This is a genomic window from Treponema sp. JC4 (assembly GCF_000260795.1).
GTDB lineage: Bacteria > Spirochaetota > Spirochaetia > Treponematales > Treponemataceae > Treponema_D.
Genome location: NZ_AJGU01000015.1, coordinates 1 through 57671 on the forward strand (window position 1 = coordinate 1; position 57671 = coordinate 57671).

The 57671-nt window shown below is 42.7% G+C and carries 56 protein-coding genes and 1 tRNA gene (1 of these 57 running past the window's edge); 27 read left to right on the forward strand and 30 right to left on the reverse strand.

Annotated features, from left to right (window positions below):
* Positions 1–103 precede the first annotated feature (103 nt).
* On the forward strand, positions 104–586 hold the full coding sequence (ybaK, locus tag MSI_RS07495; RefSeq protein WP_009105425.1) for a Cys-tRNA(Pro) deacylase: 483 nt from the start codon (positions 104–106) through the stop codon (positions 584–586).
* On the opposite strand, the gene MSI_RS07500 is transcribed toward ybaK, so the two are convergent.
* The 3 genes from MSI_RS07500 to MSI_RS07510 all read right to left on the reverse strand — a co-directional run bounded on the left by MSI_RS07500 (position 587) and on the right by MSI_RS07510 (position 3994).
* On the reverse strand, positions 587–1909 hold the full coding sequence (locus MSI_RS07500; RefSeq protein WP_050983910.1) for an extracellular solute-binding protein: 1323 nt from the start codon (positions 1907–1909) through the stop codon (positions 587–589). It abuts the gene before it with no gap.
* A 28-nt stretch (positions 1910–1937) separates the two neighbouring features.
* On the reverse strand, positions 1938–3224 hold the full coding sequence (locus tag MSI_RS07505) for an aminotransferase class I/II-fold pyridoxal phosphate-dependent enzyme (protein ID WP_009105427.1): 1287 nt from the start codon (positions 3222–3224) through the stop codon (positions 1938–1940).
* Positions 3225–3337: 113 nt separating this feature from the next.
* Positions 3338–3994 (reverse strand): M15 family metallopeptidase, encoded by a 657-nt coding sequence (locus MSI_RS07510; RefSeq protein ID WP_009105430.1) that lies wholly within the window; start codon positions 3992–3994, stop codon positions 3338–3340.
* A 323-nt stretch (positions 3995–4317) separates the two neighbouring features.
* Between MSI_RS07510 and MSI_RS07515 the strand changes: the two genes are divergently transcribed.
* From MSI_RS07515 to MSI_RS07590, 16 genes are all read left to right on the forward strand, one after another.
* Positions 4318–5316 (forward strand): MoxR family ATPase, encoded by a 999-nt coding sequence (locus MSI_RS07515; protein ID WP_009105431.1) that lies wholly within the window; start codon positions 4318–4320, stop codon positions 5314–5316.
* A gap of 6 nt (positions 5317–5322) precedes the next feature.
* A complete protein-coding gene (locus MSI_RS07520) occupies positions 5323–6201 on the forward strand; it encodes a DUF58 domain-containing protein (protein ID WP_009105432.1) in 879 nt (292 codons plus the stop codon).
* On the forward strand, positions 6198–7172 hold the full coding sequence (locus MSI_RS07525) for a hypothetical protein (protein ID WP_009105433.1): 975 nt from the start codon (positions 6198–6200) through the stop codon (positions 7170–7172). The genes MSI_RS07520 and MSI_RS07525 overlap by 4 nt, the downstream gene beginning before the upstream one ends.
* On the forward strand, positions 7165–9702 hold the full coding sequence (locus tag MSI_RS14295; protein ID WP_009105434.1) for a VWA domain-containing protein: 2538 nt from the start codon (positions 7165–7167) through the stop codon (positions 9700–9702). The genes MSI_RS07525 and MSI_RS14295 overlap by 8 nt, the downstream gene beginning before the upstream one ends.
* The gene (locus MSI_RS07535; RefSeq protein ID WP_009105436.1) at positions 9651–11108 is read left to right on the forward strand and encodes an SH3 domain-containing protein; all 1458 of its coding nucleotides are present in this window, start codon (positions 9651–9653) and stop codon (positions 11106–11108) included. Before MSI_RS14295 ends, MSI_RS07535 begins: the two co-directional genes overlap by 52 nt.
* 5 nt (positions 11109–11113) lie before the next feature.
* On the forward strand, positions 11114–11695 hold the full coding sequence (locus MSI_RS07540) for a Smr/MutS family protein (protein ID WP_237706493.1): 582 nt from the start codon (positions 11114–11116) through the stop codon (positions 11693–11695).
* A 201-nt stretch (positions 11696–11896) separates the two neighbouring features.
* Positions 11897–12658: a transporter substrate-binding domain-containing protein gene (locus MSI_RS07545; protein WP_009105440.1), complete on the forward strand. Its 762-nt coding sequence runs from the start codon at positions 11897–11899 to the stop codon at positions 12656–12658.
* Between the two features lie 32 nt (positions 12659–12690).
* On the forward strand, positions 12691–14052 hold the full coding sequence (locus tag MSI_RS07550; RefSeq protein WP_009105442.1) for a PFL family protein: 1362 nt from the start codon (positions 12691–12693) through the stop codon (positions 14050–14052).
* A gap of 75 nt (positions 14053–14127) precedes the next feature.
* The gene (locus tag MSI_RS15005; RefSeq protein ID WP_009105445.1) at positions 14128–17703 is read left to right on the forward strand and encodes a DNA translocase FtsK; all 3576 of its coding nucleotides are present in this window, start codon (positions 14128–14130) and stop codon (positions 17701–17703) included.
* A gap of 56 nt (positions 17704–17759) precedes the next feature.
* Complete coding sequence (gene metF / locus MSI_RS07560; RefSeq protein ID WP_009105447.1) at positions 17760–18629, forward strand: methylenetetrahydrofolate reductase [NAD(P)H]; 870 nt, start codon at positions 17760–17762, stop codon at positions 18627–18629.
* Between the two features lie 48 nt (positions 18630–18677).
* A complete protein-coding gene (locus tag MSI_RS07565) occupies positions 18678–19301 on the forward strand; it encodes a vitamin B12 dependent-methionine synthase activation domain-containing protein (protein ID WP_050983911.1) in 624 nt (207 codons plus the stop codon).
* An 82-nt stretch (positions 19302–19383) separates the two neighbouring features.
* Entirely contained in the window at positions 19384–20796 is a 1413-nt protein-coding gene (purF, locus tag MSI_RS07570; RefSeq protein ID WP_009105451.1) for an amidophosphoribosyltransferase, read from the forward strand.
* A gap of 167 nt (positions 20797–20963) precedes the next feature.
* Positions 20964–22877, forward strand: a complete 1914-nt coding sequence (glmS, locus tag MSI_RS07575) for a glutamine--fructose-6-phosphate transaminase (isomerizing) (protein WP_009105453.1) — start codon at positions 20964–20966, stop codon at positions 22875–22877.
* Between the two features lie 30 nt (positions 22878–22907).
* A tRNA-Ile gene (locus tag MSI_RS07580) sits at positions 22908–22980 on the forward strand.
* Positions 22981–23043: 63 nt separating this feature from the next.
* Positions 23044–23457 (forward strand): hypothetical protein, encoded by a 414-nt coding sequence (locus tag MSI_RS07585; protein WP_009105455.1) that lies wholly within the window; start codon positions 23044–23046, stop codon positions 23455–23457.
* Positions 23458–23560: 103 nt separating this feature from the next.
* Complete coding sequence (locus tag MSI_RS07590) at positions 23561–24853, forward strand: MFS transporter (protein WP_009105457.1); 1293 nt, start codon at positions 23561–23563, stop codon at positions 24851–24853.
* A 123-nt stretch (positions 24854–24976) separates the two neighbouring features.
* On the opposite strand, the gene MSI_RS14500 is transcribed toward MSI_RS07590, so the two are convergent.
* Both MSI_RS14500 and MSI_RS07595 read right to left on the reverse strand, forming a co-directional pair.
* Positions 24977–25138 (reverse strand): hypothetical protein, encoded by a 162-nt coding sequence (locus MSI_RS14500; RefSeq protein ID WP_009105459.1) that lies wholly within the window; start codon positions 25136–25138, stop codon positions 24977–24979.
* 1 nt (position 25139) lies between these two features.
* The gene (locus MSI_RS07595; protein WP_081481366.1) at positions 25140–25649 is read right to left on the reverse strand and encodes an ORF6N domain-containing protein; all 510 of its coding nucleotides are present in this window, start codon (positions 25647–25649) and stop codon (positions 25140–25142) included.
* Positions 25650–25927: 278 nt separating this feature from the next.
* Between MSI_RS07595 and MSI_RS14505 the strand changes: the two genes are divergently transcribed.
* From MSI_RS14505 to MSI_RS07605, 3 genes are read left to right on the forward strand one after another with little or no spacing between them, the layout of a single operon-like run.
* The gene (locus tag MSI_RS14505) at positions 25928–26083 is read left to right on the forward strand and encodes a hypothetical protein (protein WP_155815537.1); all 156 of its coding nucleotides are present in this window, start codon (positions 25928–25930) and stop codon (positions 26081–26083) included.
* A 50-nt stretch (positions 26084–26133) separates the two neighbouring features.
* Complete coding sequence (locus MSI_RS07600) at positions 26134–27081, forward strand: aromatic acid exporter family protein (RefSeq protein WP_009105462.1); 948 nt, start codon at positions 26134–26136, stop codon at positions 27079–27081.
* Positions 27082–27088: 7 nt separating this feature from the next.
* On the forward strand, positions 27089–27631 hold the full coding sequence (locus MSI_RS07605) for a DNA-deoxyinosine glycosylase (RefSeq protein ID WP_009105471.1): 543 nt from the start codon (positions 27089–27091) through the stop codon (positions 27629–27631).
* Between the two features lie 15 nt (positions 27632–27646).
* Here MSI_RS07605 and MSI_RS07610 read toward each other — a convergent pair whose 3' ends face one another.
* From MSI_RS07610 to groL, 17 genes are all read right to left on the reverse strand, one after another.
* Positions 27647–28006: an arsenate reductase family protein gene (locus MSI_RS07610; RefSeq protein WP_009105472.1), complete on the reverse strand. Its 360-nt coding sequence runs from the start codon at positions 28004–28006 to the stop codon at positions 27647–27649.
* A 383-nt stretch (positions 28007–28389) separates the two neighbouring features.
* Positions 28390–29187: an RnfABCDGE type electron transport complex subunit B gene (locus MSI_RS07615; protein ID WP_009105473.1), complete on the reverse strand. Its 798-nt coding sequence runs from the start codon at positions 29185–29187 to the stop codon at positions 28390–28392.
* Between the two features lie 105 nt (positions 29188–29292).
* A complete protein-coding gene (locus MSI_RS07620) occupies positions 29293–29871 on the reverse strand; it encodes an electron transport complex protein RnfA (RefSeq protein WP_009105474.1) in 579 nt (192 codons plus the stop codon).
* Entirely contained in the window at positions 29871–30614 is a 744-nt protein-coding gene (gene rsxE, locus MSI_RS07625) for an electron transport complex subunit RsxE (RefSeq protein ID WP_009105475.1), read from the reverse strand. Before rsxE ends, MSI_RS07620 begins: the two co-directional genes overlap by 1 nt.
* Positions 30607–31200 carry an FMN-binding protein gene (locus tag MSI_RS07630; RefSeq protein ID WP_009105476.1) on the reverse strand — a complete coding sequence of 198 codons (594 nt, stop codon included), beginning with the start codon at positions 31198–31200 and terminating at the stop codon, positions 30607–30609. The genes rsxE and MSI_RS07630 overlap by 8 nt, the downstream gene beginning before the upstream one ends.
* On the reverse strand, positions 31200–32315 hold the full coding sequence (locus tag MSI_RS07635) for an RnfABCDGE type electron transport complex subunit D (RefSeq protein WP_009105477.1): 1116 nt from the start codon (positions 32313–32315) through the stop codon (positions 31200–31202). Before MSI_RS07635 ends, MSI_RS07630 begins: the two co-directional genes overlap by 1 nt.
* Complete coding sequence (gene rsxC, locus MSI_RS07640) at positions 32312–33709, reverse strand: electron transport complex subunit RsxC (protein WP_009105478.1); 1398 nt, start codon at positions 33707–33709, stop codon at positions 32312–32314. The genes MSI_RS07635 and rsxC overlap by 4 nt, the downstream gene beginning before the upstream one ends.
* A 283-nt stretch (positions 33710–33992) precedes the next feature.
* A complete protein-coding gene (locus tag MSI_RS07645) occupies positions 33993–34409 on the reverse strand; it encodes a hypothetical protein (protein ID WP_009105479.1) in 417 nt (138 codons plus the stop codon).
* 56 nt (positions 34410–34465) lie between these two features.
* Entirely contained in the window at positions 34466–35788 is a 1323-nt protein-coding gene (locus MSI_RS07650) for a M48 family metallopeptidase (protein ID WP_009105480.1), read from the reverse strand.
* A gap of 166 nt (positions 35789–35954) precedes the next feature.
* Complete coding sequence (locus MSI_RS14000) at positions 35955–36437, reverse strand: GNAT family N-acetyltransferase (protein ID WP_009105482.1); 483 nt, start codon at positions 36435–36437, stop codon at positions 35955–35957.
* 8 nt (positions 36438–36445) lie between these two features.
* Positions 36446–37063, reverse strand: a complete 618-nt coding sequence (locus MSI_RS07660; RefSeq protein WP_009105483.1) for a GNAT family N-acetyltransferase — start codon at positions 37061–37063, stop codon at positions 36446–36448.
* A 6-nt stretch (positions 37064–37069) separates the two neighbouring features.
* On the reverse strand, positions 37070–37579 hold the full coding sequence (locus MSI_RS07665) for a GNAT family N-acetyltransferase (protein ID WP_009105484.1): 510 nt from the start codon (positions 37577–37579) through the stop codon (positions 37070–37072).
* A 123-nt stretch (positions 37580–37702) separates the two neighbouring features.
* Positions 37703–38347: a CatB-related O-acetyltransferase gene (locus tag MSI_RS07670; protein ID WP_009105485.1), complete on the reverse strand. Its 645-nt coding sequence runs from the start codon at positions 38345–38347 to the stop codon at positions 37703–37705.
* 9 nt (positions 38348–38356) lie between these two features.
* Entirely contained in the window at positions 38357–38851 is a 495-nt protein-coding gene (locus MSI_RS07675) for a GNAT family N-acetyltransferase (protein ID WP_009105487.1), read from the reverse strand.
* Entirely contained in the window at positions 38845–39333 is a 489-nt protein-coding gene (locus tag MSI_RS07680; RefSeq protein WP_009105489.1) for a flavodoxin, read from the reverse strand. The genes MSI_RS07675 and MSI_RS07680 overlap by 7 nt, the downstream gene beginning before the upstream one ends.
* Positions 39334–39346: 13 nt before the next feature.
* Positions 39347–39925: a histidine phosphatase family protein gene (locus MSI_RS07685; protein ID WP_009105491.1), complete on the reverse strand. Its 579-nt coding sequence runs from the start codon at positions 39923–39925 to the stop codon at positions 39347–39349.
* Between the two features lie 227 nt (positions 39926–40152).
* Positions 40153–41778, reverse strand: coding sequence for a chaperonin GroEL (gene groL, locus MSI_RS07690; protein ID WP_009105493.1), 1626 nt, complete (start codon positions 41776–41778; stop codon positions 40153–40155).
* Positions 41779–41897: 119 nt separating this feature from the next.
* Between groL and MSI_RS07695 the strand changes: the two genes are divergently transcribed.
* Positions 41898–43145 carry a response regulator gene (locus tag MSI_RS07695; RefSeq protein WP_009105495.1) on the forward strand — a complete coding sequence of 416 codons (1248 nt, stop codon included), beginning with the start codon at positions 41898–41900 and terminating at the stop codon, positions 43143–43145.
* A gap of 12 nt (positions 43146–43157) precedes the next feature.
* Positions 43158–44012, forward strand: coding sequence for a histidinol-phosphatase (locus tag MSI_RS07700; RefSeq protein WP_009105496.1), 855 nt, complete (start codon positions 43158–43160; stop codon positions 44010–44012).
* 128 nt (positions 44013–44140) lie between these two features.
* Here MSI_RS07700 and MSI_RS07705 read toward each other — a convergent pair whose 3' ends face one another.
* Positions 44141–44497, reverse strand: coding sequence for a TraR/DksA family transcriptional regulator (locus MSI_RS07705; protein WP_009105498.1), 357 nt, complete (start codon positions 44495–44497; stop codon positions 44141–44143).
* A gap of 113 nt (positions 44498–44610) precedes the next feature.
* Here MSI_RS07705 and infA point away from each other — a divergent pair, with 113 nt between their 5' ends.
* The 3 genes from infA (at position 44611) to MSI_RS07720 (ending at position 47979) form a co-directional block, all read left to right on the forward strand.
* Positions 44611–44829 (forward strand): translation initiation factor IF-1, encoded by a 219-nt coding sequence (gene infA, locus MSI_RS07710; protein WP_009105500.1) that lies wholly within the window; start codon positions 44611–44613, stop codon positions 44827–44829.
* A 64-nt stretch (positions 44830–44893) separates the two neighbouring features.
* The gene (gene tyrS, locus MSI_RS07715) at positions 44894–46132 is read left to right on the forward strand and encodes a tyrosine--tRNA ligase (RefSeq protein ID WP_009105505.1); all 1239 of its coding nucleotides are present in this window, start codon (positions 44894–44896) and stop codon (positions 46130–46132) included.
* Positions 46133–46410: 278 nt separating this feature from the next.
* Positions 46411–47979 (forward strand): sodium:solute symporter, encoded by a 1569-nt coding sequence (locus MSI_RS07720; protein WP_009105507.1) that lies wholly within the window; start codon positions 46411–46413, stop codon positions 47977–47979.
* A gap of 11 nt (positions 47980–47990) precedes the next feature.
* On the opposite strand, the gene MSI_RS07725 is transcribed toward MSI_RS07720, so the two are convergent.
* The gene (locus MSI_RS07725; protein WP_009105508.1) at positions 47991–48560 is read right to left on the reverse strand and encodes a DnaJ domain-containing protein; all 570 of its coding nucleotides are present in this window, start codon (positions 48558–48560) and stop codon (positions 47991–47993) included.
* Between the two features lie 143 nt (positions 48561–48703).
* Here MSI_RS07725 and trxA point away from each other — a divergent pair, with 143 nt between their 5' ends.
* Both trxA and galT read left to right on the forward strand, forming a co-directional pair.
* On the forward strand, positions 48704–49009 hold the full coding sequence (gene trxA, locus MSI_RS07730) for a thioredoxin (RefSeq protein ID WP_009105509.1): 306 nt from the start codon (positions 48704–48706) through the stop codon (positions 49007–49009).
* 105 nt (positions 49010–49114) lie between these two features.
* Complete coding sequence (gene galT, locus MSI_RS07735) at positions 49115–50629, forward strand: UDP-glucose--hexose-1-phosphate uridylyltransferase (RefSeq protein ID WP_009105510.1); 1515 nt, start codon at positions 49115–49117, stop codon at positions 50627–50629.
* On the opposite strand, the gene MSI_RS07740 is transcribed toward galT, so the two are convergent.
* The 6 genes from MSI_RS07740 to glpK all read right to left on the reverse strand — a co-directional run.
* The gene (locus MSI_RS07740) at positions 50616–52514 is read right to left on the reverse strand and encodes an EAL domain-containing protein (RefSeq protein WP_009105511.1); all 1899 of its coding nucleotides are present in this window, start codon (positions 52512–52514) and stop codon (positions 50616–50618) included. The two genes, galT and MSI_RS07740, sit on opposite strands and share 14 nt — an antisense overlap.
* A 72-nt stretch (positions 52515–52586) precedes the next feature.
* Complete coding sequence (locus MSI_RS07745) at positions 52587–54008, reverse strand: lyase family protein (protein ID WP_009105513.1); 1422 nt, start codon at positions 54006–54008, stop codon at positions 52587–52589.
* 173 nt (positions 54009–54181) lie between these two features.
* A complete protein-coding gene (locus MSI_RS07750; RefSeq protein ID WP_009105514.1) occupies positions 54182–54568 on the reverse strand; it encodes a DUF1667 domain-containing protein in 387 nt (128 codons plus the stop codon).
* Positions 54569–54721: 153 nt separating this feature from the next.
* Positions 54722–55999, reverse strand: a complete 1278-nt coding sequence (locus MSI_RS07755; RefSeq protein ID WP_009105515.1) for an NAD(P)/FAD-dependent oxidoreductase — start codon at positions 55997–55999, stop codon at positions 54722–54724.
* Positions 56000–56048: 49 nt separating this feature from the next.
* The gene (locus tag MSI_RS07760) at positions 56049–57512 is read right to left on the reverse strand and encodes an NAD(P)/FAD-dependent oxidoreductase (protein WP_009105517.1); all 1464 of its coding nucleotides are present in this window, start codon (positions 57510–57512) and stop codon (positions 56049–56051) included.
* A 90-nt stretch (positions 57513–57602) separates the two neighbouring features.
* Positions 57603–57671, reverse strand: the 3' portion of a protein-coding gene (gene glpK / locus MSI_RS07765) for a glycerol kinase GlpK (RefSeq protein WP_009105518.1). It continues 1440 nt past the right edge of the window; the window shows 69 of its 1509 coding nt (coding positions 1441–1509); its start codon lies beyond the right edge, outside the window; it ends in the stop codon at positions 57603–57605.

Consider the following 57671-nt stretch of genomic DNA (forward strand, 5'->3'; position numbering starts at 1 on the left):
TTTTTCAAAAATTTATTAGAAAATTATGTTATTTTTTACGCTAATTTTAAATATATTTCCATTAAGATTTACACATATTTTCAATATTAATAGAATACAAAACATGAAAAAGACAAATGCAATGAGAATCCTTGAGGGACTGAAAATTCCTTACGAGGCTAAAGAATATGAAGATGACGTTGACCACGTTCTGGAAAAGGGAGCGGCGGGACGTATGGCGGAAAAACTGGGAGTAAGTCCTGAAATGGTTTTTAAAACTATTGTAATGAGGACTGAAAGCAGGGAAATCTGCGTTTTCTGCCAGAGTGCGGTAAATGAAATTAATTTGAAAAAGGCACGACAGGCGGCCGGCTGTAAGGAAATTAATCCTGTAAAGCCGGAGGAACTTCTGGCACTGACCGGTTACATCCGCGGGGGCTGTACTCCTATCGGGATGAAAAAACAGTTCAGGACTTTTATTGACGAAAGTATTATGAGTCAGGATAAAGTTTGTGTAAGTGCCGGCCAGAGGGGTATGCAGATTACACTTGCACCTGCAGACTTAATCAGAGCCTGCAAGGGCCAGGTTTGCGATTTGAAACTATAGTTATTCAGCAAACACTTTTTTACGCCATTCTTTTTCAAATTCAGAAATTGGTTTGGAGTTTGGTGTTACTGAGGTAATGTCTGCGCGGATATAAGGTTCTACAACCTGAGTTTTATAGCTTTCCCAGCGTGGTGGAAGTTTCTGAGGAACCTGAATCATCTGGGCTGGAGGCAGGTTAGACAAAAGCTGTGTGTAGAAAATCGGGAGAATATGCTCTGTTACGCTGCGCACGGCTGAAAAACCGCCGGCAATTCCAAACATATCTGTTTCAAGACGGGAAGCTTCCTTGCGTTCAAGAATTTCCCGCTGAACTTCATTCTGGAAAAACCAGGAAATAAAATCTGAGGCACCGGTTCTGTTTTCGGATTTCTTAAAAATTCCCATCATCACAAAGGAATCGTCCATAAAAATCTTTCCGTCCTGAACAAGCCAGCGGTAATCAAGATTTAAATCCTGTTCATGCATTGTCTTGAAAAGGGAATCGCTGCTGGTATAGGCAAAAAGAGTTCTTCCGGAAGAAACCTGGCGGTAATAAGGCATAAAAAGATATTTAAAGGCAAAATCGGATTCTATCTGGGCAGACTGATTTTCGGTTTTAACCCAGCTTTTCAGAAAGGAAACTGTTTTTTCAAGATTTTCTTCATTCCAGACTATGTTATTTTTTACTTCCGTAAAATCTGAATAAAAAAGTTTTGCCGTCAAAGACAAAAAAGAAGAGTTATTAAGCGGAGCAAAACCGATTCTCTGGAAAGTTTCATTGGACTTTTTCTGATTGTATTTTGAGCCCATCTCGCGAAGCTGCTCAAGGGTAAGCATATAATTTTCTGATACAAAACTTTCGTTAGTCTTGTCAAAAATTACGGCAGGAAGATTAAAGCTTACCGGCAGAAGATACTGGGAATGGCGAACCTTTCCGGAATCCAGAAGATTTTTGTAAAACATTTCTGAACTTATCTGATTATGGGTAAAAAGATAATCAAGGGAACAGAAATTCTTTTTGGTTTTGTCGGAACGCAGCCAGGAACCTACAATGATATCCGGCGGAAGTTCATCCTTTGGTACAGGAAGTGAAAGTGCCGGATTTTCCTTGTAAACGATTATGGCGCGGTTTTCGCTATTGTTTTTGTTGAAAAGTTCTGCATACTGCGCGAACTCACTGCAGTTTGTCCAGATGACAATGCGGCGTTCGCGCTGTGCAAAATGCTGATATGTAAGATTAGTTTTCTGTTCCTGACACGAAGTAAAACTCAGAAGTACAAGGCATGAAGCAAAACAAAGGCGTACAAGGCTGTGTACAGGAACTAAAAAACTAATTTTTTTCAAATTTAATGAAAGTCTCAAGGTTTTGATGTTACATCTCCTCTGCAACATCATATATCTGTGAGTAAACTTCTTCAATCTTTTCTTCGTCGATACTTGAGAAAGCAACGCGAAGAGTGTAAGGGTCAATCTGAATTACACCGATTCCCTTATCTTTAAGAAGTTTTACGCGGAGTTCTTCCGCAATGCCGCCTTCAACATGGAAGCTCATAAAGTAACCTGAGTTGAAAGGAAGGGCTGTAAGTTTTGAAGACTTATGTGTATTTACAAACTTGCGTACTGCATCATAACGGCCCTGAAGCATCTTACGGAGTTCCTTTTTCTGAGCTTCGTGAGCAGGATCCTGAAGAGCTTTAAGAACAAGGCTCTGAGAAGGAGTTGCTGAACAGGAAACTGAAGAGCGGATAGCTCCCATGAACTTAGTTGTAAGGGCTGTATACTGCTCGTCTGTAAGAGCTTTTGAGCCGAAAGTGATAAAGCCTGTTCGGAAGCCCCAGGCAAAATCCTCTTTTGTAGGACCGTCAGCCTTGATTGCAAGTACGTTTTCGTGAAGGTCAGCCATGTAAGCAAAAAGCGACTGAGGTTCGATATCATCTTCGTAGTTAAGACCGAAGTAAGCGTCGTCTGAAAGCACAAGAACCTTTTTACCGCTTTCTGCGAGCTTGCGAACCATTTCTACGATTGCTTTAGCTTCATCCTTTGTAGGACTGTAGCCTGAAGGATTCTGAGGGAAGTTCAAAAGAACGCGTACAGAACCATATTTTTCTGCATCAGCCTTCATAGCGGCTTCAAGTCCGGCAAGATTAAACTTTCCGTTTTCGAAACACTTGAACTGATGGAAATCTGCACCGCGGCGGGCACAGGTGATAAGCTCGTAGTTATCCCAGCAAGGATCTGCAGCAAGAAGAGGCTTATCTGCATCAATAAAAAGATCTGCTACATAAGAAAGAACAGCGGTAAGACCTGGTACAAGTACTGGAAGAGAAAAGTTCTTTCCCTTGAGGTTTGGATTTTTTTCGATGATTTTTTCTTTCCACAAAGCGCGGATGTCAGGAGAACCGGCTGTCTTTGCATAAGCTACAGTTTCGCGTGAATTAAGCGACGGCATATTCTTTTTGTATGAATCCAGCTCGATAGGAGTTCCGCCGGCAACTGCCATACCGATTGTTCCGTTAGCAAAGTAAGCGTCTTTTGCAGCTTCTCCGCCCTGCGAAATAATTCCGTTCGGAAAATAAAGGCGTTTTCCCATGTCTGAAAAAAGAGCCTCAACCACACTACCCTTTAAGGTTTCATTCAATTCCAAAGCCAATGGATTCATAATTTACCGTTCCTCTAAAGTAACTTTTGGTACATAATTATTCAGATTTGAGGGTGCAGTGTCAAGAAATTTGCATAAATATACAATTTTAAAGAATAAATATAAGGCTGTTTTTATTGCTTCAAATAGTCTGATGAAACTGGGAATTCAAAGTAAGTATCGGGGTAAGGTTCATTTGCAAGGGTAAAGTGCCACCATTCACAGTCAAGGGCGTTAAAACCGTTGCGCAGCATTGCCTTTTGCAGGGTCATGCGGTTCTGATACTGCTGGTCTGTAATTCCCTTGAAATCAGGATGGGAGCGTTCGCTGAAAAGGTCGAAGGGACCTCCCATATCAACTTCTTTTCCGCTTTTCATATCAAGAAGGGTTAAATCTACTGTGCTTCCACGGCTGTGACTTGAGCGTTTTGCAATATAGCCCCGGTCAAAAAGTTCCTGTTTGGCAATATCGGGGTAAAAATAAGGCTTCATGCGGATATCCTGATCTTCTATTGCCCAGAGCATAAAATGTTTTACCGCAGAAACAGGACGATAACCGTCAAAAATCTTGAGGCGGTAGCCCTGTACCATCATTTCGTTGCTTACGGCTTTTAAGGCGCGGGCTGCTTCTTTTGTAAGAAGAGCTACTGGTTCTTCATAACCATCTATGCGGTCTCCTACAAAATTAAATGAAGAGTAATAGCGGATTTCCTGTACTATCTGAGGGATAAATTCGCCAAGGACTACGAAGTCTGAAGCGTCCATTTCAAGTTTATCAGGTCTTGTGCTCATGAGGTTATTATAACACAGCTTTTATAAAGTGGCATCAAGGTCAAAAGCATTATAAACGAGATTTAACTAAAGCTGGCGCGAAGCCGAGTGCTAACTGCATTATGAAGACTTTCGTTTAAATATGGCTCCCGGCTGCGGGTTCATGGTACAAAACCGCGCAATAATGCACCTGCAATTGATAAACAAAGCCCGGCGGGAGCATGGAGCCATGCCGAAGGCAGCCTGAAAGGCCGCGCGCAGCAAGTGGCGGAACGCGACTGGGTGTTAAGACTCGCCTAAAAAAATCTTCTATATTTTAAAATTATTTGTTATAGTACTTATCTATGGATAGAAACGAAGCTAAGACTATTGTTGAAAATGTTCGGGCCGAGGCTGCTAAACGCCTTGTAGGTCAGGAACAACTTATAACTGATATGTTTATGGCATTTATTGCGGGCGGCCACGTGCTTGTTGAAGGCGTACCTGGTCTTGCAAAAACTCTTGCCATTAAGACTTTGACTGAAATTTTGGGGCTCGATTTTAAACGCATTCAGTTTACTCCCGATCTGCTTCCTGCCGATGTTACCGGTACTTTGATTTATGAGCAGAATAAGGGCAGTTTTAGCGTGCGTAAGGGTCCTATTTTTGCAAATGTAATTCTTGCTGATGAAGTTAACCGTGCGCCTGCTAAGGTTCAGTCTGCCATGCTTGAAGCAATGGAAGAAAAACAGGTTACTATTGGCGAGGAAACTTACAAGCTTCCTGAACCTTTCTTTGTACTTGCAACTCAGAACCCGGTTGAGCAGGAAGGAACCTATAATCTGCCGGAAGCCGAGCTTGACCGTTTTATTATGAAGCTGAATGTCGGCTATCCTAGTGCGGAAAATGAAGTAAACATCGTAAAGACCTGCGGAAAAGCTGCCTCTGTGGCTGTAAAAACTGTGCTTAAGGCCGGTGATATTGAAGAGCTTCGCAAGCTTTATGATTCTGTAAATTGCGACGACAAAATCGTTGAATACATTGTTTCTATTTTGAACGTAACCCGCGCTGATACTTCCAGTAAAAAACAGTCTCGTTCTTTTGCGGCTTCGGTTGCAAAATCGAACGATATTACCCGCTACATTCATTTTGGAGCATCTCCTCGTGCGGGAATTTCCATGCTCCAGTGTGCAAAGGTTCGCGCTCTTTTTGAAGGCCGCGATTTTGTGCTGCCGGAAGACGTAAAGGCTGTTGCCTGCAATGTTCTGCGCCATCGCCTGGTACTTTCTTATGAAGCTGCTGCGGACAATGTTACAAGCGACGAAATTATTTCTCGCATTCTGGACTTTATTCCGCTCCCGTAAAGCCTTATGGAATCTGTTGATTCTCTTGTAAAAAAAGCAAGCTATCTCAGAATTGCGGCCGCTGACCTGGCCGAGGGCATGAAGAGCGGAAATTTCCGTTCTCTTTACCGCGGGCAGGGAATTGAATTCAGTGGTGTTCGCGATTATATTCGCGGGGACGATATCCGGTCGATTGACTGGAACGTTACGGCGCGAATGGGACATCCTTACGTTAAGGTTTTTGAAGAGGAACGCGAGCTGCAGATTTTTATTGTGCTGGATTCTTCTGCTTCCATGCAGCTTAAAAATATGACTGCCGCTACCAAGTACTCAAGGGCGGCTGAAACTGCGGCTCTGATTACCCTTGCGGCAGAAATGAACAGCTGTCCGGTGGGCGCAGTTCTTTTTGACGGAAAAATCCACTTTTCTACAAAACCTATGCAGGGCCGCGAGCAGACTATGCTGATTTTAACTCACCTTGACCGCCTGCCGGAGCAGCCTGTTACAGGTTCAGTTCTTTCTAACGCCCTGACGGGAACCGGAAAGCTTCTTAGAAAACGTTCCCTTGTTTTTGTTCTTTCTGATTTCCGCAGCGGCGACTACGAAAAATCGCTTATCTCGCTTGCGCAGAAAAACGATGTAATTGCAATCCGCCTGGAAGATAATTTTGACAATGAGCTTCCTTCTGTGGGAACAATTCCCTTTATTGATGTAGAAAGCGGCCTGAAAATGAGGCTTCCTTCTAATTCCCAGAAGTTCAAGAAGGAATGGAAGGACTTCTATACCCAGAACCTTACCCACTGGCACAACACCTGCATTAAGCACGGTGTAACAGATGTAGTTATGAAGTCGGATGACGACCCGCTTCAGATTTTAATGCAGATTTTTGGACGGAAGGCAATATGATTAACCTTGAGATTCAGCAGATTCTTCTGCCAAAAAAAGTTTATATCGGTGATACAGCAGAACTTCGCTGTTCTTTTAACTCGAACTCATTTACCCTCAAAAATTTTGTTGAAAACGGCAGCGTCCAGCTGAGTACCTCGGGCTTTATTTCGCCCCTGGACATGCAGAATTATGATATCAAAAACATTACGCTTTCATCGATAGGCGTTGACCACTATCAGCTTTCAATTAATTTTGTTCCCTGGAAAATCGGTGATATTGTTTTTCCAGGTTATGATTTAACTTCAAACTTTACTGAGCCGGAACTTTCTTCTTCTGATTTTGATGAGCACTATCTGATTAATTTTCAGCCGGTAAATATTGTTTCTCTTACCCAGCAGGATTCAATAACTTCTCTGCGACCGGGAGCGGCACCTCTTCTGCTTCCGGGTACAACTTACAAGCTTTACGGCGCCCTGCTAATTTTTGTTTTTGCTTTATTCCTTATCGTGCGCTCTATTATCAAGCATGAAGAAATTACCTTTTACCTTAGAAACAGAAAGCTTCTGAGAAAATATAAAAAGAACCGCCGTCATACGGAAAAAGCCCTGAGCCGCCTGCTTGTAACAGGTAAAAAACAGGAGCCGATAGACGACAAGACCTTTGCGCAGAATTTCCAGCAGATTTTACGCTCTTATCTGGAAGTACGATTTGACATTCCTTTTTCAAAAATTGTTACAAGCAGTTTTATGCGGGCCTTTAACGAGGCCTTTGGCGGAACGGAAGATTTTACCAGCCTGATGAGCGAACGCAAGGAAAACGCCTGCATTCAGATAACCTCGCTTTTTACACGAACAGATTTTATCCGCTATTCAGGGGAAGCTGCGCTTGAAGAAGGCGAAAGAGCCCAGCTGGTAGAGTCGGCAAAAGAATGTATTTCAGATTTTGAAGAAAGTGAAAAAGAAAAAGCGGGAGGCGAAAAGAATGTTTAGTTTTCAGAATCCTGCAGGACTTTTGCTAGTTCTTTTAATTCCTCTTTTCTTTATTCTGCGAAAGTTTAAAATCCTCAACCAGACTGTAATTTATGCGGTTCTTGGCGACTGGGAAGGAAAATATTTTGAATGGCACGGAAGCCTGCGAAAACTCGTATCTGCCCTTATCAAACTGATGATTGGAGCCGGCTTCATCCTTAGCGTAATTGCCTTTGCTGACCCTGTAATCTCTACTCAGGAAAAGGTTTATACAAGCCTTGGAAACGACATTATTTTTGTCGTTGATACAAGCCCTTCTATGGCGGCAAAGGATATCGACGGAAATACCCGAATTGATGCGGCAAGAAATACAATCACAAGTCTTGTTCAGAATTACGAAGGCTTCCGTTACGGAATTGTTGCGCTTGGAAGTAATGCCAGCGTTTTAGTGCCCCCTACCGCCGTCTCTTCCGCCTTTACAAAAAAACTGGGCGAAATCCAGGTTGGTATGATGGGAAACGGCTCTGCCATTGGAGACGGACTTAGTACTGCAGTATGCCACCTTGCCTCTTCCAAGGCTCCCAGAAAATGTATAATCCTTCTTACTGACGGTGAAAACAACGCCGGAGAAATTCATCCTCATACAGCTGCAAAGCTTGCTGCAGACAACAATATTACCCTTTATATAGTAGGAATTGGTACAAAAGGCCGCATTTCCATTGAATACACCGACTACAATACAGGAAAACTTTATTCCGGCTATCTGGAAAGTGATTTTGATTCAAATCAGCTTAAGAAAATTGCCGAACTTGGACAGGGCCGTTATTTTGAAGTTCAGACTGTTGACGAACTTGCCCGCAGCCTTTCTTCAGTTGTAAAAAATGAAGCCGTTTCCCAGAGTTTTACCTACAAAACGACAAGCACCAGCTACTATCAGAAGCTGATTTTTATTGCAATGATTTTATTTGCAGCCGCAGCCTTTATTAAACGCGTAATTCTTCAGGAATACATTCCTTTCAGATTAAAGCCTTCGCTTATCCTGCGTTCGGTATTCCAGGTGCTTGCTTTTGTTATGCTCTGTATTGCCCACACAGGAATTTCCTGGGGAACTTACCTGGCTCCGGTGCAGAAAAACAGCACGGCAGTCAGCTTTGTTTTTGATATTTCAAACAGTATGCTGGCTCACGACGAGCCGGACAGAAAAACAAGGCTTGAAGCCAGCCGCATATATGCAAAGAAACTTTTGAGCCGAATGGAGGGAACCAGCGTTTCAGTTGTCCTTGCAAAGGGTGAAGGAATTACCGCGATTCCGCTTACAGAAGACTTTGCCATGGTGGATTCCCTTATAGACGTAATGAATCCAGGACTTATGACAGCGCCTGGTTCAAGTCTTGGAAAAGGAGTTCTTGCCGCAAAAGAATCCTTTCCTCAGAATTTTTCATCAGCCGGCCGTATCTGGATTTTTACTGATGGAGAAGAAACTGACGGAACTTTGCAGAATGCAATTTCAGAATGTACAAAATACGGAATTCCTGTAAGCATTATCGGATTCGGCGGTGAAGATGAATCTCAGATTTTAGCGGGCGACGGAAAAACAATTGTTTACTCTGCCCTGCGAACAGAAAAAATTGAAAAAATACTGGAATCAATTCACGAAAAATCAAAATCTTACAAAAATAAGACTCCTGTAATTTTTACAAAGGCTTCGGATGTAGGTACCGCTTCAAAGCTGCTTTCTCAGATTTCTAAAAACGGCGAAAACACTCAGATCGTTTCTTATGAAGCACGTCCTGTTCCCCGCTATAAGTTTTTCCTCATTCTTGCTTTTATCCTGCTTTCTGCAAGCTTCTTTGCAGCGGAATTTGATTTGAAATACTTTGGCCAGAAAAAAGCTGGTTCAGTTCTTATGCTTTTTGCCCTGATTGCTTCACTTGGGGTAACAGGCTGTTCAAATCAGGCTTCAAAAGCCGCAGAAAAAGAAGCCCGAAAAGAGCGTAAAATGTTTGGAACGAGTGATTCCACAAAAGTTCTTCTTGGAACTTATGAATGGCACAAGAAAAATTACCGCAAGGCCGTGGCAATGTATCTTTCTGTGGTAGAAAAAGCTGATGAAGAAAAAAATCAGACTTTGAATTATTCTCTTTACGATCTTGCAACTGCCTATTCAATGAGCGGAGAAGAAAATGCAGCTCTGGAACGCTATTCACAGATTTCTTCCGATGCGCCACAGCTTGTACGTTACAACGCCTACTATAATGCGGGAATTATTGCTCATAATCAGGGGAATTTTGATTCAGCCTCAGAATATTTCAGAAAGGCGCTTGAAATTGACAATACAAGACTGGAGGCTAAAATCAATCTGGAACTTTCAATTCAGATGACAGAAGCCCAGAGCCGCCAGAAGGAAAGCGAAATACTTCCGGCTCACGAAGAAAAAGAACATAATCAGGATCTGGAAAATACAGTTTTCCAGCACATTAAGGAGAATGATAAAAAACAATGGAAAAACAGCGAATCAAATCAGCAGCAAAATCTTTCGGAAGATTACTAGCCGCTATTAAAAGCGCCGCCATTTTTGCCCTCTTATCAGCAGCAGGGGCGGAAGCATTCTGCCAGAGTGTGATTAGCCAGACTCAGTGCGACGCATTAAAGATTGCGCCATCTGAAAATCAGAAATTTTACACAAAAAGCGATATCAAGTTTGAAGTTTTAATTCCAAACACCAACGCAAACTCAATTCAGCTGCAAAGCTCCAGAAGTCCGCAGGGCGCAACAATGCGCACAATGAGAAAAACTCAGGACTACGGAGACACTCCTGGAACAAAGCTTGAGTTCTGGTACACTTTTGAAAAAAAAGGCGACTATCAGATTGCTCCGCTTTCCCTTTTAATCAGTAACCGCCGCCGTTCAATTTCCTTTGACCCGATTACCGTTACCGACAATCCGGAATTCCTTCTGCCTCGAATCGTTCTTGTTTTTCCGGATGACAAATATTTTTACTCTGACGAAGCCTTTGATTCAGAAAAGCCTTTTTTGAATGCCGCAGTCGGAGAAAAAATTCCCTTTACGGTTTGCCTTCAGTATGCAGTTCTTCTGGTGCAGTTTGACTGGGAACTTCCGACAGATTCCATTTTTACCTGCACAAAAAATTATGAAATCCTTGAAATTAAATACCGCGAAAAGCACATTTCCGATGAGTTGATTCCGGTTGCAGATTTTGAATGGACTTCTCTTGCAGAAGGCAGACAGCGTTTCCCAAAAATCAGGCTGACAGCAACCGCTTATAACGGCAGTCGTACTGCAATCCAGCTACCCGATTTTTATGTAGATTTTGAAAATCAGATTAGCCAGGACAGCGGAAGGGCAGAAAAAAAGAGCCGCTTCGACAAAAGCTTTGAATTTTACGATAATCTTCAGAACTCTCTTTCTGAAAATGACGGTCAGGAAGAAGTAAAAAATCCTTTTGAAAACAAAATCTCGGAAGATAACTGCGAGCTTCTTGCAGCTCTGAGACAAAAAGAAAGAAATGATTTATTCAATTGGAAAAAAAATGTAAGAGACCGGGCCGATTTTGAGGCAGAACTTGGCATTACAACTTCGATTAACGAATTTTTTATCGGTTCTTATTATTTTTCTGTCTTCGGACTTCTTCTTTGCATAATTCTTTTTGTGATTTTTATCATCAAACATAAGGCCCTGCTTTCAATTCTGACTTCGGGACTTATAGTTTTTGCCCTTGTATTTTTTATCTTCGGCTCGATTCAAAAAAACAAGATTTTTGCGATTTCCAAAGGGGCAAAAATAACTTCTATTCCTGAAGAAAATGCCCGGGTTGAATCAAAAATCGGAGAAGGTCTGCGGGTTCAGGTTGTAGAAGAAGCCGGCTCCTGGATTTACATTCAGATGGGTGAAAGCGGCGGCTGGTGCAAAAAAACTGACGTAATTTACATAAACTAAAAGAATTGATTGAAGGTGATTTTATGGACATGGGCGATATTTTAAATCAGTGGGATAATTATCAGTCAAAGCATATAAAGAAGCAGAAGGAAAGCGGAAAGAATCAGGTATCTCACAAAAAGGCAAACGCTCCTACGGCGGAGGAAAAAGCCCGGGCAGCCGAAAAGGATTTTGAAGCACAGATGAGACGCGATAACGAAAAGCAGATAAATCCTATGGAGATGTGGCTGCGACGTTATGGCACTATCGATAAGGATAAAATTGCAGAAGAGGACGAAATTAAAAACCGCGAGACAGACAGGAACTATTTGATTTCTATGACTCCGGAGGCGCGCATAGATTTACACGGTCTTCATCAGGACGAAGCCTACGAAAGGCTTAACAATTTTATTGCAGACTGTAAGGTGCGGGGCTTGAAGAAGGTTCTGATAGTTCACGGAAAGGGAATCCACACTCACGGAACAGACCCGGTTCTTGGCGAGCTTGTAAGAAAGTTCATTGAAAGGGACAAGAGATGCGGAACTTCGGGTCATCCCAAGACAAAATATGAAGGTGGAACAGGGGCAACTTGGGTAATACTTAAGTAATTGACCCCCACTAAAAATTTCAATAAACTAAAAAAAAGCGAAAGGCAAGGATGCTAATTTTCCAAAGCTTTTCGCATTTTTTTTAAAGAAAGTTTTTCTTTAAAAAGTAAAGCTAAAAAATTGCTGCATCGCAATTTTTTTTAACGCTTTGCTATCAAACACCGCGGGCTCTGACCGGCCCGCTTACACAGGAGAAAAAAAATGAAAAAAATTGTTTTAGCTCTGGCTACAGCTGCTATGCTTCTTACATCATCTGCTTTTGCTGCAAAAAAATCTAAGGCTAAGGGAAAGGTATGGATTATCGCTACTGATACTGTATTCCGCCCTTTTGAGTACACAAACGAAAAAAACAAGTTCGTAGGAATTGACGTTGACCTGCTTGCTGCAATCGCAGAAGATCAGGGATTTGCATATGACTTGCAGTCACTCGGCTGGGATGCTGGTGTTGCTGCAGTACAGGTTGGACAGGCTGACGGTCTTATCGCCGGCGCTACAATCAAACAGAGCCGCATTGATTCAGGCTGGATTTTCTCTGAAGGTTATTACAATGCTACACAGACTTTTGTTGTTGCAAAAGACAGCAAAATCGCATCTTATGAAGATTTGAAAGGAAAAACAGTTGCCGTAAAGAACGGAACTGCTGGTATGGACTTTGCAAACAGCCTTAAAGATAAATATGGCTTCAAAGTAACAGTTTTTGAAGATTCTCCTACAATGTATCAGGATGTAATTCTTGGAAACTCAGCTGCCTGCTGCGAAGACACACCTATCATGGCAGACAACATCAAAACTGCAAAACTTCCTCTCAAGATTCCTGCAGGAATGGAAAGCGAAGGTGCTCCATACGGCTTTGCAATCATGAACCCAGCTAACAAAGAACTTCTTGATATGTTCAACAAGGGTCTTGCAAACATCAAGGCTAATGGTAAATACCAGGCAATTCTTGATAAATACTTGAAGTAATATATTGTAGAAATTTTTTAATTGAGGAAACTATGATTTTTTCACCGGTAGAAATTCAGGAAACTGTAAACATGTTTATGCGCCAGAAGCTGGATATCCGCTGCATTACAATGGGTATTTCACTTCTGGATTGTGCGGATTCTGACAGCAAGCGTGCCTGCGACAAGATTTATGACAAAATTATGAAAAAGGCCGGAAATCTTGTAAAGGTCGGTCAGGATATTGAAAAGGAATTTGGTGTTCCTATTATCAATAAGCGTATTTCTGTTACCCCGATTGCTCTTGTTGCCGGTGCAAGTAATGCAAAATCTTATGTTGACTACTGTAAGACACTCGACCGTGCAGCAAAAGACCTGGGAGTAAACTTCCTTGGCGGCTTCTCTGCCCTTGTTCAGAAGGGAATTACTCCTGCTGACCGCATTTTAATTGATTCCATTCCGGAGGCCCTTGCTTCTACTGATTTTGTTTGTTCCAGCGTAAATGTTGGTTCGACAAAATCCGGAATCAATATGGATGCCGTTAAGCTCATGGGTGAAACTGTTGCAAAAACGGCCGAGGTTTCTAAAAATAATGATGTAAACGGCTGTGCAAAGCTGGTAATTTTCTGCAATGCGCCGGAAGATAACCCTTTTATGGCAGGTGCTTTCCACGGACCTGGAGAAGGCGACAGCGTTATCAACGTTGGTGTTTCTGGTCCTGGCGTAATTCTTGCCGCAGCCCGCGAATACAAGGGTCAGCCAATTAATGTTCTGGCAGACGGAATTAAAAAGATGGCCTTCAAAATCACCCGTATGGGTCAGCTGGTTGGAAGCGAAGCCGCAAAACGCCTCGATACAAACTTTGGTATTCTGGACCTGTCACTTGCACCAACTCCTGCTGTCGGCGATTCTGTTGCCCGCATTCTTGAAGAAATCGGTCTTGAAGGCTGCGGTGCCCCTGGAACTACAGCAGCCCTTGCCATGCTTACAGATATGGTTAAAAAAGGCGGCGTAATGGCCAGCACAAACGTAGGCGGACTTTCGGGCGCCTTTATTCCGGTTTCTGAAGACGAAGGTATGATTAATGCCGTTCAGCAGGGTTCTATCTGCCTTGAAAAGCTTGAAGCAATGACTACAGTCTGCTCTGTAGGACTTGATATGATTGCAATTCCGGGCGATACTCCGGCAACTACAATCTCGGGCATTATGGCAGACGAGTTTGCAATCGGTATGGTAAACAACAAGACAACTGCCTGCCGCCTTATTCCTGCTCCTGGCAAAAAAGCCGGCGACTGGGTAGAGTTCGGCGGTCTTCTTGGTGGCTGCCCGGTTATGGACGTAAACAAGTTCAGTTGTGCCGACTTCATCAACCGCGGTGGAAGAATCCCGGCTCCTATTCATAGTTTCCGTAACTAAATTACAAAGGGCGGGCATTCACCCGCCCTTTAAAATTCCCCTAAACTCACCTTTCAAAAATCCGATAATGACATTATGAAGACTTCAAACAAATCTACTATTACTACAGGCGTTGTTCTGCTTTTAATTGCCGCAATTTTTTCAATCAGTTTGATTCTGCAGGCATTGGATTTTGGCTCAATCGGAGAAGGAAGCTCTAATCCATTCTTCATTCTTGGAAATGTAATTTTTACCGTTTACGGTTTTTCTAGTATTTTAATTCCGGTTTTCCTTTTTATTGCCGGACTTTCCTGCTTTGCAACAACCTGGTCAGCACGCAAAACAATGCGTCTTTTGACCGCAATAGTTCCATTTTTTACCGCCGTTATCACAGAAAATATCTGCCGCTCAATTCTTGCCCTTGAACATTCAGGTTTCCCTGGCGTAAAAGTTTTTGTTGCCCTTGTAACCGGTCTTATGCTCATCATCATTGAATTCCTTGGCGCCGGTATTATTGCAGATAAAATTAATCCTATTTTATTTGGCCCTAAAGCTAAGCGCAACTCAGCAACTCAGCCAGCAGTAAAAGCAAAAACAGAAAAAGAAGCAGTTGAACTGGATGAAAATAATAATCTTGTAACAAAAGAAGAAGCTCATCCGGCAGAACATTTTGATTCAATCGGAAAACTGAACACTTCCGGCCTTCTTTTTGGAAAGGAAAATCAGACTTCAGCAGAAAATAAAGATGAAATCCCTCAGGTTGCAAACCTTACTGCTGATAATTTTGACTCTGTAAAAGTTGATGAAATTGAAGAACTTTCTCCAACAGATGAAGAAGTGCTTGAAGCAAATACCTATGAAGCTGTTCCTTCAGATGATGATGACGGTTCAGTAAATGCCTACTCTTCAGAATTTTCTGCTAATGAAGAAAGCCCGGCCCCAACTGCCGAAGCTGTAAATCAGGAAATTAAAAATGAAGTTTCAAGCGTTTTTGATGCTGCCCTGAGCGAAATTAAGCCTAACTCAGAGCCGACAATAGAGCTTGAAGAAGAGGAAGATGACAGTGCAACACCTGGCGCTTCAATCATTACAGAAGAAGAATATGCAGCCCTCACAGATTTCAGCGATGAAGATGATATAATTGAAGATGAAATTGTAGATGACCAGCCTGAAGAGGAAGAAGCTGACGAACTTGAATGGGATAATCTTCCGCCAGAACAGGAAACCCTTCCTCCAGAATATGATGAAGATTATTCTGAAGAAGAGGAAGGCGAAGCTCAGGAAGAAAGCCTTGAAGAAATAGACGAAGATGACCCGGCACTGGAATTTCCTCCAAAAGATGAAGAAAGTGAAAACTCAGAGGACGACCCTTTTTCTGCCTTTGACGTAGACAATGAAAAAGTTTCAAATGCAAACAAAGCTGCAGAAACTCCTTACTCTGCTGCAAGATACATTGATTCAGTTGTAGAAAATCCAAACTTCGGACACGGAATTACTCTCCGCGACGGCACAGAAGCTGAAGAAAACGAAGAAGAGGAAAAAAAAACTTCTGAGCAGGCAAAGCCAAAATTTCCAAGCAGAATAAACCTTTCTGAAAACGAAGATGCTTACGTAGAAGACGAAGCTAAAAGTCATGCCGTTGGACTTTCAAGCTTTGTTCCCGCCACTTTTGACACAGAAGAAGGTGACGCTGACGAAAGCCTTGAAAATGCCACAGAGGAAGCTGCCTTGAACTACGCGCCTCATGAGGCGCCTTCATCCTATCAAAATCAGAGAATTTCTCAGGCCGCTGCAAATTCTTCGGCACTTTACGCTGCCTCTCATGAAAAACCAGCAGAAACTTTTGGCTCCGGAAACGTTTTTGACCAGATGGAAGAGGATATCCGCCGTGAAAGTTTGAAAAAGCTTTCGGAAGAAACTGAAAAAGCTTACCAGAATGGGGAACTTGAAGAGCCTGAACTGGATCAGATTGATGCAGATATTATTGACGACGAGCCTATGCAGGAGCCGGAACTTTCTGATGATTTTGACGAGCCGGTTCCAACTGTAAATGATTTAACTGCCACAAACGAAGAAGAAATTCAGGCAGAAATTGACGATTCTGAGCAGGATGAAGTTTTCGAAGATGAAAGCGTGGCTTTTAATGATGAAGTAAATACCTACAGCCCATCTGACGCTTTTGCCCATGACGAAGAACCTAAAAGTCAGGAAATTATGGCAAATCCACCGAAAGTTGGAAACAGGGCTGTAAAAAAAGATCCTTACGTAATTCCTTCTAATCTGCTGACTGCCTACAAGGATGATCAGTACTGGATTATTGATGACGCAACAAAAGAGTCGGCAATGAATCTTACCCAGACTCTTGCGGAATTCAATATTGAAGCTCAGGTTATCGGAATTAAAAAGGGTCCTGTTGTTACAATGTTCGAGATTTTGCCGGCGCCTGGTGTTCGTCTGCAGAAAATTGTTGCCCTTCAGGATAATATCGCCCTCAGTCTTGCAGCCCAGTCGGTTCGTATCGTTGCGCCAATTCCTGGAAAACAGGCAGTGGGAATTGAAGTTCCAAACCGCCACCGCTCAATTGTAGGCTTCCGCGAGCTTATTGAAATGAAGCTGGATGAATGGGACAAAATGGCTGTTCCTGTTGTACTTGGAAAGGATATTCTTGGAAAAGCACAGCTGATTGACCTTGTAAAAACACCTCATATGCTGATTGCGGGTGCCACAGGTTCTGGTAAATCTGTCTGCGTAAACTCTCTTATTCTTTCTATTTTGTATAAGCGTTCTTTCCGCGATGTAAAGCTTATTCTTGTTGACCCGAAGGTAGTTGAACTGAAGCTTTACAACAATATTCCTCATCTTCTGGTTCCGGTAATCACAGAGCCAAAGAAGGCTTTGCAGGCTTTGCAGTGGTGCCTGTGCGAAATGGAACGCCGTTACGCCCTTCTGGACAGCATGGGTGTCCGCGATATTTCTACTTACAACCAGCGCATTAAGGAACGCGATATTGCTACAGAAAAGCTTCCTTACATTGTAGTAATTATTGATGAGTTTGCCGATTTGATGGCAACCAGCGGCCGCGAACTGGAATCTACAGTTGCCCGCCTTACAGCCATGAGCCGTGCGGTTGGAATCCACCTTGTTCTTGCAACCCAGCGTCCTTCTGTAAACGTAATCACAGGTTTGATTAAGGCTAACATTCCTAGCCGAATCGCCTTTATGGTTTCCAGCCGAACTGACTCGAATATCATTATCGACAGTGTTGGTGCTGAAAAACTCCTTGGCCGCGGTGATATGCTTTACGCTTCTGCCGTTGACCCGGCTCCAGTCCGCATTCAGGGAACCTTCATCAGCGACCAGGAAGTTGAAGATGTTGTAAATGCCGTTAAGGAATACGGTGAGCCAGACTACATCGACGACCAGGTATTCTACGAGGAAGAAGAAGAGGGCGATGATTTTGAACTGAACGGAAACTATGACGGGGATCCATTGTACGACCAGGCTCTGGAAATTGTAATTCAGTCTGGTAAGGCAAGTGCAAGTTACCTGCAGCGCCGCCTCAGCATAGGCTATAACAGAGCTGCACGTCTTGTAGAAGAAATGGAAGAACGCGGAATCGTAGGCCCTGCCAACGGCAGCAAACCTCGCGAGATTCTTCATGTGCCGGGGTAATATTTAATTTTTTCTCACTACTTTTCTTTAATCTACTATTCTGATATGTTTATCCTATGAAAATTAGTGAGATTTTAAAAAAGAATGAGCCAACACTTTCCTTTGAAGTATTTCCGCCAAAGACAAGCGATAAATTTGATACAGTAGAAGCCGCTGCAAATCAGATTGCAGACCTGCGCCCTCATTTTATGAGCGTAACTTATGGGGCGGCAGGAACCACCCGCGGTTTTACAACAGAAATTGCCGCAAGCGTTCTTAAACACGGGGCGACACCGCTTGCTCACCTTACCTGTGTAAACGCAAGCCGCGCCAGCACAAAAGAACAGCTGGACTCTCTTAAATCTCATGGAATTGAAAATATTCTGGCTCTTCGCGGCGATATTCCCGAAGGTTCAAATCCTTCAGAATGGGAATTCAAACACGCCCACGAGCTGATGGACTTTATAAAACAGAACGGTGATTTTTGCGTAGGTGGCGCCTGCTATCCGGAAAAACACCCTGAAAGTTCAAACGTCAACGATGATATCCGTTCACTTAAAATCAAACAGGATGCTGGCTGCAGTTTCCTTACAACACAGATGTTCTTCGACAACAGCACTTTTTACAACTTTCTTTTCAAAGTTCGCGAAGCCGGTGTAACAATTCCAGTAATTGCAGGAATTATGCCCGTTACAAACGCAAATCAGATGGCAAAAATCATCAAACTTTCCGGAGCTTTTATTCCACGCCGCTACGTTGCCCTCTTGGACCGCTGGTCAAGCGACCCGATTGCCCTCAAACAGGCTGCAATTGCTTATGCTACCGACCAGATTATCGATTTGATTGCAAACGGCGTAAATCACATTCATATTTATACAATGAATAAGCCGGAAGTTGCGGCTAAAATTCAGGAAAATCTGAGCAGCATTATTAAAAAGCCGGAATAAGATGAAGGCGTCGCCTGTGGCGCCGCGTAGTACAAGGCAGTGGGATAATTGGAAGTGTCATACCCGATTGTAAGAAAGACATACAAAGCGTCAGAAATTGAAATCGACCCTCACGAAGTTCTGCGTTATCTGGGCTACAAAAAAGAGCTGATTACAGAGGAAGATATTGCTCAAGTTGAAAGTTTTCTGCCAGAAGCCATGGCCTGTCTTAAGCCCGCCGCCTGCTGGAGTCGTTTTGAGATTGAAATGCTTGAAGAAGATAAAATCTCTTTTCCTTATGGTCAAATTGTAAGTAAAGATTTAAGCAAAAATCTGACAGCTGCCTGCCGGGAAATATTGTTATTTGCAGCAAGTATCGGACTTGAATACGACCGCCTGGTTCAGCGCTCAAGAATTTCTTCTATGGCAAAAGCCAGTTTTTTAAACGCAATAGGGGCGGCTGCTGTAGAAAACGTATGTGACCGCTTGAACGAAGAACTGCGTCAGCTTGTTGCTGCGGAAGGAAAATCTCTCCGCCCACGTTACAGTCCCGGCTATGGTGATTACAGTCTGGAAAACCAGCGGGGCATTTTTGACCTGCTGACCCCCTCAAAGCATATCGGCCTTACCTTAAAAGACAATCTGATAATGGTACCGGAAAAATCAGTAACTGCTGTAATTGGAATTATTTAATCAATTTTAGAAATCACTTCCAAAATATGCATTTTTCATCTATACTAACTCATCTTTTCTATAAAAAAAGCAGGAAAGCATAATGAATAGTTTTGAAATGAGCGAAGAAGACAAACTTCGGGACGAATGCGGCGTTATTGGCGTTTTTATTAACGATAGCAAAAAAGAACAGATGAGCGCTGCTTCTCTGGCATATTTTGGACTTTATTCCCTGCAGCACCGCGGACAGGAAAGTGCGGGAATTGTTACCAGCGACGGAACAAACGTAAAAATCCACAAGGATATGGGGCTTGTTGCCGACGTTTTTAATGCCGAAAATCTTGGCGCCCTGAACGGAAACCTTGCAATCGGTCATGTCCGCTATGCAACTGCCGGTTCAAAAACAATCGAAAATGCACAGCCTATGCTTAATCAGTTTAAGCTTGGTAGTGTTGCTCTTGCTCACAATGGTCAGCTTGTAAACTACGAACAGCTGCGCGAAATGCTTGAGGATGCGGGTTCTACCTTCTCTTCTTCAAGTGATACGGAAGTTATCTTAAAGATGATTGCCCGCAGCTACAAAAAAGGTCTTGCCAAGGCAATTTCTGATACAATCCAGATGATTAAGGGTTCTTACGCCTTGTGTGTAATGACTGAAGACACATTGATTGGTGTGCGCGATCCTAACGGAATCCGCCCCCTTTGTCTTGGTCAGGTTGAAGGCGGCTATGTGCTTGCAAGCGAATCTTGTGCAATTGATGCCATGAACGGAACTTTTGTCCGCGACGTTGCTCCTGGTGAAATCATTACAATCAATAAAGATGGAATTTCTTCATTTAATTTTGGTGAAAAGACGGCTAAACGCACCTGTATTTTTGAGTACGTTTATTTTGCCCGCCCAGATTCTGTAATTGATGGAATTCCTGTTCAGACTGCCCGCCTTAAGATGGGTGCCCAGCTTGCAAAGGAAAGTCCTGTTGATGCTGATGTTGTAATCGGTGTTCCGGACAGCGGTTTGGGTGCGGCTATGGGTTATGCTCAGGCCAGCGGAGTTCCTTATTCAATGGGAATTGTAAAAAATAAATATATCGGACGAACCTTTATTGCGCCTACTCAGAAAGAGCGCGAAAATATGGTTTTTGTAAAACTGAATGCTGTTTCAAGCGATTTGAGCGGTAAAAAAGTTATCGTAATTGATGACTCGATTGTGCGCGGTACAACAAGCCGCCGCCTGGTTCAGATTTTACGCCGTGCCGGTGCAAAAGAAGTTCATTTCCGCGTTAGTTCGCCACCGGTAAAGTTCCCTTGCCATCTGGGAATCGACACACCGACTAAATCAGAGCTTATTTCAAGTACACATGATATAGAAGAAATCAGAAAAGAAATCGGCGCAGACAGCCTTGCCTTTATTTCGCTTGAGGGTATGTTTGAGGCTTTGCGCAGCTGTAATCCGGATTCTTATGGTTTCTGTAAGGGCTGCTTCAGCGGTGAATATCCAATGAGCGTTCAGAATTAGATTAAAAGGAGGAGATGAGGAAAGAGGTAAATCCTAAAAAACTTTTCTGATGAAAAGTTTTTCTTAACGGATTTTCTATATACGCAGGAAATGATTTGCAGGATGAAAGCTAAAAATCATTTTTCTGCGGAAAAACGATTTTTTTAACGCTTTCCTCGATTATCATTATGTGTGGTATTGTAGGCTATATCGGAAATAAAAATGCGACTTCGGTTTTGATTCGGGCTTTGAAGAAGCTGGAATATCGCGGTTATGATTCTGCGGGAATTGCGGTTTATAACGGCGAGGAAATTATTGTTCAGAAGGTTAAGGGTATGCTCAAAAATCTTTCTGAACGCATTACAGGCCAGGTTATTCCTGAAAATCTTAAAGGAAAAGAATATTCTGATTTTGAAGATTCTCTTGCCCGCAAAACAGATGATTTTATTAAGGGTTCAATCGGAATCGGTCATACACGCTGGGCTACTCACGGTGAACCTAGTGATTTGAATGCGCATCCTCACACAAGTGCAGACGGTGTAATTTCTATCGTTCATAACGGAATTATCGAAAACTACGCTGAGCTTAAGGCAAAGCTTCAGTCTCAGGGCGTTGTTTTCCAGTCTCAGACTGATACAGAAGTTGTAGTTCACTTAATCGATAAGTTTTATAAGGAAGAAAAGGATATTTTCAAGGCAGTTTTGAAGGCTGTTCACACACTTGAAGGTTCTTATGCTCTTGGAGTTATCTGCAAGGATTATCCAGACCGTATTATTTCCTGTCGTAAGGAAAGTCCACTTATCGTAGGTCTTGGAAAGGATGAAAACTTTATTGCTTCTGACGTTCCTGCCATCCTTGAACACACCCGCGACGTTTACTATCTTGGTGAAAAAGAAATTGCCGTTTTGTATGCTGACCACGTTGACCTTTTCAATTTTGAAGGCGAAAAAATCATAAAAGAGCCTAGCCATGTTGAATGGGATATGGATGCCGCAGAAAAGGGCGGTTACGAACACTTTATGATTAAGGAAATCCACGAGCAGCCAAAGGGCCTTCGTGATACAATGCGTCCTAGAATCGTAAAAGACGGAACTGGTCTTCCGACAGACGTTTATTTTGAGGAAAACAAGATGGACGATGCCTGGCGCAAGGCAAAACGCGTTGTAATTACAGCCTGCGGAACAGCTTATCATGCCGGCGTTGTTGCGAAATACGCTTTTGAAAAAATTGCCCGCATGAAGGTTGATGTTGATGTGGCAAGTGAATTCCGCTACCGCAATCCAATCCTTGATAAAGATGATATTTTTATCGTAATTTCTCAGTCTGGTGAAACTGCTGATACTTTGAGCGCCCTTCGTCTTGCTAAGCAGAACGGACTTAAAGTTGTTGCAATCACTAACTGTGTTGGTTCTACTGTCAGCCGTGAAGCTGATGATGTAATTTATACACTGGCAGGACCGGAAATTGCCGTTGCTTCTACAAAGGCTTACACAACTCAGATTTTGTGTCTCTATCTACTTGCAATTAAAGCCGGAAAACTCCGCGGAACTTTGAGTCAGGAAGACTGCACAAAGCTTCTTTCTGAACTTGAAGGAATCCCAGATAAGGTTCAGGAAATTCTGGACGGAAAGGAAACAATCCAGAAGTTTGCGGCACAGCAGTTCAATAAAGATAAGATTTTCTATATCGGACGCCAGTTCGACAGCGCAACTTCTTTGGAAAGTGCTTTGAAACTTAAGGAAGTTTCTTACATGCATTCCGAGGCATTTGCGGCAGGCGAACTTAAGCACGGTCCTATTGCTTTGATTGACCCTCAGACTCTGGTTGTTGCAATTGCCAGCCAGCCTGATTTGTATGAAAAAATCGGTTCAAATATGGTTGAGGTAAAGGCCCGCAAGGCAACCGTTCTTGTAATCACTCAGGATGAAAAAGCCTTTGAAGGAAAAACAGACGAAGTATTTAAGATTCCGGAATGTTCAGATACTCTGGCTTCGCTTTTGACTGTAATTCCTGCCCAGCTTTTTGCCTACTATTGTGCAGTTCAGCGCGGTTTTGATCCTGATAAGCCTCGTAACCTTGCAAAATCGGTAACAGTTGAGTAAAGTCCCGAAATTTGCTATATTATAAAAATCGGGCCATTAGCTCAGCGGTTAGAGCAGAGGACTCATAATCCTTTGGTCCTTGGTTCAAATCCAAGATGGCCCAAGACGAATGCCTATTCAGCTATTCTGAATAGGCATTTTTTTTAGGCAGATTTTCAGGAGTCATATGGAATTCAAATATTGTCGTATCCAGGGAAAAGAACTGGCTGCAAATACACGAAGCGGCAAGGGCATTTTCAGCATGCTGCATCAAATGGTGACTGACGGAATTATGAATGATGAGGATACAGGTCTTTTCCTTGAAATAGAATCCTGGTTTGCAGAAAAACTGCCCTTTCCTCCGCAATGTAAAAGACAGGAAAAAGTAATCTGTTATTTTAAGACAGAAAATTCCGAAATGATGCTCAAAATGATTAATCCACTTCTCTGGCTGCTGGAACGCTATAATCATCCCTATTACGTCGTATATACAAATTTTCCTGGCGAGATTGTATATGAAGATGATTTTCAGGTTGCCGTTAAAGTTGATGAAAATGTCGTTGTAGAAGACGTTCAGGCAAGCTGGAGCCCAAAAGACTGATCCCCTATAATTTCTTATTATAATTTTTCTATCCACTAATAGATTTTTCATCAAATCACCAATATAATAGAAGAGGTTTTATTTTTATTTATTGGTGGTTTATATGAAAAACATTCAGAACAAATGGATTAGAGGAGCAATCCCTGCCCTTCTTCTTCATTGCAGTATCGGTACTGTTTACTGCTGGTCTATTTTCAGCCAGGAAATTGCTGATTATATCGGCTTTTCAAAAGGCGCAACAGAATGGGCCTTCAGCTTTGCAATTTTCTTCCTTGGTATGTCAGCAGCATTCCTCGGAAACCTTGTTGAAAAAAACATTCACAAGTCTTCTTTGATTGCAACTCTCTGTTTCTCTTGTGGTATGGCAGGAACAGGTTTCTTCATTCAGTGGGGCGGCGCACACCGCGGTAATCCACTTGCCCTTGTTGGAATTTACATCTGCTACGGCTTTATCATGGGTTGTGGTCTTGGAACCGGTTACCTGAGCCCTGTAAAGACTTTGATGCTTTGGTTTAAAGACCGCAAAGGTCTGGCAACAGGTCTTGCAGTTGCAGGTTTTGGTGCAGCAAAGGCTATTGCATCTCCAATCATGCAGGCTCTTCTTGGCGACAACAAAAACGGCGAAATCTTCAAGATGTTCTATATTCTTGCCTGCGTTTACTTTGTAATGATGTTCGTTGGTCACCTTATCCTTGCAAAACCAGCTGACTGGGTTGAACCTCAGACAAAATCTAAGGACGAAGGAATTATCGCAACTCTCAAACGCGAACCAATTATCAGCTACGTTGCAATCTGGCTTATGTTCTATATCAACATTACCTGTGGTCTTGCCCTGATTTCTCAGGAAAAGATGATTGTAAAATGTCTTGGCCTTGCAAGCGCAGTAGGAATCATTTCTACAATTTCAGCAGTTTTCAATGCTGGCGGACGTCTCGGCTTCTCTGCCTGGGCAGACTCAATGAAAGACCGCAACTCAGTTTACAAACTGATTTTCATCCTTTCTATCGCCTTCACAGCAATCGTTTACTTTGCAAAAGGAATTGAAAACGGTGCTGGAAACATCATCCTTACAGTTTTCGTTCTTGCCCTGATTTTCATCGTAAATGCAGGCTACGGCGGCGGCTTCTCTAACATCCCTACACTGCTTTCTGACCACTACGGAATGGGAAGCATTTCTGCAATCCACGGAATTACACTTTCTGCATGGGCTTTTGCAGGTCTTACCGGAAACCAGATGGCAAACGCAATCGTTCAGCGCACCGGCGAGTTCGTAGAGCTCCACGGAATCAAAGTAAACCCAACCGGCTATCAGCACGTTCTGATTGTTACCGGCGCCCTTTACATCGTAGCGCTCTGCTTGAGCTTGTTCCTGGTAAAGCCAACTAAGAAAGATTAGTAAAGAGGGGGGAAGCATCCCCCTGTCTTCAGCCCGCTTCGCGGGCTTACGCCACCCTCTCTGCGGGGGACACCCCCGCAACGCCCCCATCTTTTTATTTCATAAGAAACATTGTCAAAAAAATCAAATAGCAGCTACACAATCCAACCGATCACAATTTGCGACTAGTTCAACATCAACTTCAGAACAATCTTCCTTATCCGGATTTTTTGATAAAGATAAAACATTGTCTCTATCATTCCATTCAATCATTTTGACCCGTGCAACAGGGATTCCTTTTTTCATATTATTCCCCGCTGATAAATCCGATTTTTCGCTTTGATTTCGGTTCCTCAATCAGATTATTTAATACCTCTATAATCTGATTGATTTTCTTATCCTGTTCGGAAAATTTTTTATCACAATGTTCTATATGAAGTAAGAGAAGACGTCTTATTTCTGCAAGCTCGGCTTTATCATCCGTTTTTACAATCTGTGAACTGACATAATGTCTAAGTTTGATGAACGCATCCATAATCCGGATACTGACTTGAATTGCCGTTGGACTATGAAGAACAGCAGAAAGCATCGCAACGCCTTGCCTGGTGAAGACGTAAGGGAGATATTTTAAATTTTTACCACGCATACTATCTGATTCATTGTTCAAGATCACAGATTGTGACCTTAAAGACTTATACTCTTCACTTGTAAGCTGGAATCTAAACTCTTCAGGAAATCTTTCAAGATTTCTTTTTACAGCTTGATTAATAACCCTGGTTTCCACCCCATACAATTCCGCCAAGTCACGGTCAATTATTGCCTGAAAATTAAAATATTATTATCTTTTTATCTGTATGCAGATGAATAAAAATAATTCGGACTTTTCGACTCCGAAAATCGATGTTCCGGCTACCTCGCAAAACCTCAAAAAATTACGTGTCGCACGAAACATCTCTGTAAAACAAGTCCAAACTCTCTTTGGAATGGAAAAATCCTCAATCTATTTACATATGGGAAAATCCAGATAAAAAAAATCTACCCTGTATAGATAACCTTGTTGTATTGGCGAACTTCTATAAAGTTTCTCTCGATGAAATGATAATAATCAAAATGGAAAATACTTCTGATTTGTCTGTAAGCAAGCCAAGACCATCTTATGGAATTTCAAAAGAAACTCTGGATTTCATTACACGCACAACTAATTCGAATACAAAAGCAGCATTACAAGATTATTATAGTTTTTCAATCTAACCTTAAAAATTTCTATCTCCATACCTACTTTTCCATGTTATAATTTCCACATGAAATCTATTCTCATAAATACAGTTAAGATTTCGGCAGCAGCAATACTTGCGGTTTTGTGTGCTCAGGCAATGGGACTGGATTTTGCAGTCTCGGCAGGAATTGTTGCTATTCTTTCGGTGCAGCCTACAAAAAAGGAGACTCTCCGCACCGCCCTCGCACGCCTTCTTGCCTTCGCCGCAGCCCTCGCAATTTCAATCACGCTTTTTAATCTTCTTGGCTTCAGTCTGCCGGTATTCTTTCTTTATCTTGTGATTTTTATTCTTGTCTGCCAGTGGCAAAAATGGATTTCTGCAATGGCCATGGATTCCGTGCTGATTTCACACTTTCTTTCCTTTGGGAAAACCGGTATCCCGGAAGTTACAAATGAGATTCTGCTTTTTCTTATTGGCGTAGGCTTTGGAATTCTTGTAAATATTTTTCTTCACAAAAAGACTAATTATATAGAAGAATTAAAATCAAAAACCGACAATCAGATAAAACTTGTCCTTGCCAGAATGGCAGCCCGCATAAAAAATCCCGCCCTGCCAGATTACGACGGCAGCTGCTTTACATCACTTAATCAAAGCATCTTCACCGCCAAAAAGCAGGCCGAAGAAAACTTCAACAATCAGTTTTCCAAAAAAGACACCTTCGACAGCCGCTACCTGGAAATGCGCGAAAATCAGACAAAAATCCTTTACGAAATGTACAAGGCCGTAAGCAAAATCCGCGATGTTCCTTCCACCGCCAGCCTTCTTTCCGATTTTCTAGAAAAGGTAGCCACTGAATATCACAAGGACAACGATGTAAAATCCCTTCTGGAAGAGCTGGCCCTCATCAGGGATAAAATGAAAACTCTCCCGCTGCCTCAAAGCCGGGCCGAGTTCGAAGACCGGGCAAATCTTTTTATTCTGATGGAACGCCTGCAGGATTTTCTTCAGATAAAAAGGAATTTCATGCTATAATAGCCCCATGCCCGCCAGTACCTTAATCACCCATCCGCTTCCGCCAGTCTGGAACGCACAAAGTAAAGTTCTCCTTCTTGGCACAATGCCTTCTCCAAAAAGCCGCGAACTCGGCTTCTTTTACATGCATCCGCAAAACCGCTTCTGGCGCGTACTGCCCCAGGTTTTCGGTGAAAGTCTGACCCATCCAAACAAGGTCCCAGACACAAAAGCCGCCATAGAAGAACGACGCGATTTTCTTTTACGTCATAATCTCGCCCTCTGGGATGTCCTTGCCAGCTGCCAGATAAAAGGCGCAGCCGACTCATCAATCCGCCGGGAAATTCCAAACGATTTTTCGCAAATTCTATCAGAATCAAAAATCCGTCACGTCTTTTTTACAGGCCAGACCGCTGCCGCCCTCTGGAAAAAACACTGCGCCCGCCTCTACGAAGAGCGCTTCAATCTGGAAGTTCACTCACTTCCAAGCACCAGCCCGGCAAACGCCCGCTTCACTCTGGAGAATTTAATAGAAGAATATCAGATTGTGAAGAAATACACGCTGGACTAAGCCCTCAAGGCCGCCCTACTTCCAGCCTTCCCAGATTTTCTGCGCCATTCCAACCGTGGCCTCAGTCTTTCCGTTTCTGCAAACCGGCTGCTTCAAAAGTTTCGCCTGATTTTCAAAAAGTTTCTCTTCGATTTCACTGTCATCAAGGTAAGCGATGCTGGCATAATCCTTAGCCTTTTTATCAATCATCGCCTCAATCGCCGCCGCCCTGCCGCCTTCCACCCGCGCAAGAGCCGTCACCACCGAGTCAAACTCCCCGGCGCTCATCTCCTTTTCCTTCAGATCGACAAACTGAAAATCAATCCGCCTCTCCTTAAAAAATCTCTGCGCGCTCTTAGTATCAAACGATTTATTAGTCCCAAAAATTTGAATCATGATTACACCCTTTTTTTAATTACGATTTTACAAAATTATTCAATATAAATACTCTTGCGTTAATCTTCAATTTTATATACTATACAAACTCTAGGGGACGCTTGTATTTGCGGCGGCTTGCCTCCGATTTCTCATGAATGAAGGAGGCTGTCTGTGACTGAATATGAAAAAGCAATGATTGCCATTGCAATTATCACATTAATCATAGACCTGCTCACCTTCCTGCTAAAATAGGATAAGAGCACAAAAAAAACCGCCCTATAGTGTGACGACTTTGTGGGCGGTTTTCTATAATCGCTAACGGAGGCAAGTCGCTCTTTTACAAGCGTCTCCGTTTTTTTTAATATAGCATATTTTGCGTAAAAGTCAACCTTTACGCAAAATTAAAACATCCCCAATACCTTATCTGGGCAGGCTTTGATACACTCGCCGCAAGAGGTACACTTGCTGTAATCCACTTTTGGGATACCGCTTGTGATGTCGATGGCGCCTTCAGGGCATTTTTTAGCACAAATACCGCACTTGAAACAGCCGACAGAACAGTCTTTACGGATCTGAGGTTTGTTTTCGTTGTGGCATGAACAGAAGGCAAATGCGCCTTTTGTGTCTGCAGGCATAAGCATGAAGATGTGCTTTGGACAAGCCTTAACACACTTTCCGCAGCCTACGCACTTAGAGCGGTCAACTTTAGGAAGTCCGTCTGCTCCCATTGAAAGGGCGCCGAAAGGACAAACTTCAACACAGTCACCAAAACCGATACAGCCGAATGAACATTTTTTTGTTCCGTTCATTGTAAGCTGGGCAGCGGCACAGGTTTTTACACCATTGTATTCACCGCGGCTCTGGGCAACTTCTTTTGTACCATGGCATGCAAGAACTGCTACCTTTGGAACTACGTCGCCGGCACTTCCACCCATGATTTCTGCAACTTTTGCAGCGCAGCTTGCACCACCTGCAACACAGCCGTTTGTAGGAGCTTCGCCTTTTACGACAGCTTCGGCAAAAGCATCACAACCTGCATAGCCGCAGCCACCACAGTTACCGCCACTGAGTAAGTCGCGGACAGCCTGTACTTTTGGATCTACCTTAACGTAGAAAATCTTCTTAAAAAGCCCGAGAAGAACGCCTAAAAGGAATCCTACTACCAGGGCAACTAAAATAGTATATATAACTAAAGTCATCTTATCCTCCAAAATGGGGTTTTAGGGGCTAGCCCCTAGGAGAGGGGGTAGCGTAAGACCGCATAGCGGGCTGAAGCGAGGGGGAGACTTCCCCCACCCCTAAAATTATTTAATCAAGCCCTTAAATCCCAGGAATGCCAAACTCAACAAGCCTGCAGCAACATACAAAATTGGGGTTCCCTGGAAGGAACGAGGGAGTTTTGCAATCTTAAGACGGCTGCGGACTCCGCTCATAACTACCATACTGATTAAAAAGCCGATTGCAGAACCAAGGGCGTAAACAAGGCTTTCTCCGTAGTTGTAGTTTTTGCTGATGCAGTTGATTGTTACACCAAGTACGGCACAGTTTGTTGTGATAAGGGCAAGGTAAACACCCATTGAGCGGTAGAGGGCCGGAATAGATTTCTTAAGGAAGAATTCTACCAGCTGAACCAGTGAGGCAATTACAAGGATGAAAATCAAAGTCTGGAGGAACTGAAGTCCAAGAGGAATCATTACAAGCTTGTAAATCGGCCAGGTTACGGCTGTTGCAAGGATGATTACAAACGAAGTTGCAATACCCATGCCGGTTGCCTTGTCAGTTTCGGCTGTCATACCGATAAAAGGACAGATAGCAAGATACTGAATGAATACTACGTTATCTACAATTGCAGATTTTATGATGAGCTGAATTAAATCGATCATTATTCACCCTCCTTTGCAGGGGCTGCCGGAGAAGCAGCATTTTCGCCGGCTGGAGAAGCAGGTTTTGAACCGCAGGCAGAGCCGCAAGTTGCACAAGATGGTTCGTCGCAGGCTGGAAGCGGTTTGTTCTGCTTTTCTGCCATTCGGATTTTTAATCCCTGCATCAAAGCGGCAAGGAAGCCGAATACCATAAATCCGCCAGGAGCACTGTTGAATACGCCGATTCTGTAAGCTTCCGGAATTAGTTCAACTTTAAGAGCTGTTCCTGCCATCAGAGTACCGCCGCCAAGAAGCTCGCGGAAGAAAGAAATCAAAACAAGAACGAAGGTATAACCGATTCCCATTCCAAGCGCATCCAAAATTGAGTTTCCAATGTTATTTTTTGAAGCAAAGGACTCAACACGACCCATGATGATACAGTTTACTACAATCAGAGGAAGGAAAACGCCAAGCGCATCGTAAAGGGCTTCAACGTAAGCGTTCAAAACCAGCTGAACGATTGTTGTAAAGGCCGCAATAATGATAATAAAAATTGGAAGACGGATAGATGAAGGAATCTTCTTTCTGAAAATACTGATTACGATTTCGCTCATAACAAGTACGAAAGTCATACCCATACCCATTCCAAGTCCGTTAAAAATGCTGGTTGTAACACCAAGCGAAGAACAAAGTCCGATATTCAAAACCAGAAGCGGATTTTCGCGGACAAATCCGTTGGTAAAAATCTGAAGCTGCTTATTCATTTGTAGCCCCCTGTTTTTCAAGATATTTCAAGAGAGAGCCGGTTCCTTCTGTAAGAAGATTTGCAACACCGTTACTTGTGATTGTTGCCCCGGAAATTGCATCAAAAGTTTCGCCGGTTTTGAAGCCGTCTTTTGCATTTTTTCCTTCAAACTGGCCGAAGAATGTCTTACCATTTGAGAGCGTAAAGGTAGGATCATTTGCCTTAAGTCCGAAGCCCGGAGAGTCTGTGTTTTTAAGGAACTGGAGTCCTGTGATTGTTCCGTCAGCCTTCATTCCGACAAGGATTGTAGCCTGATCGTAGGTAGGACCGTTTACCTGAGCAGCGCCGCCTACAGCCTTGCCGTCTTTCTTTGCAATAATCATGTTTTCAATTTTGATTGTGCCGACGCTGGCCCCATCATAATCGCTTACAGCTTCAAAAGTGTAGCCGTCGCCAGGGAAGAAGCTTGCCATAGCCTGGTTTACTTTTTCTACCTGGTTCTGGGCAATTTTTGGAGCTGTAAAATTATTTACAACTGCAAGAACGGTGCAGGAAATTACTGCGTAAATTGCCAGAGTAAGGCCAAGTTTAATCATTTCTTTCATTATTTTACCTCCTCTGGTTTTGCGTTCTGCACATCAAAAGTCTGAACGATTTTTGCAGGAGTTGGTCTGCGGTTGCCTTTTTTACCGTAACCGTACATGCGGCCTGTAAAGTTGTTCAAAAGCGGAGCAACAGCATTCATAATCAGAATACTGAACATAACTCCTTCCGGATAACCGCCAAAGCGACGAATCAGCCAGGTGATAAGACCACAGCCAAAGCCGAAAATCAAACGGCCGGGACCAGTGATTGGACTTGTAGCGTAGTCTGTTACCATGAAGGTGGCACCAAAAATCAAACCGCCGGTGAGCAGGGCAACAAGAACATCAGTTCCAGCAGCAGCTACGCCAGCGTGGAGGCCGCCAAGGAATGTACAAACAACAACAGTTCCTACCATTGCCAGCGGAGCACGCCAGTCAATAATGCGGGTCAAAGCAAGGAAGACAAAAGAAATCAGCAAAAGCAAAATCGAAGTTTCACCAATACAACCTGCACGGTTACCAATGAAAAGCTGCCAGAGGCTCTGACTGTCTGCAACAAAGTTTCCAGCCTTTACCTTACTCAAGGTCGTAGCGGCAGTAATTCCATCCCAAACAGTAGCCTGGCTCATTGCGTCAATCTCTGCGGCAGTCTTTCCCATAGCCTCAAGCTTTTCGTAAATATGAGGAACCAGGTGAGGATCATACCAGCGGGCACCGATTGCAGCCGGGAAGCTCAAAAAGAGAACGGCACGACCAGTCAGAGCCGGGTTGAAAACGTTGCTTCCGATTCCACCAAAAAGACCTTTTGCGACAACCATTGCGGCAAGGTCACCAAGCAGAACCATCCATACCGGAGTAGTAGAAGGCAAAACCAGGGCAAGAAGAACGCCGCTCACAGCAGCACTCAAATTGCTCACAAGTATCTTCTGCTTTGTAAGTTTCTGGAAAAGGGCTTCAAAAAGCACGCAGCCAAAAACTGAAACTACAATTTTTACAAGGGCAGGAAGTCCAAAAAATACAATTCCCGCAATACACTCAGGAAGCATAGCAATCAAAACGCAGGCCATGATTTTCTGAGTTGTAAGCCCTTCCGTAAAATGAGGGCTCGAAGACACTACTAATTTTTTATCGCTCATTTTGCCCCTCCTTCTTTAGTCGAATTAGCCTGTGCAGCAGCCTGAGCAGCGGCAGCAGCAGCCTTTTCCCGCTCGGCAGCCATCTCTGCACGTACAATAGATTTTCCAAGTCTGATTCTCTGAACAAGCTTTACGTGAGCCGGGCAGACAAAAGCGCAGGAACCGCATTCAATACAATCCATAAGACCGTAACGGCGGGCCTTTTTAGTATTGGCAGCCTTAAGCTCGCGAATCATCAGAACAGGATTGAGGTGCATAGGGCAAACGTGAACACATCCGCCGCAGGAAATACACTGATCTTCATCGCCGATAAAGGTCTCGTGGTCAGTAAGGAAGGTTACACCACTTGTTCCCTTAGCAACCGGGAAGTCAGCGCTAATCATGGCAAAGCCCATCATAGGACCACCACTGATGATTTTTGCAGTTGCCCCTTCTTTCAAAGTAAAGAAATCCGGCATAAGGTCGCTTACCAGAGTTCCAACCGGTACGCGAAGGTTGCAAGGCTTTTCTACAGCCCCGCCGCTGATAGTAAGAGCGCGCTCAATAAGAGGCATGCCCAGGCGGAAGGCGTCACTGATAGCGCAGACAGTACCAACGTTAGAAATGATACAGCCCGCATCAGCAGGAAGCTTAGCGCTAGGAATTTCCACACCAAGGCAGGCAGAAACAATGAATTTTTCCGAGCCCTGAGGGTATTTAGTTTTTACCAGGCGAACAGACATATCGTCGCCATAGCCTTTTTTATATATGATATCGTCCAGAATCGGTTTGATGAAAGCCTTGTTGTCTTCAAGCGCAATAATACCGGCAGCGCCAACCATATGAAGGATAATAGCAAGACCGTCAATCAGTTTTTCCGGAGTCTCCTGCATAGTGCGTTCATCGCAGGTAAGATAAGGCTCACACTCCGCAGCGTTCACCAGAACGTACTCAATTTCTTTGTCAACCGGAGGATTAAGTTTTACATGAGCCGGGAAGGAAGCACCACCCATACCCACAATACCAGCATCGCGGATACGTGCCAGCGCAGCATCGTGATCACAGGTAAAAGGATCAAGCGGCTCCATAAAAGAAGTTCTGTTTTCGTCATCAGCCTCGATGATAATACAAGGAACTTCCGAGTTACCGGTAACAAGGCACTTTGCAATCTTTTTTACCTTGCCCGAAACCGAAGAATGAACAGGACAATTCATAAATTTGTCGCCGTTCGCAATAATCTGACCTTTTGCCACAAGGTCACCCACTTTTACAAGCGGAGTATTCGGAGCTCCGCCCATAGTTACAGGAATCGTCACCGTCTTAGAAGCAGGAAAAGCCGCAGTAATCGCACACTGATTGCTCAGCTCCTTCATCTCTTTCGGATGGATTCCCCCTTTAAATGTAAATGCTCTCATATACTACCTATATGCGTAATAAATTCGTTCTATATTATAATGCAACATTCCCGATTTATGAAGATTTAAATAAGTAATAAAAGTAGTTTGTATATGGTCGTTCCCGTCCGGCTCCTTCGTCGCCGGCCGGTCGCTATGTTCCGGGTTCCGCTGTCGCTCCAGCCGCTTCCCTCGTCCGTTTGCTCCGCAAACTACCTCAGTCCAGTGGCCAAGCCCTTCACAGCGCTAACGCAAAAAAATGCCCGTGCAAACTTGCACGGGCTGTATAGCTAAAGGTTAGAGTTTAATTCTGGAGAGTAAATGTGGTGCCGAAATAATCACCGCTTCCACCAGAAACAGTTAGAGTTGCATCTCCGTCTTCATCTTCCCAGTCATAAGGTGAAGTGTCTGATCTTTCTTGTGTCCATTTGATTGTAATAGTACACTCAGAAAAAGTATCACCTGTTTTTTCATACGTACCTTTCTTAATAATACCATCAGTTACAGCTTCGGCTGCTTCTGATCTTGCATAAGCAACACTGGCATCACTATATAAAATAATTTTCTGCCAATTACTGCCAAATTCATACTTATAAGTTGCAGAAACTGTTACATCACTGCCGCTACCACTATCGCTGCTGTCATTTGAACAAGAAGCGAAACCAAGAACCAAAGCACCTGCAAAAAGCATAAGTGCAACCATTTTTGAGAATTTTTTCATACAATTCCTCCGAATTTCTTATTGTACTTTTACTATACAATATGGGGGGGGGTATGTCAATTCTTGTTTTGTAATTTTTCTATTCTTTCTACCAGAGTCGGATGCGAATAATTCCAGAAAACGTAAAGTTTTGGCGGAATCAATTCAGAAAGATTATCGCTGTTCAGTTTGATAAGACCTGTGATTAAAGGCTCCGGGCTTTCAAGAACTTTTGCGCTGAAGGCATCTGCCTGATATTCCTGCTTTCTTGAAGAAAGATTTACAATCGGGCTTAAAATCTCACTTAGGGCAGAATAAATTGTGATTGCAAGGAAAAGGCCGATAAACTGGAAGCTGGAAATATTCTGTGCCGTTACCGAAGCAAAGCCGAAGCCCTGGTAAAGCGAAGTAAAGTTTGCAAGCTTGTACAGAATGAACATTACAACAAACTCAAGCGGAATCATAATAAAAAGTCGCTTTGTTATGTGGTGAAGTTTGAAATGTCCAAGTTCGTGTCCCAGAACTGCCGCAAGTTCATCAGCAGTCAGAGATTTTAACAATGTATCGTAAAGGACAATCCTCTTTGTTTTTCCAAAGCCGCTGAAATATGCGTTTGAATGTCCGCTTCGGCGGGAAGCATCCATCACAAAAAGACCGCCATTCTTAAAACCAACTTTATTCAGCACCGCAGAGATTTTTTCTTTTACTTCGCCTTCTTCAAGCGGAGTGAATTTGTTGAAAAGAGGCGCAATAAATTTCGGGTAAACAATCTGCATGATAAAGGTAAAGGCAATAAGCACAGCAGAAAGAATTGCCCACCAGCTTGCGGTAAACTTTACAAAAAAGACTGCAGCGGCAATTGTAAGGAGGGCTGAAAGAATCAGCGATACAAAAATCCCCTTAATCATATCAGAAAGCCAGAGCTTTACAGTCATCTTTGAAAAACCGAATCTCTTTTCTACGACAAACTCACGGTAAAGAGAAAAAGGAAGCCCAAGAATTGAAGAAGGAATTCCAGCGATTATCATAAAGAAAAAGAAGATGGTAAAAGTGCTGCCGATTGCAGCAGGCTGACCGAAAATTCCTGTCAGAAAATTCAAAACAAAAGGATAAAAACCGAAAACAACCAGGGCGAGTTCAAGAATAAGCGAACAGATTGACGACGGAATCCAGGCAAAATATTTTGCGTTTTCGTATTCGCAGATTTTTTTCAACTTTTCACCATCAAAAGTTTGAGTCGAAAGGGGGATTTTCTGCAAAATCTCGGGAAGCTTACCGCCGTTTTTTACGCGAGCCCGATAATCAATAAATTCCAGAAACTGATTGATTAAAAAAGTTATCAGCGTTCCAAAAAGAAAAACTAAAACAAAAATGTTCGAAAAATCTACTGCAATATTCATATCATTAATATAGTAAAAATTATCCTTTTTTTCAAAAATTCCCGATATTATTTTTTCATATATTTTTCCTCAAAACTATCATATCCACCAGCTGAAGGCCGCATTCGATTATAGGATGGTCATAATTCTTTGTAAAAAAGTCTTTGATTACGTGGTGGCGTCTGAATCAGCATTTATTTTTTCTCCTGTAAACTCTGCTTTCTTCACCCCAAACAGTCTTCATTTTTTCAAAAAAATCAAATCCATACTTTTCGTAAAGACCTTCTTCATCAGTTGAGACATAAACGTATTCAGATTCTGGATAAGCAGTCTCAGCAACTTTCATACAGTGCTCTATTATTTTTCCTGCAAGACGCCGCCCGCGATAAACTGGTGTGGTAAAAACAAACCCAATCCAGGGGCGAAATTCCGAAATAACCTCATCCCTATCGCAAAAAGTTACAAACGAAGCAACTGTAGGCTTTCCGTTCGTAATTTTATCCTCATCAAGAAGAATATAAAGAAATCCGTTTCCAAGCTTTTCGTGAAAAGACTCCTCCTTCAAAAGTGAAAGCAAAAAGCCAATCGCCCGCCACTCCCCTTGAAGTATCTCTAGCTGCGATATAATAGAAGTTTTATCATCATAATCAAAGTAATTGATAATCTGCATTTTCCTTCCTAAAAAATTTGTCCTGGAAGCTTAAGTTTTTCCTTGGGCGGAAAGCCCTTATCAAATTCTTCGACATCAGCATCACTTACATAATAAGCCGCAGGAGTCTGGTAAATGCCCCTAACTTCGCTTAAATATCCAGCCTTCAATTCCCGGCACAAAAAGAAAGAATCATCAGCCCCTTGCGGTAAATCGTGATAGCGGATTCCAAACTTGCGGGCAAAATCAAAGCCGCCGTGTTTGTAAAAATCAATATTTCCTTCAAACAAAACAGCCCCAAAGCCCATCTCCTCAGCCTTTTTTACCGAATAATCAAGCAGCTGCTTTCCGTAGCCCATGCGCTTCAAATCATTTGCAATGCAAATCGGCCCCATCGTAAGAACATCAATTTTTCGCCCGTCGTCACCATCAATGCAGGTTTTTACAAAACAGTTCTGCCCGATAATTCTGCCGTCTTTTTCCATCACAAAATCCAGTTCTTTCACAAAAGCCGCGTCATTCCTAAGCACATGAATCAAAAAATGCTCGCTGCAGCCAGGCCTGTAAACATTCCAGAAAGATTCCCGAACCAGCTCTTCAACCTTGCGAAAATCCTCCGTCCTCTCATTCCGAATAATCACTTCCATATTTCTCTACAAATCCTTCATATAAAGCACTTCGTCTTCAACAACTTTTCCCATAACCGTCTTTGTAAAGGCTTTTACAAACTTCATTCCGTTACGCTCCGCCACATGACGACTGGGAAGATTGTCCGACTTCATATACGAAATTATTTTTTTCATACCACGCGCTTTTGCAAATTCTCCGCATGCCTTTGCCGCTTCAATTGCGTAGCCCTTGCCGCGAAACTCCTTTCGCAGGTGATAGCCGATTTCCGGAAACAAATCCTTTTCCACCTGCTGCATGGTAATTCCGCAGTCGCCAATCATTTCGCCGCTTTCCTTCAGGCAGACCGCCCATAGCCCAAACCCGTATTTCTGATAGTTATCAAGATTCCACTTAATCCAGTTTTCAACTTCCTCCCGCGAAAAAGGATGTGGATAATACCTCATCGATTCCGGGTCGCTCAAAACAAGCGCAAGAGTATCAACATCTTCCAACGTCATCTCGCGCAAAAATAATCGTTCAGTTTCTAATATCATATTTTTTCCTTTTCTGGCGGTTCCAGCCCGCTTCGCGGTCTGTCGCGCTTTCCGTGGTTCCGCGCTAACCGCGCTGCATTCCTTCGGAACGGCTTTCGCCGCCACTCCAATCGCTAACCGATTTTACATGCCCAGCCGTTTCTTCAATTCTTCTCTCACCATTTCCAGACTTCCGCTCGTCAAAATCGGAAGCAGCGAATCAATTTCTTCAATCGATTTATCCCACCATTTGAATTTTTCGAGAAGTTCAATCAATTGGTCATCAAAACGATTTCGAATTTTACGGGCAGGATTTCCGACCACAACCGAATAGGGCTCAACATTGCATCCCACAACCGCATTCGCGCCGATAATCGCGCCGTCACCAATATGCACGCCTGGCAAAATCACCGCATTCTGCCCAATCCAGACATCATTTCCGATTACAGTGTCACCCTTTAGCGGCATATCGCTCGGAGCAGGTGGTTTCGCATTCCAGCCCTCAAGCGTAAAAAATGGAAATGTCGTGACCGCATTCATCTGATGATTTGCACCGTTCATTACAAACTCAACGCCACTCGCAATTTGGCAGAACTTACCGATTATGAGCTTGTCCCCGTTCCACTCATATAAATACGTAACATGACTTTCAAAATCAGAATCCGCAATATAAGTAAAATCCCCCACAATAATCTGCGGATTTTTCAGCGTCGGCTTCACATAGATTTCTTTGTCGTAATTTGCAATCGGATAAATCGTCATCGGATCTGGTTGCTTACCATTTTTCATTTTCTTTTCCTATAATATCTTTTCCATTAAATAAAACAATCCTTTTCGCCAGTTTGCTTCTCCAGTTTTATGATAACCCGCATGCTCATAAAGTCTGAGTGAAAATGGATTCTGACTGAAGACATCAAGGCGAATGCTCTTTACCCCCAGTGCCGTTGCCTGCTTTTCGATGTAAAGCAATGTTTCGCGTGCAATTCCACGGTTTTGAAAATCAGGATGAACACAAAGACGGTGAACTACACGAAAATCTCCGTCACACTTCCAGTCACCATTTTTATATTCTTCGTCACAGGTTTTATTCAAAGCATAAATCACTGCAATTCTTCCATTCTCAAGGCCCGCAAAAAGACTACCCGCTGAAATATCGTTCAAAAAATCTTGGCGCGCAGGATAAATTTCATCCCATTGAGGAATTCCATTCCGTTCCATCTCGGCAATCGCGGATTTTATGAGCAAGAAGATTTCATCCAGATCAGATTCTGTCGCAAGTCTGTAGTTCAGCATTTTATTCTTTCCGCAAAGGCCTTTACCTGGGCAATTGTTTTTTCAGGATCTTTAAGAGGATTTGTAAATTCTTCTTCCTCTTTTACAGTGCCACCTTTCTTTCCTGCAATCTCCCGCATAATGACAAGGCATTTTTTCGAATTTCCGCCAGCACTCGATGCAAACAAACTTACGCTTTTACCGGAAAAATCTGCCCCATCAAAAAAAGTGTTCAAAGGAGCCGCCGGCTTACTTGCCCAAACAGGCGCCCCCACAAGAATAGTCTTATATGCAGATAAATCCGGCAGTTGCCCCTTCAATTCCGGCTTAAAGCCCTTAATCGTATCCCGTCCGCCGTGAACAAATTTCATCAATCCCTTTTTAGGATATTCTTTTACCGTCTGTAAGCGATATAAATCAGCACCAAGCTCTTTTGCAAGTTCCCGGGCAATAAAATCAACATTACCTTCAAGTGAAAAATAAACAACCAATGTGTCTGCCATACTTTTACCTCTTTTAATCTTTAAATTCTTTTTTTATATAAAATACATCTTCGCGTCCAAGAAAACGTTTTCCATCAAATTTCATTTTCAAAACATAGGGCATCCAGTCAATAATCTGTAAAAAACTATCGGCATTAAAACTAGGCTCATAATAATTTATGATGCTGGACAAAGCCGTTCCGTGAGTTCCAATTGCAATTGTCTTGTCCCGGTATTTTTCAAGGATTTCATTCAGCGCTTCAATATTTCTTTTCTGCACAGCCCCGATAGATTCCCCATCTTCTTCCGCAAAAGAAAAATCTGCCCAGCGCTTTCGAAACATGTCTTGACCACTATTTCCTTCTTTTCCGCACTTGCGTTCACGCAGTCTTTCGTCTGTCAGAATTTCAAGACCGTAATAATCAGCAGCCTTTTTTATAGAATCATAACTTCGTCTATATGGGCTAGAAATAAATACATCGATTTTTTTATCAGAAAGGATTTCTTTTACCTTTTCGCTGTCCGCCATACCTTCATCAGTAAGGGGACGATTTCTGTCATCAGGATTTTTATGATCGGGTTTACAGTGCCTTACAAAATAGATAGTTGTCATTTTTTTACCTTCTGTTTTTCTTAATATTGTAACATCGAAAAAGACAGCCTTCAACTTTTGGCCACAGCACTTGGGTAAAAAAAAGCGGCCCGCCTTGCGACGAACCGCTTTTTTTGAGAATTTAGTTTATCGGCTGCTCGCTAGTCTCGCAGCTTGAGCCGTTCTATCGATGAACCTAAAACGACCCGCTGTCGCAGCTCGTTTTTTAACGGTTCTTCGATTATCGGCTAATACATCATACTTGGGTCAGCAGCAGGTGCAGCAGGTGCTTTTGGCTCTGGGATGTCTGTAATTGCACATTCTGTTGTAAGGAGAGTTCCGGCGACAGAAGCGGCATTCTTCAAAGCTGAACATGTAACCTTAGCTGGGTCGATGATTCCAGCTTCGAGCATGTTTACCCACTCGTTTGTGCGGGCATTGAAACCAACACCCTTCTTTTCGTTCTTAGCGCGTTCAGCGATTACTGCACCGTCAAGACCTGCGTTTTCTGCAATCTGGCGGATTGGTTCTTCAAGAGCGCGGCGAACAATCTTGAATCCTACTTTTTCATCTTCTGTCAAATCAGCAGGGATTGTTTCCAAAGCCTTAGAAGCTTCAATCAAAGCAAGTCCACCACCTGGAACAATACCTTCTTCCAAAGCAGCGCGAGTAGCAGCGATTGTATCTTCTACGCGGAACTTCATTTCCTTCATTTCAGTTTCTGTGTTAGCACCAACATTGATTACAGCTACACCGCCTGCAAGTTTAGCAAGGCGTTTCTGAAGCTGCTCTTTGTCGTAGCTTGATGTAGATTTTTCAATAGCAGTTTTGATTTCTGCAACACGGTTTTTGATAGCCTTTGCATCACCAGCGCCGCCTACGATTGTAGTGTTATCCTTGTCAATCTTGATTGATTTAGCCTGACCAAGAACTTCTGCACCACAAGTTTCAAGTTTAAGACCCACTTCTTCAGAAACTACAGTACCACCAGTCAAAATAGCGATATCCTGCAGCATATCCTTACGGCGGTCACCAAAGCCTGGAGCCTTAACAGCACAGCACTTGATTGTTCCGCGGATGTTGTTCAAAACCAAAGTTGTAAGAGCTTCACCATCAACATCTTCACAGATGATTACAAGAGCTTTTCCTGCGTTTGCAACTTTTTCCAGGATTGGAAGAAGGTCTTTCATTGCAGAAATCTTTTTGTCATAAATCAAAACAGCTGCATCGCTGAAAGAAGCTTCCATGCGCTCGCGGTCTGTTACAAAGTATGATGAAATGTAACCGCGGTCAAACTGCATACCTTCAACAGTATCAACAGTCATATCCATGTTCTTTGATTCTTCTACAGTGATAACACCATCTTTTCCTACCTTTTCGATAGCGTCAGCAAGCATCTTACCAATTTCAGGATCGTTGTTAGCAGAAATTGTAGCGATATTTGTAATATCATCAGCGCCCTTTACAGGTTTTGCGTTCTTTTTAATTTCATCAACGGCAATTTTTACAGCCTTATCAATACCGCGTTTAATTTCAATTGGAGTCATACCAGCAGCAACTGATTTAACACCTTCGCGTACCAAAGCGTAAGAAAGAACAGTTGCAGTTGTTGTACCGTCACCGGCATCGTCATTTGTTTTTGAAGCAACTTCGCGAACGAACTGAGCACCCATGTTTTCAAATGGATCAGCAAGTTCGATTTCCTTTGCAACAGAAACACCGTCCTTTGTGATTACTGGCGAACCGTATTTTTTGTCCATCATAACCATACGTCCGCAAGGACCAAGTGTTGTTTTTACAGCTTTAGAAATCTGCTCTACACCAGAAAGCAGCTTTTTGCGTGCATCTTCATTAAACAATAACTGTTTAGCCATTTATTTTACCTCTTTTTATAGATTGAAATTTTATTATTATTAAAGATATAAAAAATCTTCTTTATCGGCAAGAAATTTTTAATTTAATTTTCCTTTAATATATGATAAAATTATAAACTATGAAGAAAGTCCTTATCATAGATGAGAACCCCTTGTTCCGCGAATATTTAAAGCAGAAACTTTCTGAAGAGCAGATTGAAGTTGTGCTTACCCAGGAACGCCGGGATAGTTTTACTAAAATGATTACAAACCTGCCTAATCTTATCATTTATGATATTGAGCACATTAATTCTGGTGAAAACGAATTCTTTGAACAGAAAAGTTCTGAACCAAATACCGCAACAATTCCTACTATAATCACAGGTCCTCATCAGGATAAAAATCATATTGCAAGTCTTGCTAAGTACGGTGTAATTAAATATTTTGAAAAACCTGTTCAGTTCGATTTACTTCTTGAATCAATCGGTAAGGTTTTAAAAACTCCCCTTTACATGGACGATTCTCCCTGCGTGCTGGACATCCACAGAAACGGTGAAGTAATTTTTATTGAACTTGCCATGGGCTTAAATCACGAAAAAATCATGCTTATGCGTCACCGCCTTATTGAAATGATTAATCGTGATAGAATTGACGTTCCAAAAGTTGTAATAATGCTTACAAACCTCAAGCTTACCTTTGCTGATGGTTTTAATCTGGAATTTCTTATTGATAACATTCTTTCCTGCCCAAAAGTTCAGCAGAAAAATGTAAAAGTACTTTCTCTAAGCCAGTACATGAGCGAATTTTTAATCGGACATGCAGATTACAACGAAATCGAAATGGCCACAACCCTTCCGCGAATTTTAACTTCCCTGCTGGGCGCTCAGGGCACCTCGAACGTTTCAGACTTAATTACCGATAAAATCCTTAGTCAGTCAGAAACTTTGGGAAACGATTCAACTTCTGTTGATACCCGCTTCTCTTCAGATACATCAGTTTACAATTCCGCAAGCAAAAACACAGGAACCGTCCTGAAAATTGCAGTAATTGATGATAACCTGGAATCTCAGCAGGAAATCATCAGTATTTTTAATGCAATTGGCGGAGAATGCGTTGGTTATACTTCGGGACAGGAATTCCTTCAGAAATATCACGAAGAAAACTTCAATGCCATCATTCTGGATGTGCTTTTAAAGGATCAGACCGGATTAAATCTTATCCGCGCACTGAATACTGAACCTCTTTCACCACCGGTTGTTGTTTATTCTCAGGGCGTTCAGCGCGACTTTATTGTAAAAATCCTGACTTCAGGCGCAAAAGGCTTCCTTTTAAAACCACAAAAGCCTCAGGTTCTGGTTTCAAAAGTTCTTTCCCTCTTAAGCAACTAGCAGGAAAATAAAATGATTAAAAAAGCTAATTTTCACACTCACACCACCTTCTGCGACGGCCGCAGCACTGCAGAGGAAATGGTTCTTGCTGCAATTGAAAAAGGTTTTGATACACTGGGATTTTCCAGCCACTGCATGTATCCCTTTTCCAGCAGCTGGCATATTCCGGTAAAAAATGTTGACGCCTACTGCGCAGAAATCCGACGTTTAAAAGAAGCTTACAAAGATAAAATTGATATCAAACTTGGTTTTGAAGCTGATTACATTCCCTCCATTACCAGCCCGGACAAAAACGGTGATTACAAAGACTTCCAGCCTGATTTTCTGATTGGCTCTGTTCACTACATTGTAAAAGAAAACGGAAATTTTACGGTAGATGATAGCGCGGACAATGTCCGCGCGGCCCTTGCAAGGTACTACACCAAAGGCGGCGACTGGTCTACACTTGATTCGGCTGCCTATGTTCACGATTACTTTGAAGCGGAACGGGAAATGCTTAAAAAAGGCAACTTTGACATTATAGGTCATGCCGATTTAATCCGCATGAGAAACACAGTGCTTCACTACATGGACGAAAGGGAAAGTTACTATAAGGACGAAGTTAAACTTACTGCCGATGCCATAGCCCGTGCTGGAGTGATTGCCGAAATAAACACAGGTGCCATTGCCCGCGGTAACATGGATGACGTATATCCTTCTGATTATTTTCTTAATCTGCTATATGAACGCGGTGTTCCTGTCTGCATAAACTCAGATGCCCACGACGCTAAAAATCTGGATGCGGCATTTGAACGAGCTTCAGAATGTGCAAAAAAGGCTGGTTATAAAGAATTGAATTATCCGGGTGGGATTGTAATTAAGTTATAAGATTTGCGTTAGCGCTGGGAGCGGCGCCGAAGGCGTTCGTAAGCAAACGAAGTTTGCGGCGAATGAAGCGATAGCGGAACCGCGGACATAGCGACCGGCCGCCGAAGGCGGACGGGAACGCCATTTTTCTATCTATTGCGTCTTTCTTCTGCACTTGCGCAGTTAATGCACATAAGGGCATATGGAAGGGCACGGAGTCTTTCTTCAGGGATTTCTTTACCGCAGGCTACGCAGTAACCGTATTTTCCCTGAGAGATTCGTTCGAATGTGTTCTGAATGAGCTTAAGGCGGTTTGCATCCTGTGAACCAAGAGAAGTAAGCAATGTTCGGTCGATTGCATCTGCTGCAACATCGGCTTCATCACCGCTTTCAACTGACTTTACAAGGTCACGCATTTCATCACTCTGGCTAGCCAAAGATTCCAATATTGTTTTTTTCTGCTCGTGGAGCAGTGCTTCCATTTCTTTGATAAATTCTTGAGTCATAATCCCCTCACTTTCTCGTGTTGTCAATATTTTTAGATTCGTATATACTAATATAATCGCAAAAAGTTGAAAAGACAACTTTTTTTTCAATCTATTTTTATTAAAGGTTAATCATGGCAAAAGAAGAAGCTATTGAAGTTGAAGGAATTGTAAAAGAGGCACTTCCAAACACTACTTTCCGTGTTGAATTACAGAACGGTCACATCATCCTGGCTCACCTTTCGGGCAAAATGAGAAAGCACTACATCAGAATCGTTCCTGGCGACAGCGTAAAAGTTGCCCTCTCTCCTTACGATTTGAACAAGGGAAGAATCATCTTCCGCGAACGCTAGTTTTCACTCATCAACTGATTGTCGGGTCATGCCCGGCAATAATTTTTTACTTTAGGAAATCACTATGACACTCTATGAAGACTTAAAATGGCGCGGACTTATTAAAGACGTTGCAGGCGAAGAAGCAGATTTACAGAAGGTTCTGGACGGAGCCCCATTTTCTTTTTACTGGGGAACTGACCCTACAGCAGATTCTTTGCACTTAGGTCACTACTCTTCACTTTGTATGGCAAAGCGCCTTGCAAATGCCGGTCATCATCCGGTGCTTTTGTGCGGTGGCGCTACAGGTCGTATCGGAGACCCACGCCCAACAGCTGAACGCGAAATCATCAGCGAAGAAAGAGTAAACGCAAACATCAACGGAATCCGTAATCAGATTAAAACTCTTGTTCCAACTGCAGAACTTGTTGATAACTACGATTGGATGAAGGATTACACTTTCTTAAACTTCCTCCGCGACATTGGTAAGTACATCAACGTAAACTACATGCTGGATAAGGATATTATCCGCCGCCGCCTGGAAACTGGTATTACTTTTGCAGAGTTCTCTTACATGCTCTTGCAGGGCTACGATTTTATGCACCTCTACCAGGAAAAGAACTGTATCATGCAGGTTGCAGGTTCTGACCAGTGGGGTAACATTACAACTGGCGTTGATTTAATCCGCAAAAATCTTGATAAGACTGCTTATGCCTTTACAATGCCGCTTATTCTTGACCCAAGCGGAAAGAAATTCGGTAAGTCTGAAGGTAACGCTCTCTGGCTTGATAAGGATAAGACTTCTCCATACGAAATCTACCAGTATCTTATCAACTCTGATGACTCTAAGGTTCTGGAATATCTTAAGGTATTCACCTTCCTTTCTAAGGAGCAGATTGAAGATATTTACGCTCAGCAGCAGGCAGCACCGGAAACACGTATTGCTCAGAAGACACTTGCCTGGGAAGTTGTAAAAGACATTCACGGTCAGGCAGAAGCAGACAACGCTGTAAACGTAAGCCAGAAGCTTTTTGCAGGAGATTTCAAAGGTCTTTCTGTAAAAGACATTAAATCAGGAATGAAGAGCGTTCCTTCCTTTGATTTTGCAGAAGAACTTCCTTTAGTAGACGTTCTTGTAAACAACAAGATCGCCTCTTCAAAACGCGAGGCCCGCGAGTTCATCAGTGGAAACGCAATCAGCATAAACGGCGAAGTAATCAACGACCCTACAAAAGTCATCACAAAAGACATGGCAATTGAAGGCGAGATTCTGATTTTCCGCCGCGGTAAGAAGAAGTATTTTATTGGAAACATTGTAAAATAAGTTATATACAGAAGAACGCATCTAAAAAACAGCGCGAAGGAGAGATGCGGATTTCAAAAACACTCTGATTGTGGAGGTCGCGAGAGCGACCAATATTATAGTTACTATGCCACAATCAGCAGTGTAGGTATTATCTGAAAAAGTAGACCTTTTTCAGATAAACTCGGTTTTGGAATTCGCATTTCGACTGGAAGCTGTTTTTTTTGTTAACGGCACTTTTATGTAGATAGCTTTTTTTCTTGTCTTTTTTGTTTCTATGCATAATAATTTTATATATTATGTTAATAAAAGTTTTTCTCTTACTCGCCTTTTTTGTCATTTTTATCCAGGTCGGTATCAAATGCCGCAACTCAGGTAAAAATGTCACCGGTTATGTTCTTGGCGGACGCTCAGTCGGCCCCTGGCTCACAGCCTTTGCTTACGGAACTTCTTATTTTTCTGCCGTAATTTTTGTTGGTTATGCCGGACAGTTCGGCTGGAACTTCGGCGTCGCTTCCACCTGGATTGGTCTTGGAAACGCCTTCATCGGTTCTTTAATGCCTTGGGCAATTCTTGGCCGCCGTACCAGAATCATGACTCAGCACCTTAATTCAAAAACAATGCCTGACTTTTTCGGACAGCGTTTTGAATCAAAGAAGCTTAAGATTGCCGCTTCTGCCATCACCTTCCTCTTTTTAATTCCTTACACCGCTTCGCTTTTCAACGGACTTTCCCGCCTTTTCCGCATGGCCTTCAATGTTGATTATTCTGTCTGTGTAATCGGAATGGCAGTCCTTACAGCTGTTTACGTTATCATCGGCGGCTACATGGCAACTGCAGTCAACGATTTTATTCAGGGAATTATCATGCTGGTGGGAATTACTGCCGTTGTAGGCACTGTTCTTGCTAAAAACGGCGGCTTCATGCAGTCGCTTGCCCTTATGAGTGAAATTGAATCTCCGGTTATGAAGGGGGCTTATACTTCCTTCTTTGGCCCGGATCCATTTTACCTGCTGGTTGTAGTTCTTCTTACTTCGCTTGGAACCTGGGGTCTTCCTCAGATGGTAGGAAAATTCTACGCAATCAAAAACGAGCGTTCAATTAAAATCGGAACTGTAATCTCAACCTTCTTTGCCACAATCGTTGCGGGCGGATGTTACTTCCTGGGCGGTTTTGGACGCCTCTTTACAAGTCAGGATGTAGTTTCTGCCCAGGGCTTTGACAGCATCATTCCTACAATGCTTTCAGGCCTCGGCGACGTCCTTATTGCAATAGTCCTTATTCTTGTCCTGTCAGCTTCAATGTCTACCCTTTCTTCCCTGGTTCTTACTTCAAGCTCGACCCTGACTCTGGACTTTATCAATTCCTTTAAGAAAAACAAGGCTTCAGAAAAGCAGAATCTTATTGTACTGCGCCTCTTTGTAGCAGTTTTCATTTTGATTTCTGCCGTAATTGCCATTGTTCAGGCAAAATCCCGCGTTACTTTCATCGCCCAGCTGATGGGAATTTCCTGGGGTGCTCTTTCTGGCTCCTTCCTGGCTCCATTCTTCTACGGCCTTTACTGGAAAAAGGTTACTAAGCCTGCTGTTGCAGTTTCCTTCATTTTTGGTTCTGTAATGATGATAATTCAGCTGCTTATTTCGATGAAGATAATCGCTGTTGCAGGCCCTGTTCTTACTTTAATCTTTAAGAACTCGCTTTATTCCGGCGTATTCTCTATGCTGGCTTCTCTTCTGCTTGTGCCTTGCGTAAGCCTGCTTACAAGAAAAGCTATCCCGTCTGATATTGAAAAGATGTTCGACTGCTATAACCAGACAGTTATGGTTCCTGTAAAAGAAATTCTTACAGACGACGAAGAAGATAAATAAGAGATTTGATTTTATTTATTGTAGCTTCTGACTAATCCACGGACAGCGGTAAATACGCCGCTGATTCCGTTACTCATCACGCCAAGCCAGATAAAAAATCCGAAGGGCAGTAAATAAACTGCATAGCGGAAAAATAAAAGCCCGAAGAAAAGCTGAGCCGCTTTTGAAAAGAGCATTTTCCATAAATCACCACGGGTATAATTGCGTTTCTGGCGCGGGCGGCGTGTATAAGTGTAATTCCAGCCCTTGTAATTATTATAATTACCGTATGAGCGCTGGCTTCCAGCCGACTGATTAAACCACTGATAGAAAGGATCACTTTCATACTGAGACTGATCAGCACCGCTTGTCTGAGAACCGTAAGCATTATAATCTGAATAACCCAAATCATAATTACGGCGCTTTGTTTCATCCCCAAGAACATCGTAGGCGGCGCTAATCTGCTTGAATTTTTCTTCTGCAACTGCATCACCAGCATTTCTATCCGGATGATATTTAAATGCAAGAGTACGATAGGCCTTTTTAATTTCGTCAGCGGTGGCGGTCTTTGATACGCCAAGCACTTCGTAGTAATCAGTCATATATAGTAAAATAAACATAATTTCTAAAAGTTGCAATAAAAAAAACAAAAAACGAAAATTTATATTGTATACAACACTTTTTCTTTGACTTTTTTCATTTTCATTCGTATATTTAAACTATCAACCATAAGCGAGGTAAAACTATGGCAGAAATTAACGTAACAAACGCAACTTTTCAGAAAGAAGTTTTGGAATCGGATAAACCGGTTTTAGTAGATTTTTGGGCTCCATGGTGCGGACCATGTAAAATGCTGGGTCCAGTTGTAGCAGAAATTGCGGAAGAACACCCGGAAATTAAGGTTTGCAAAGTAAACGTAGATGATGAAGATGAGCTTGCACAGCAGTTTGGTGTTATGAGTATTCCTTTTGTAGCAGTTTTCAAAGGTGGAAATCTTGTAAAATCAACAGTAGGCTTTCAATCAAAAGAAAACCTGTTAAATCTCATTTAAGTTCTATCTTAATCAGATTAAAACTTTTATTATCTTCTTAAATATGCTATGATACTGATAGTAATACTATCATGCAATTTATAGCATATTTCAGGAGATTTTTTTATGACTATTTACGAAAATATCAATCGTCTTACTTCTTATGCTCTTCTTAATTCACTTATCACAAAGCAGGATGTAATTTACACAAAAAACCGCCTTCTTGAGCTTTTTCAGCTTGACGGCTTTGAAAACGACGAACAGGCCTCTGCACTTCCTGAAGTAAAAACAGAAGAACTCGAAGAAATCTTAAAAGAACTTCTGGACTGGGCTGGTCAGAACGGTATTTTCCAGGACGAAGGAATTGTTACCCGCGACCTTTTTGATACAAAAATTATGGGACTCCTTCTTCCTCCTCCATCTGATATTATTGATATTTTCAACACACTTTATGAAGAAGAATCTCCTGAAGCTGCAACTGACTGGTATTACAAATTTTCATGCGATACAGACTATATCCGCCGTTACCGTGTCTGCAAGGATTTGAAATGGAAAACAGAAACCCAGTACGGCGACATCGACATTACAATCAACCTTTCAAAACCAGAAAAAGATCCTAAGGCTATTGCTGCTGCCCGCAATGCAAAACAGAGCGGCTACCCTGCATGTCTTTTGTGCAAGGAAAATGAAGGTTATGCAGGCCGTCTCAATCATGCTGCCCGCCAGAATCACCGCATTATTCCTCTTACTCTCAACGGCGAAGACTGGAATCTTCAGTATTCTCCATACGTTTACTACAACGAGCACTGTATCGTTTTTGATTCACGCCATATCCCGATGAAAATTGAACGCGCAACTTTTGTACGACTTCTGGACTTTGTAACTCTCTTCCCTCACTACATTTTGGGAAGTAACGCAGATATTCCAATCGTTGGTGGATCAATTCTTACTCACAACCACTTCCAGGGTGGCCGCTACGAATTCCCTATGGCAAAAGCTCCTGTAGAAAAAGAATTCAAACTTAAGAAATTCCCTAAGGTAAAGGCTGGAATAGTAAAATGGCCTATGAGCGTTATCCGTATTACAGGAAAAAAAGCTTCTGACCTTGTAGACTGTGCAACTTACATTCTTGACGCATGGCGCGGCTACACAGATAAGGATGCTTTCATCTTTGCAGAAACAAACGGCGAGCAGCACAACACAATCACTCCTATTGCACGCCGCCGTGGAAAGCTTTTTGAACTTGACCTTGTACTCCGCAACAACATTACAACTGAAGAACACCCAATGGGCGTTTATCACCCTCACGCAAACCTTCACCACATCAAAAAGGAAAATATCGGTTTGATTGAAGTAATGGGACTTGCAGTTCTTCCAAGCCGTCTTAAAAACGAACTTGGCTTCCTTGCAAAAGCAATGTGCAACAAGGATGATTTACGCAAAGACGAAAGAACAGCAAAACACGCAGACTGGGCAGAAGACATTCTCAGACGCTATCCCAACTTCAGCGGCAAAAATGCCGACGAAATTCTCCGTAAAGAAACAGGTCTTGTTTTCAGTAAGGTTCTTGAAGACGCTGGAGTTTACAAAAGAACTCCAGAGGGAGCAGAAGCCTTCCAGCGTTTCATTAATGTTCTGTAAGATATTTCAGAACAAATTCTTCCTGCGAAATCGGCTTTGAATAATAAAAGCCCTGCAGGTAATCGCAGCCAAGCTTTTTCATGCCAAGCGCCATATTTTTATCTTCAATTCCTTCGGCGGTGACAGAAAAGCCTGACTCCTTGAAGGCCTGAACAAGGGCAGGAAGAATTTCCTGGCTTGTCTTAAAATATTCCCAGACAACCTGCATATCCAGCTTAATATTAATAAAAGGATAGCTGTTCAGTCTTGTTACATTCGAATAGCCAGAACCAAAATCATCAAGAACAAATTCAAAACCCGCTTTTTTCATATCGTGAACCTGTCGTTTAAGCAGGGCATAGTCAATCATAGCTTCTTCGGTAATTTCAAGATGAATCATTCCAGGCTTTACATTGTATTTTTGAAGGATTGCTTTAAATCTTACTTCAAGGTCGCTTTTTAAAAACTGAAGAGGCGAAAGATTTACATTAATCCATTGAATTCCATATTTTTCCAAATCATATGTACTGGCAAACTGACAGGCCTTTTCAAACATCTGTTCGCCCAAAAGATTGATATGACCGTTTTTTTCCGCAATTGCAATAAAAACTCCCGGAGGAAGTATTGAACCATCAGGATTACGGATACGAGCCAGAGCTTCTGCCCCGACAACCTTCTGCGTTTTTGTAGAAATAATAGGCTGCAAAAACATTTCAACCTTTCTTTCTTCAACCGCAAGACGTACAATACGTTTACAATCGGTACTGCTTTTTATTGAATCAAGTGTCTGTTGAGAAAGCAGTGTGTCTGAGTCAGCATAGCCTGTCATATTATTAAAGGCTGTTAAAATACCTTCAAAAATCATCTCTCCGCTTTTAATTTTAAAATTGTTCTGAAACTCTACAAAATTAACATCAAGATAAAGCTCCATTTCAGAGGAATCACATTTCCAGGCCTTTTTAAAACGCGTTCTAATTTCCTCTTTCATCGTAGAGGAATTATATTTATCAGTATTTCCAAATAATATAAATCTTCCGCTGTTAAGATAAAATCTGTAGAGATCAGGATATGCTTTATGCAAAAATTCCGAAATCAGCCCCAGTCCCTGGTCAATGCTTGGGCCGGTATAAATTTCACGCATATCATTGTAATTATGAATCTGAATTCCAAGCATAAAGGGCTGCTTTCCAACCTGCTCTTCCAGAAGCAGATTCAACGCTTCAACTCTAAAAGCCTGAGTTCTGCTTTCTATATAAACCGATGAATTTTCAAAGGCAAAGAAAATCACGATGATTGCAAGCAGGCAGAAAAAATCCATAATCAGAATACGAGGGAACAAGAGGCGGGTATAATATCCTATAAACAAAATCAGGTTATAGGAAAAAATCGCATAAAAACTTGTATTGCTCAATTTCTGCTTATGAATCAGAAGATAAAGAAAGGAAACGCCCACATAAAAGAAAGAGCAGAAATAAATCAGATTATAGAACTTCCAGCGGTGATAGCCGCTTTCATCAAGAATGAATAAGGTCGGCACAAAAAAGTTCAGCAGAATAACAGCTATACAGAAGGCCAGAACCGAAAAACTCAGCATCAGACATCTGATTTTCCTCTGAGATTTTGGAGTAATCAGCGCGTATGTAAAATAGAAGAAAAATGCCCCGCGAAGACAAAAAACGACAAAGAAAAAGATATTAACGGAAAGGTGGAATATAACAGGAAAGGAATTATAGTTTTCCAGAGCGCGTGAAGAAATAATGTCCAGAAGAAGAATTAAAATTTCCGAATATACGACACGAAGAAAAGCCCGATTCTTGCTTATAGGCATGTGCGGCTGAAGCAGGTAAAAAATCAAGAAGGTAATTAAAAGGCTTATATTCGGAAGTACAAAATTATAGTTCCACATAAACAACTCCATAACACATTTTTAATAATTATGGACTGTTTATGTGGAATTAGCAAATTTAATTTACTTATATTACTTCATTAACTCTTTGTACTTCTGAGCCAGGCGCTTAGACTTAACAGCAGCCAGACCGCAGTAGTTTGCAGGGTTCTCAAAGAAAGTTGCAGGATTTGCTACGCCAAGTTTTTCAAGCTGGGCTGTAATGTCTGCAAACTCCTTTTCGTGAGTTTTAAGAACTTCAAAGAAAGTCTTTCCGCTCTGCTCTGCTTCCAGAGTGATTTTACGGATAACTTCGTGGCCGTCGTTGTAACCAGCTTCGCCAAGAAGAATGTAAGCAGGTTCTGCAAGAACGCCGCCCTTAACTTTTCCGCCGGCACCCTGAAGGTTTTTAGCCATACCTTCTTTATCAGCCTGAAGACCTTTTACAACGCTGTTCATACGTGCAACAGCCATTGTAAAGCCGCTTACGTAGTCAGAAATAAAGCGCTGGCTGGCAGAGTTTGTCAAATCGCGCTGGTGTTCTGAAATCTGATCCATATAGAAAGTGATTACGCGAGGGCACATAGCCTTCCAGAGAGATTTAACGTGCTCACTGTTCCATGGGTTACGTTTCTGTGGCATTGTAGAAGAACCAACCTGAGTAGAAGCAAAGTATTCAAATACTTCACCGATTTCTGAACGCTGAAGGTTACGAAGGTCATCAGCAAGGTTAGCGATGATACCAAAGGCAACATTCATCTCAAGCAAGAGGCGGAGAACGTGCTCTGGCTCAACAAGCTGGTTAGAATATTCAGATGGCTGAAGTCCAAGGAATTCTGTGTAAGTGCGTTCAAGTTCTTCAGGATCTTTTACAATCATAGAAGGACCGTTGTAAGAACCAACAGGACCTGCAAGCTTACCAACAAGCTGATTGCTGAGCTCTTCAATGCGGAGAATTGACTTACCAAGGCGGGCAACAAATTCAGCGATTGACCATCCGAAAGTAATAGGAACTGCGTGCTGACCGTGAGTACGGCCTACCTGAGGAGTAGCACATTCACGTTCTGCAATGTCGCAGAGAAAGTTTTCAAGTTTTTTGAGTTCTGGAAGTACAACATTTTTAGTAACATCACGCATGCGGCAGCTCAAACCGGTATCAAGAATATCAACCGAAGTAGCACCCAAGTGGATAAGAGGGCCGATTTCTGCATCAACCTTTGTCTTCATTACGTTTACAAGGGCGCGGATATTGTGCTTTGTCTTTTCTTCTTCAGCATAAACTTCCTGAGGGTCGATATTATCAGCAACCTCATCAAGCTTTTTTGCAACAGCATCTGTAAGCTGACCGCGCATCTTAAGGTGAGCCTTTACAAGAGCAGCTTCACAACGAGCGTGCGAACGAATGCTGGCCTCTTCAGAAATGTACTTAGAAAGACCGGCAAAAGCGTCAGCCTCCGACAAAGAGTATCGGTGATCGATACAAGACAGGTTTTCAAAAATGTTACGAGTTTCCATGTGGAAAATATAGCAGAATTGAGGAATCTTTTAAATATACTTAAGAAATTAAATTTGGCGCCAGACTCCCTACCTAGTCGCACTTCGCAGTTCCCTAAACGGTCAGTTCCCGCCCTGCGGGCAGGAACCGCTTCGCGCTGCTCAAGGCTCCGGCGTTGTGCCACTTACAAACGCTACTTTTTATTTACCCTTGCACAACTTACTACATTTACACCGGTTCCTAAGATATCATGAAGCAACACATCCCCTGTTTTAATCGGAGCCTTAACTGTGGCACGGCGGATAACTTCCATGCACTGCAAAAGCATATTCTTTGGAACTTCGCCGGCAGTTTTAACAGGCACTACAGTCAAATCACCATTCTGAACAGTGATTGTTGTAGTAAGAGTTCGGGTCGGATTCAAAAGTTCTTTTTCAACGTATTCAGGGCCGCGCTTGCAGCCGTTGTCGGTTACGCTTACTACGCGGCGGTTAGCACCCTCGCCTTCTGTGGTAACTTCCATTGTGCAGCCCATAGGGCAGATTATACATGTCATTGGGAAAGTTTTCTTATCATTCATAAATTGGTTCTCCTTTGCGTCGGGCTCGCTAGTCTCGCCCTCTGAGCGGTTCTCTCGTAAATCCTAAAACGTCGCTGCAAGCAGCTTAATAACTCCTGCGGAGTTAGTGCTCGCTGTCGCAGCCCATTTTTTAACGGATTTGCTATTTTACGCTTAATCCATGTCTTCTTCTGGAATCTCAATTGAAACTGTCAGGTTATCATGCACCTTTGCCAGCTGCTCGGGATTGAGTTCAAGCACCTGCATTTCGCCCGGGCGGACAATCTTCTTTTTCATTGCCTTAATGCGCTCATTGTTTGAGTAGGCAACAATCTGAACATTGCGGTAAACATCAGTAGGACGGAACATGATTGAAATCGGAGTTTCAGATTCTGTTGATTCAATGTGCTGAGGAACTGTGTAGCGGACGCGGTTTCCAGGACGAAGAACAACATTCTTAGGATTCTTTGCTTTTGCCCCCTGAACGTATTTTGCGGCATTTTCGCCGGCACGAATACTTTCTGCAGTTACAAAGTCTACAAGATCGTGAACATGAACAGTGTTTCCGCAGGCAAAAATACCTTCTACACTTGTCTGCATGTGTTCGTTTACGACAGGGCCAGAAGTTGTTGAATCAATGCTGATTCCACAGCCGTTTGAAATCTCATTTTCAGGAATAAGACCAACCGAAAGAAGAAGGGTATCACATTCGATAAACTCTTCTGTTTCTGGAATAGGGCGGCGGTTTTTATCAACTGCCGCAACAGAAACACCTTCAACGCGCTCTTTTCCGTGAATCTTTGTGATTGTGTGGCTGAACTTAAGAGGAATATTAAAGTTTTCTACACACTGAACAATATTTCGGCGAAGACCGGCACTGAAAGGCATAAGTTCACAAATCAGTTTTACTTCGGCACCTTCCAGAGTAAGTCGGCGAGCCATAATCAATCCGATATCACCCGAACCAAGAATTACAACCTTTTTACCAGGCAGATAGCCGTCAATGTTTACAAAGCGCTGGGCAGAACCGGCAGTAAAGATTCCGGCAGGACGGGTTCCCGGAATTACAAGTGCACCGCGGGTTCGCTCACGACAGCCCATTGCAAGGATTACAGCCTTTGCCTGAATCATCATAAGACCGTCTTTTGTGTTGATTGCAGTTACCTGCTTTTTGGCATTTACTTCCAGAACCATTGTGTCTGTCTTGTATTCAATGCCAAGTTTTTCAACTTCATCGCTGAAGCGGCCTGCATATTCAGGGCCAGTAAGCTCTTCACCAAAATGATGAAGGCCAAATCCGTTGTGAATACACTGAAGCAAGATTCCACCGATTCTTGTATCACGTTCCAGAATCAGAATGCTGTCACTTCCGGCTTTTTTTGCGGCTACCGCAGCTGCCATTCCGGCAGGGCCACCGCCAACAATAACTATATCGTAATTTAAGTTTGTCATAATTTCTCCTAAAATTGCCAGTGCCGCCCGGCAGGGGGCACTCTCGCAGTTAGCGTATCTTCGAGTTCAAAATGTATGAGCATCCGCCGTTTTTTGTTACCGAAGTCATCGGGATTGAAAGTTCACGGCTGATAATTTCTGTAACACGAGGCGAACAGAAACCGCTCTGACAGCGTCCCATACCGGCTCTTGTGCGGCGTTTTACACCGTCCAGGTCTCTTGCACCAACAGGCGAATGAATTGCAGCAACAATTTCAGCCTCAGTAATCATTTCGCAGCGGCAGATAATACGGCCGTAAAGAGGATTTTCTTCTATTAACTCAGCTTTTCTTTTATCACTTGCGTGCTTAAATGATTCAATTCCCTTGCGGATTGGTGTAAAATCAGGATTCTTTTCAAACTTTACGTCCAGAGCCTTTTCAACAAGCCCCGCAACATAAAGGCCGATTGCAGGAGCGGCAGAAAGTCCCGGAGAACAGATACCGGCAACATTGATAAAGCGCTTTGCCTTTTCATCTTCTTCTATAATAAAGTCCTTAATTACGTTTCCGTTTTCATCATAAGGAATGGCACGCACGCCGCTGAAAGAGTTGATGATATTTCTCTTTGGAATATTAGGGATTGTTTTTTCAGCAGTTACTGTAATTGCTTCCTGACCGTTACGGGTAGTAGCAGTATTAGTCTTATCCTGGTCATCATCTGCGCTAGGACCTACAAGAATGTTTCCGTCGGCAGTCGGGGTTACAAGAACGCCCTTACCCTTTTCATCCGGGCACTGGAAAAGTGTGTGATGAGCGAGGTCGGCGCATTTGTTATCCAGAAGGAAGTATTCACCGCGGCGAGGCTTAATTGTAAACTTACGTGCCCCTGCCATCTCGCTGATTTTATCTGCAAAAAGTCCTGCAACGTTGATTACGCAGCGGCATACAACATCCATCTGACCGGTTTTAATTGTCCAGTAGCCGTCGCGGGTTTCAGGAGGCACGATTTCGTGAACTTCATTTTCCAAAAAGAGTTTTACACCGTTCTGAACGGCATTCTCTGCCACCGCCCAGGTCGCCTGATAAGGGCTTGTAATGCCTGCTGACTCTGCAAGCAAAGCACCAACAGCTTCTTCAGCAATATTAGGTTCCATGGCACGAAGTTCTTCCTGATTAATTATCTTCATGCCGGGAACGCCGTTTGCAGTTCCACGCTCATAAAGTTTTTTGATGTGTTCCATATCGGCATCAGAAAATCCAACAACCAGAGAGCCTATATTTTTATAATCAAAATGAAGTTCCTGCGAAAGTTTTTTATACATTGCAGTTCCTTCAACATTGAGTTTTGCCATCAGAGTTCCCGGTACAGGATCGTAACCCGCATGAACAATTCCCGAGTTGGCCTTTGAAGTTCCGCAGGAAACATCATCAGCTTTTTCTACCATGCACACTGCCAGCTTGTATTTTGAAAGCTCGCGTGCAATGCAGGAACCAACAATTCCCGCACCAATTATCGCAACATCATAAGTCATCTATATACCTCTTATAAAAACTATTATTAAACACACATTCATCAACTTTCGCTTGCGAAAGTTAAGCGAAGGTTCGGCCATCTTACATTTCTAAGAACCATTACGACCTTCGCAAACCCATTTTTTGGCTCTTTCAACAGCCTTTTTCCAGCCGCTGTA

Coding starts and splice junctions, on each gene's coding strand:
- MSI_RS07620 (WP_009105474.1), bottom strand. CDS start 29,871: ATGATCGATTTAATTCAGCTCATCATAAAATCTGCAATTGTAGATAAC.
- MSI_RS07585 (WP_009105455.1), top strand. CDS start 23,044: ATGGAATTCAAATATTGTCGTATCCAGGGAAAAGAACTGGCTGCAAAT.
- MSI_RS14500 (WP_009105459.1), bottom strand. CDS start 25,138: ATGAAAAAAGGAATCCCTGTTGCACGGGTCAAAATGATTGAATGGAAT.
- MSI_RS07650 (WP_009105480.1), bottom strand. CDS start 35,788: ATGAATATTGCAGTAGATTTTTCGAACATTTTTGTTTTAGTTTTTCTT.
- MSI_RS07695 (WP_009105495.1), top strand. CDS start 41,898: ATGAAGAAAGTCCTTATCATAGATGAGAACCCCTTGTTCCGCGAATAT.
- MSI_RS07525 (WP_009105433.1), top strand. CDS start 6,198: ATGATTAACCTTGAGATTCAGCAGATTCTTCTGCCAAAAAAAGTTTAT.
- MSI_RS07520 (WP_009105432.1), top strand. CDS start 5,323: ATGGAATCTGTTGATTCTCTTGTAAAAAAAGCAAGCTATCTCAGAATT.
- glmS (WP_009105453.1), top strand. CDS start 20,964: ATGTGTGGTATTGTAGGCTATATCGGAAATAAAAATGCGACTTCGGTT.
- rsxE (WP_009105475.1), bottom strand. CDS start 30,614: ATGAATAAGCAGCTTCAGATTTTTACCAACGGATTTGTCCGCGAAAAT.
- MSI_RS07685 (WP_009105491.1), bottom strand. CDS start 39,925: ATGACAACTATCTATTTTGTAAGGCACTGTAAACCCGATCATAAAAAT.
- MSI_RS14505 (WP_155815537.1), top strand. CDS start 25,928: ATGATAATAATCAAAATGGAAAATACTTCTGATTTGTCTGTAAGCAAG.
- tyrS (WP_009105505.1), top strand. CDS start 44,894: ATGACACTCTATGAAGACTTAAAATGGCGCGGACTTATTAAAGACGTT.
- metF (WP_009105447.1), top strand. CDS start 17,760: ATGAAAATTAGTGAGATTTTAAAAAAGAATGAGCCAACACTTTCCTTT.
- MSI_RS07745 (WP_009105513.1), bottom strand. CDS start 54,008: ATGGAAACTCGTAACATTTTTGAAAACCTGTCTTGTATCGATCACCGA.
- MSI_RS07600 (WP_009105462.1), top strand. CDS start 26,134: ATGAAATCTATTCTCATAAATACAGTTAAGATTTCGGCAGCAGCAATA.
- MSI_RS14000 (WP_009105482.1), bottom strand. CDS start 36,437: ATGCAGATTATCAATTACTTTGATTATGATGATAAAACTTCTATTATA.
- MSI_RS14295 (WP_009105434.1), top strand. CDS start 7,165: ATGTTTAGTTTTCAGAATCCTGCAGGACTTTTGCTAGTTCTTTTAATT.
- purF (WP_009105451.1), top strand. CDS start 19,384: ATGAATAGTTTTGAAATGAGCGAAGAAGACAAACTTCGGGACGAATGC.
- MSI_RS15005 (WP_009105445.1), top strand. CDS start 14,128: ATGAAGACTTCAAACAAATCTACTATTACTACAGGCGTTGTTCTGCTT.
- MSI_RS07680 (WP_009105489.1), bottom strand. CDS start 39,333: ATGGCAGACACATTGGTTGTTTATTTTTCACTTGAAGGTAATGTTGAT.
- MSI_RS07750 (WP_009105514.1), bottom strand. CDS start 54,568: ATGAATGATAAGAAAACTTTCCCAATGACATGTATAATCTGCCCTATG.
- MSI_RS07505 (WP_009105427.1), bottom strand. CDS start 3,224: ATGAATCCATTGGCTTTGGAATTGAATGAAACCTTAAAGGGTAGTGTG.
- MSI_RS07590 (WP_009105457.1), top strand. CDS start 23,561: ATGAAAAACATTCAGAACAAATGGATTAGAGGAGCAATCCCTGCCCTT.
- MSI_RS07545 (WP_009105440.1), top strand. CDS start 11,897: ATGAAAAAAATTGTTTTAGCTCTGGCTACAGCTGCTATGCTTCTTACA.
- MSI_RS07720 (WP_009105507.1), top strand. CDS start 46,411: ATGTTAATAAAAGTTTTTCTCTTACTCGCCTTTTTTGTCATTTTTATC.
- MSI_RS07755 (WP_009105515.1), bottom strand. CDS start 55,999: ATGACAAACTTAAATTACGATATAGTTATTGTTGGCGGTGGCCCTGCC.
- MSI_RS07705 (WP_009105498.1), bottom strand. CDS start 44,497: ATGACTCAAGAATTTATCAAAGAAATGGAAGCACTGCTCCACGAGCAG.
- ybaK (WP_009105425.1), top strand. CDS start 104: ATGAAAAAGACAAATGCAATGAGAATCCTTGAGGGACTGAAAATTCCT.
- MSI_RS07700 (WP_009105496.1), top strand. CDS start 43,158: ATGATTAAAAAAGCTAATTTTCACACTCACACCACCTTCTGCGACGGC.
- groL (WP_009105493.1), bottom strand. CDS start 41,778: ATGGCTAAACAGTTATTGTTTAATGAAGATGCACGCAAAAAGCTGCTT.
- MSI_RS07670 (WP_009105485.1), bottom strand. CDS start 38,347: ATGAAAAATGGTAAGCAACCAGATCCGATGACGATTTATCCGATTGCA.
- MSI_RS07550 (WP_009105442.1), top strand. CDS start 12,691: ATGATTTTTTCACCGGTAGAAATTCAGGAAACTGTAAACATGTTTATG.
- rsxC (WP_009105478.1), bottom strand. CDS start 33,709: ATGAGAGCATTTACATTTAAAGGGGGAATCCATCCGAAAGAGATGAAG.
- MSI_RS07660 (WP_009105483.1), bottom strand. CDS start 37,063: ATGGAAGTGATTATTCGGAATGAGAGGACGGAGGATTTTCGCAAGGTT.
- MSI_RS07605 (WP_009105471.1), top strand. CDS start 27,089: ATGCCCGCCAGTACCTTAATCACCCATCCGCTTCCGCCAGTCTGGAAC.
- MSI_RS07725 (WP_009105508.1), bottom strand. CDS start 48,560: ATGACTGATTACTACGAAGTGCTTGGCGTATCAAAGACCGCCACCGCT.
- MSI_RS07760 (WP_009105517.1), bottom strand. CDS start 57,512: ATGACTTATGATGTTGCGATAATTGGTGCGGGAATTGTTGGTTCCTGC.
- MSI_RS07675 (WP_009105487.1), bottom strand. CDS start 38,851: ATGCTGAACTACAGACTTGCGACAGAATCTGATCTGGATGAAATCTTC.
- trxA (WP_009105509.1), top strand. CDS start 48,704: ATGGCAGAAATTAACGTAACAAACGCAACTTTTCAGAAAGAAGTTTTG.
- MSI_RS07615 (WP_009105473.1), bottom strand. CDS start 29,187: ATGACTTTAGTTATATATACTATTTTAGTTGCCCTGGTAGTAGGATTC.
- MSI_RS07510 (WP_009105430.1), bottom strand. CDS start 3,994: ATGAGCACAAGACCTGATAAACTTGAAATGGACGCTTCAGACTTCGTA.
- MSI_RS07635 (WP_009105477.1), bottom strand. CDS start 32,315: ATGAGCGATAAAAAATTAGTAGTGTCTTCGAGCCCTCATTTTACGGAA.
- MSI_RS07535 (WP_009105436.1), top strand. CDS start 9,651: ATGGAAAAACAGCGAATCAAATCAGCAGCAAAATCTTTCGGAAGATTA.
- MSI_RS07515 (WP_009105431.1), top strand. CDS start 4,318: ATGGATAGAAACGAAGCTAAGACTATTGTTGAAAATGTTCGGGCCGAG.
- MSI_RS07645 (WP_009105479.1), bottom strand. CDS start 34,409: ATGAAAAAATTCTCAAAAATGGTTGCACTTATGCTTTTTGCAGGTGCT.
- MSI_RS07665 (WP_009105484.1), bottom strand. CDS start 37,579: ATGATATTAGAAACTGAACGATTATTTTTGCGCGAGATGACGTTGGAA.
- MSI_RS07610 (WP_009105472.1), bottom strand. CDS start 28,006: ATGATTCAAATTTTTGGGACTAATAAATCGTTTGATACTAAGAGCGCG.
- infA (WP_009105500.1), top strand. CDS start 44,611: ATGGCAAAAGAAGAAGCTATTGAAGTTGAAGGAATTGTAAAAGAGGCA.
- MSI_RS07740 (WP_009105511.1), bottom strand. CDS start 52,514: ATGTGGAACTATAATTTTGTACTTCCGAATATAAGCCTTTTAATTACC.
- MSI_RS07630 (WP_009105476.1), bottom strand. CDS start 31,200: ATGAAAGAAATGATTAAACTTGGCCTTACTCTGGCAATTTACGCAGTA.
- galT (WP_009105510.1), top strand. CDS start 49,115: ATGACTATTTACGAAAATATCAATCGTCTTACTTCTTATGCTCTTCTT.